Annotated in this window: 51 protein-coding genes, 2 pseudogenes and 1 riboswitch (1 of these 54 only partly in view); of the genes and pseudogenes, 31 read left to right on the top strand and 22 right to left on the bottom strand. The window is 71.6% G+C overall.

Going from position 1 to position 55,950, the window contains the following annotated elements; translation table 11 throughout:
- The 4 genes from ACZ3I3_RS05565 to ACZ3I3_RS05550 form a co-directional block, all read left to right on the top strand.
- On the top strand, positions 1-1,012 hold the final stretch of the coding sequence (locus ACZ3I3_RS05565; protein ID WP_467362824.1) for an alpha/beta hydrolase. Its footprint begins 1,757 nt before the window's first position; 1,012 of the gene's 2,769 nt are visible here — the last part of the coding sequence; the start codon falls outside the window, past its left edge; its stop codon occupies positions 1,010-1,012.
- A 122-nt stretch (positions 1,013-1,134) separates the two neighbouring features.
- A riboswitch (ZMP/ZTP riboswitch) is annotated at positions 1,135-1,221 on the top strand.
- Positions 1,221-2,702, top strand: a complete 1,482-nt coding sequence (locus tag ACZ3I3_RS05560; RefSeq protein ID WP_356927862.1) for a glycine hydroxymethyltransferase — start codon at positions 1,221-1,223, stop codon at positions 2,700-2,702. (Overlaps the previous riboswitch by 1 nt.)
- Positions 2,703-2,828: 126 nt before the next feature.
- Complete coding sequence (gene trpS, locus ACZ3I3_RS05555) at positions 2,829-3,842, top strand: tryptophan--tRNA ligase (RefSeq protein WP_467362821.1); 1,014 nt, start codon at positions 2,829-2,831, stop codon at positions 3,840-3,842.
- 141 nt (positions 3,843-3,983) lie between these two features.
- The gene (locus tag ACZ3I3_RS05550; RefSeq protein ID WP_467362819.1) at positions 3,984-4,562 is read left to right on the top strand and encodes a 2'-5' RNA ligase family protein; all 579 of its coding nucleotides are present in this window, start codon (positions 3,984-3,986) and stop codon (positions 4,560-4,562) included.
- 12 nt (positions 4,563-4,574) lie between these two features.
- Here the strand turns inward: ACZ3I3_RS05550 and ACZ3I3_RS05545 are convergent, their stop codons facing one another.
- On the bottom strand, positions 4,575-5,330 hold the full coding sequence (locus ACZ3I3_RS05545; RefSeq protein WP_467362817.1) for a decaprenylphospho-beta-D-erythro-pentofuranosid-2-ulose 2-reductase: 756 nt from the start codon (positions 5,328-5,330) through the stop codon (positions 4,575-4,577).
- Positions 5,331-5,349: 19 nt separating this feature from the next.
- Complete coding sequence (locus tag ACZ3I3_RS05540) at positions 5,350-6,732, bottom strand: FAD-binding protein (RefSeq protein WP_467362815.1); 1,383 nt, start codon at positions 6,730-6,732, stop codon at positions 5,350-5,352.
- 133 nt (positions 6,733-6,865) lie between these two features.
- Here ACZ3I3_RS05540 and ACZ3I3_RS05535 point away from each other — a divergent pair, with 133 nt between their 5' ends.
- Genes ACZ3I3_RS05535 through ACZ3I3_RS05520 form a run of 4 tightly spaced genes read left to right on the top strand, consistent with a single transcriptional unit; the run spans position 6,866 to position 9,705 of the window.
- Positions 6,866-7,387 carry a phosphatase PAP2 family protein gene (locus ACZ3I3_RS05535; RefSeq protein ID WP_467362813.1) on the top strand — a complete coding sequence of 174 codons (522 nt, stop codon included), beginning with the start codon at positions 6,866-6,868 and terminating at the stop codon, positions 7,385-7,387.
- The gene (locus ACZ3I3_RS05530; RefSeq protein WP_467362811.1) at positions 7,380-8,324 is read left to right on the top strand and encodes a decaprenyl-phosphate phosphoribosyltransferase; all 945 of its coding nucleotides are present in this window, start codon (positions 7,380-7,382) and stop codon (positions 8,322-8,324) included. The genes ACZ3I3_RS05535 and ACZ3I3_RS05530 overlap by 8 nt, the downstream gene beginning before the upstream one ends.
- Entirely contained in the window at positions 8,321-8,773 is a 453-nt protein-coding gene (locus tag ACZ3I3_RS05525) for a GtrA family protein (RefSeq protein ID WP_467362809.1), read from the top strand. The genes ACZ3I3_RS05530 and ACZ3I3_RS05525 overlap by 4 nt, the downstream gene beginning before the upstream one ends.
- Positions 8,761-9,705: a YihY/virulence factor BrkB family protein gene (locus ACZ3I3_RS05520; protein ID WP_467362807.1), complete on the top strand. Its 945-nt coding sequence runs from the start codon at positions 8,761-8,763 to the stop codon at positions 9,703-9,705. Before ACZ3I3_RS05525 ends, ACZ3I3_RS05520 begins: the two co-directional genes overlap by 13 nt.
- On the opposite strand, the gene ACZ3I3_RS05515 is transcribed toward ACZ3I3_RS05520, so the two are convergent.
- On the bottom strand, positions 9,653-10,951 hold the full coding sequence (locus tag ACZ3I3_RS05515) for a D-alanyl-D-alanine carboxypeptidase family protein (RefSeq protein WP_467362805.1): 1,299 nt from the start codon (positions 10,949-10,951) through the stop codon (positions 9,653-9,655). The genes ACZ3I3_RS05520 and ACZ3I3_RS05515 overlap by 53 nt on opposite strands.
- 172 nt (positions 10,952-11,123) lie before the next feature.
- Here ACZ3I3_RS05515 and ACZ3I3_RS05510 point away from each other — a divergent pair, with 172 nt between their 5' ends.
- The 3 genes from ACZ3I3_RS05510 (at position 11,124) to ACZ3I3_RS05500 (ending at position 14,596) form a co-directional block, all read left to right on the top strand.
- A complete protein-coding gene (locus ACZ3I3_RS05510) occupies positions 11,124-11,363 on the top strand; it encodes an SCO4848 family membrane protein (protein WP_010047056.1) in 240 nt (79 codons plus the stop codon).
- A 23-nt stretch (positions 11,364-11,386) separates the two neighbouring features.
- Complete coding sequence (locus ACZ3I3_RS05505; RefSeq protein WP_467362802.1) at positions 11,387-12,874, top strand: metallophosphoesterase; 1,488 nt, start codon at positions 11,387-11,389, stop codon at positions 12,872-12,874.
- A gap of 180 nt (positions 12,875-13,054) precedes the next feature.
- On the top strand, positions 13,055-14,596 hold the full coding sequence (locus ACZ3I3_RS05500) for an ABC transporter substrate-binding protein (protein ID WP_467362800.1): 1,542 nt from the start codon (positions 13,055-13,057) through the stop codon (positions 14,594-14,596).
- A 9-nt stretch (positions 14,597-14,605) separates the two neighbouring features.
- Here ACZ3I3_RS05500 and ACZ3I3_RS05495 read toward each other — a convergent pair whose 3' ends face one another.
- From ACZ3I3_RS05495 to ACZ3I3_RS05485, 3 genes are read right to left on the bottom strand one after another with little or no spacing between them, the layout of a single operon-like run.
- Positions 14,606-15,352, bottom strand: coding sequence for a TetR/AcrR family transcriptional regulator (locus ACZ3I3_RS05495; RefSeq protein WP_467362798.1), 747 nt, complete (start codon positions 15,350-15,352; stop codon positions 14,606-14,608).
- A 17-nt stretch (positions 15,353-15,369) separates the two neighbouring features.
- Positions 15,370-15,879 carry a thiol-disulfide oxidoreductase DCC family protein gene (locus ACZ3I3_RS05490; protein WP_467362796.1) on the bottom strand — a complete coding sequence of 170 codons (510 nt, stop codon included), beginning with the start codon at positions 15,877-15,879 and terminating at the stop codon, positions 15,370-15,372.
- Between the two features lie 12 nt (positions 15,880-15,891).
- The gene (locus ACZ3I3_RS05485; RefSeq protein WP_467362794.1) at positions 15,892-16,299 is read right to left on the bottom strand and encodes a hypothetical protein; all 408 of its coding nucleotides are present in this window, start codon (positions 16,297-16,299) and stop codon (positions 15,892-15,894) included.
- Between the two features lie 119 nt (positions 16,300-16,418).
- On the opposite strand from ACZ3I3_RS05485, the gene ACZ3I3_RS05480 reads away from it, so the two are divergent.
- Both ACZ3I3_RS05480 and ACZ3I3_RS05475 read left to right on the top strand, forming a co-directional pair.
- Entirely contained in the window at positions 16,419-16,811 is a 393-nt protein-coding gene (locus ACZ3I3_RS05480) for a hypothetical protein (protein ID WP_467362792.1), read from the top strand.
- Positions 16,811-19,282 carry a DUF4132 domain-containing protein gene (locus ACZ3I3_RS05475; protein WP_467362789.1) on the top strand — a complete coding sequence of 824 codons (2,472 nt, stop codon included), beginning with the start codon at positions 16,811-16,813 and terminating at the stop codon, positions 19,280-19,282. The genes ACZ3I3_RS05480 and ACZ3I3_RS05475 overlap by 1 nt, the downstream gene beginning before the upstream one ends.
- 30 nt (positions 19,283-19,312) lie before the next feature.
- Here the strand turns inward: ACZ3I3_RS05475 and ACZ3I3_RS05470 are convergent, their stop codons facing one another.
- The 6 genes from ACZ3I3_RS05470 to ACZ3I3_RS05445 all read right to left on the bottom strand — a co-directional run bounded on the left by ACZ3I3_RS05470 (position 19,313) and on the right by ACZ3I3_RS05445 (position 24,202).
- Positions 19,313-19,933, bottom strand: a complete 621-nt coding sequence (locus ACZ3I3_RS05470) for a Uma2 family endonuclease (RefSeq protein WP_467362787.1) — start codon at positions 19,931-19,933, stop codon at positions 19,313-19,315.
- Between the two features lie 152 nt (positions 19,934-20,085).
- Positions 20,086-20,865 (bottom strand): succinate dehydrogenase iron-sulfur subunit, encoded by a 780-nt coding sequence (locus ACZ3I3_RS05465; protein ID WP_086604082.1) that lies wholly within the window; start codon positions 20,863-20,865, stop codon positions 20,086-20,088.
- The gene (gene sdhA, locus ACZ3I3_RS05460; RefSeq protein WP_467362784.1) at positions 20,865-22,619 is read right to left on the bottom strand and encodes a succinate dehydrogenase flavoprotein subunit; all 1,755 of its coding nucleotides are present in this window, start codon (positions 22,617-22,619) and stop codon (positions 20,865-20,867) included. Before sdhA ends, ACZ3I3_RS05465 begins: the two co-directional genes overlap by 1 nt.
- Positions 22,620-22,638: 19 nt before the next feature.
- The gene (locus ACZ3I3_RS05455; protein WP_020273764.1) at positions 22,639-23,121 is read right to left on the bottom strand and encodes a succinate dehydrogenase hydrophobic membrane anchor subunit; all 483 of its coding nucleotides are present in this window, start codon (positions 23,119-23,121) and stop codon (positions 22,639-22,641) included.
- A gap of 5 nt (positions 23,122-23,126) precedes the next feature.
- The gene (sdhC, locus tag ACZ3I3_RS05450; protein ID WP_086604085.1) at positions 23,127-23,507 is read right to left on the bottom strand and encodes a succinate dehydrogenase, cytochrome b556 subunit; all 381 of its coding nucleotides are present in this window, start codon (positions 23,505-23,507) and stop codon (positions 23,127-23,129) included.
- 221 nt (positions 23,508-23,728) lie between these two features.
- Positions 23,729-24,202, bottom strand: a complete 474-nt coding sequence (locus ACZ3I3_RS05445) for a 2-oxo-4-hydroxy-4-carboxy-5-ureidoimidazoline decarboxylase (RefSeq protein ID WP_467362781.1) — start codon at positions 24,200-24,202, stop codon at positions 23,729-23,731.
- A gap of 269 nt (positions 24,203-24,471) precedes the next feature.
- On the opposite strand from ACZ3I3_RS05445, the gene ACZ3I3_RS05440 reads away from it, so the two are divergent.
- From ACZ3I3_RS05440 to ACZ3I3_RS05425, 4 genes are all read left to right on the top strand, one after another.
- Positions 24,472-26,106: a beta-N-acetylhexosaminidase gene (locus ACZ3I3_RS05440; RefSeq protein WP_467363360.1), complete on the top strand. Its 1,635-nt coding sequence runs from the start codon at positions 24,472-24,474 to the stop codon at positions 26,104-26,106.
- 96 nt (positions 26,107-26,202) lie between these two features.
- Complete coding sequence (locus ACZ3I3_RS05435; protein WP_467362779.1) at positions 26,203-26,709, top strand: hypothetical protein; 507 nt, start codon at positions 26,203-26,205, stop codon at positions 26,707-26,709.
- 106 nt (positions 26,710-26,815) lie between these two features.
- Positions 26,816-27,370, top strand: coding sequence for a hypothetical protein (locus tag ACZ3I3_RS05430; protein WP_467362777.1), 555 nt, complete (start codon positions 26,816-26,818; stop codon positions 27,368-27,370).
- 153 nt (positions 27,371-27,523) lie between these two features.
- Positions 27,524-27,919 (top strand): hypothetical protein, encoded by a 396-nt coding sequence (locus tag ACZ3I3_RS05425; RefSeq protein WP_391083899.1) that lies wholly within the window; start codon positions 27,524-27,526, stop codon positions 27,917-27,919.
- A gap of 2 nt (positions 27,920-27,921) precedes the next feature.
- Here ACZ3I3_RS05425 and ACZ3I3_RS05420 read toward each other — a convergent pair whose 3' ends face one another.
- Together ACZ3I3_RS05420 and ACZ3I3_RS05415 are read right to left on the bottom strand one after the other, a co-directional pair.
- The gene (locus tag ACZ3I3_RS05420; RefSeq protein WP_467362774.1) at positions 27,922-29,115 is read right to left on the bottom strand and encodes a peptidoglycan recognition protein family protein; all 1,194 of its coding nucleotides are present in this window, start codon (positions 29,113-29,115) and stop codon (positions 27,922-27,924) included.
- 115 nt (positions 29,116-29,230) lie between these two features.
- On the bottom strand, positions 29,231-31,954 hold the full coding sequence (locus ACZ3I3_RS05415; protein ID WP_467363358.1) for an N-acetylmuramoyl-L-alanine amidase: 2,724 nt from the start codon (positions 31,952-31,954) through the stop codon (positions 29,231-29,233).
- 219 nt (positions 31,955-32,173) lie between these two features.
- Between ACZ3I3_RS05415 and ACZ3I3_RS05410 the strand changes: the two genes are divergently transcribed.
- The 4 genes from ACZ3I3_RS05410 to ACZ3I3_RS05395 all read left to right on the top strand — a co-directional run bounded on the left by ACZ3I3_RS05410 (position 32,174) and on the right by ACZ3I3_RS05395 (position 36,169).
- Positions 32,174-32,791 carry an RNA polymerase sigma factor gene (locus ACZ3I3_RS05410; protein ID WP_467362772.1) on the top strand — a complete coding sequence of 206 codons (618 nt, stop codon included), beginning with the start codon at positions 32,174-32,176 and terminating at the stop codon, positions 32,789-32,791.
- Positions 32,792-32,962: 171 nt separating this feature from the next.
- Positions 32,963-33,898, top strand: a complete 936-nt coding sequence (locus ACZ3I3_RS05405; protein WP_467362770.1) for a hypothetical protein — start codon at positions 32,963-32,965, stop codon at positions 33,896-33,898.
- Positions 33,899-34,370: 472 nt separating this feature from the next.
- Positions 34,371-35,045: an RNA polymerase sigma factor gene (locus tag ACZ3I3_RS05400; protein WP_436729261.1), complete on the top strand. Its 675-nt coding sequence runs from the start codon at positions 34,371-34,373 to the stop codon at positions 35,043-35,045.
- Positions 35,045-36,169, top strand: a complete 1,125-nt coding sequence (locus tag ACZ3I3_RS05395; RefSeq protein ID WP_467362768.1) for a hypothetical protein — start codon at positions 35,045-35,047, stop codon at positions 36,167-36,169. Before ACZ3I3_RS05400 ends, ACZ3I3_RS05395 begins: the two co-directional genes overlap by 1 nt.
- Positions 36,170-36,326: 157 nt before the next feature.
- Here ACZ3I3_RS05395 and ACZ3I3_RS05390 read toward each other — a convergent pair whose 3' ends face one another.
- Positions 36,327-37,178 (bottom strand): L,D-transpeptidase family protein, encoded by an 852-nt coding sequence (locus ACZ3I3_RS05390; protein WP_467363357.1) that lies wholly within the window; start codon positions 37,176-37,178, stop codon positions 36,327-36,329.
- A 146-nt stretch (positions 37,179-37,324) separates the two neighbouring features.
- On the opposite strand from ACZ3I3_RS05390, the gene ACZ3I3_RS05385 reads away from it, so the two are divergent.
- Together ACZ3I3_RS05385 and leuE are read left to right on the top strand one after the other, a co-directional pair.
- Complete coding sequence (locus ACZ3I3_RS05385; protein ID WP_467362766.1) at positions 37,325-38,905, top strand: acyl-CoA mutase large subunit family protein; 1,581 nt, start codon at positions 37,325-37,327, stop codon at positions 38,903-38,905.
- 33 nt (positions 38,906-38,938) lie between these two features.
- Positions 38,939-39,586 (top strand): leucine efflux protein LeuE, encoded by a 648-nt coding sequence (leuE, locus tag ACZ3I3_RS05380; protein ID WP_467362765.1) that lies wholly within the window; start codon positions 38,939-38,941, stop codon positions 39,584-39,586.
- On the opposite strand, the gene ACZ3I3_RS05375 is transcribed toward leuE, so the two are convergent.
- Positions 39,587-39,721 (bottom strand): aromatic-ring hydroxylase C-terminal domain-containing protein, encoded by a 135-nt coding sequence (locus ACZ3I3_RS05375; RefSeq protein WP_467363355.1) that lies wholly within the window; start codon positions 39,719-39,721, stop codon positions 39,587-39,589. It abuts the gene before it with no gap.
- An 18-nt stretch (positions 39,722-39,739) separates the two neighbouring features.
- On the opposite strand from ACZ3I3_RS05375, the pseudogene ACZ3I3_RS05370 reads away from it, so the two are divergent.
- Positions 39,740-39,889, top strand: a pseudogene (locus ACZ3I3_RS05370) (TetR/AcrR family transcriptional regulator C-terminal domain-containing protein); the annotation flags it as partial.
- A 9-nt stretch (positions 39,890-39,898) separates the two neighbouring features.
- Here the strand turns inward: ACZ3I3_RS05370 and ACZ3I3_RS05365 are convergent.
- The 4 genes from ACZ3I3_RS05365 to ACZ3I3_RS05350 form a co-directional block, all read right to left on the bottom strand.
- Positions 39,899-40,825, bottom strand: coding sequence for a class I SAM-dependent methyltransferase (locus ACZ3I3_RS05365; protein ID WP_467362763.1), 927 nt, complete (start codon positions 40,823-40,825; stop codon positions 39,899-39,901).
- A 63-nt stretch (positions 40,826-40,888) separates the two neighbouring features.
- Positions 40,889-42,043 (bottom strand): acyltransferase family protein, encoded by a 1,155-nt coding sequence (locus ACZ3I3_RS05360; protein WP_467362761.1) that lies wholly within the window; start codon positions 42,041-42,043, stop codon positions 40,889-40,891.
- 181 nt (positions 42,044-42,224) lie between these two features.
- Positions 42,225-43,556: an alpha-2,8-polysialyltransferase family protein gene (locus ACZ3I3_RS05355; protein WP_467362759.1), complete on the bottom strand. Its 1,332-nt coding sequence runs from the start codon at positions 43,554-43,556 to the stop codon at positions 42,225-42,227.
- A complete protein-coding gene (locus ACZ3I3_RS05350; RefSeq protein WP_356927900.1) occupies positions 43,556-44,542 on the bottom strand; it encodes a glycosyltransferase family 2 protein in 987 nt (328 codons plus the stop codon). Before ACZ3I3_RS05350 ends, ACZ3I3_RS05355 begins: the two co-directional genes overlap by 1 nt.
- A 228-nt stretch (positions 44,543-44,770) precedes the next feature.
- Here ACZ3I3_RS05350 and ACZ3I3_RS05345 point away from each other — a divergent pair, with 228 nt between their 5' ends.
- From ACZ3I3_RS05345 to ACZ3I3_RS05330, 4 genes and pseudogenes are all read left to right on the top strand, one after another.
- Positions 44,771-46,087, top strand: coding sequence for a DUF6716 putative glycosyltransferase (locus ACZ3I3_RS05345; protein ID WP_467363353.1), 1,317 nt, complete (start codon positions 44,771-44,773; stop codon positions 46,085-46,087).
- Positions 46,088-46,122: 35 nt separating this feature from the next.
- The gene (locus ACZ3I3_RS05340; RefSeq protein ID WP_467362757.1) at positions 46,123-47,388 is read left to right on the top strand and encodes a cytidylyltransferase domain-containing protein; all 1,266 of its coding nucleotides are present in this window, start codon (positions 46,123-46,125) and stop codon (positions 47,386-47,388) included.
- Between the two features lie 13 nt (positions 47,389-47,401).
- A complete protein-coding gene (locus ACZ3I3_RS05335; protein WP_010047143.1) occupies positions 47,402-48,340 on the top strand; it encodes an N-acetylneuraminate synthase family protein in 939 nt (312 codons plus the stop codon).
- Between the two features lie 47 nt (positions 48,341-48,387).
- Positions 48,388-49,446, top strand: a pseudogene (locus ACZ3I3_RS05330) (hypothetical protein); the annotation flags it as partial.
- A 746-nt stretch (positions 49,447-50,192) separates the two neighbouring features.
- Here the strand turns inward: ACZ3I3_RS05330 and ACZ3I3_RS05325 are convergent.
- Positions 50,193-50,873 (bottom strand): class I SAM-dependent DNA methyltransferase, encoded by a 681-nt coding sequence (locus tag ACZ3I3_RS05325; protein ID WP_467362754.1) that lies wholly within the window; start codon positions 50,871-50,873, stop codon positions 50,193-50,195.
- Between the two features lie 299 nt (positions 50,874-51,172).
- Between ACZ3I3_RS05325 and ACZ3I3_RS05320 the strand changes: the two genes are divergently transcribed.
- Positions 51,173-52,405, top strand: coding sequence for a M20 family metallopeptidase (locus ACZ3I3_RS05320; protein WP_467363351.1), 1,233 nt, complete (start codon positions 51,173-51,175; stop codon positions 52,403-52,405).
- 57 nt (positions 52,406-52,462) lie between these two features.
- On the opposite strand, the gene ACZ3I3_RS05315 is transcribed toward ACZ3I3_RS05320, so the two are convergent.
- Positions 52,463-53,791: an alpha/beta fold hydrolase gene (locus ACZ3I3_RS05315; RefSeq protein ID WP_467362752.1), complete on the bottom strand. Its 1,329-nt coding sequence runs from the start codon at positions 53,789-53,791 to the stop codon at positions 52,463-52,465.
- A gap of 85 nt (positions 53,792-53,876) precedes the next feature.
- Here ACZ3I3_RS05315 and ACZ3I3_RS05310 point away from each other — a divergent pair, with 85 nt between their 5' ends.
- Both ACZ3I3_RS05310 and ACZ3I3_RS05305 read left to right on the top strand, forming a co-directional pair.
- The gene (locus tag ACZ3I3_RS05310; RefSeq protein ID WP_359035942.1) at positions 53,877-54,494 is read left to right on the top strand and encodes a TetR/AcrR family transcriptional regulator; all 618 of its coding nucleotides are present in this window, start codon (positions 53,877-53,879) and stop codon (positions 54,492-54,494) included.
- Positions 54,495-54,750: 256 nt separating this feature from the next.
- Positions 54,751-55,794, top strand: a complete 1,044-nt coding sequence (locus ACZ3I3_RS05305) for a BMP family lipoprotein (RefSeq protein ID WP_467362749.1) — start codon at positions 54,751-54,753, stop codon at positions 55,792-55,794.
- The last annotated feature ends 156 nt before the right edge of the window (positions 55,795-55,950 follow it).

Below are 55,950 nucleotides of genomic sequence, written 5' to 3'. Positions count from 1 at the left end.
CTTCGTACCGCCGAACACGACCGGCACGAAGTTCGACGTGTCCGTCACCGACTCCGCCAACCGTCGGGTGAGGCTGGGCTCGGTCCGGGTGGACGGCCTCCCGGGCTCCGAGAACTCCGCCTCCTACTGGGCTCAGGAGCTGCGCGTCCCGCTGTCGGCGGCGACCCGGGCCGGGCTCGATCTCAGGCATGTCAAGTCCCTTGAGCTGAAGCCCCGTTCGCGGTCCGGGCGGGCCTGGCTGATGGACGCCTGGGGCTGGGCGCCGGGCACTCCCGCGGTGAAGGCGGCCGCACTGCCGCGTGTCGACGTGGGCCGCACGATCGTCAAGGAGGGCGACTCGGGCACCCGCACCTACCGGATCCCGGTCGAGATCTCCGGGCACGGCAGCGGGCGGGTCCGCGTGTACGTCCTCGACCCGGACAGCGGCCGGGCCGAGAACCGCCTCGTGACCGTACGGCCCGGCAGCCACGCGATCGACGTGCCGGTCGAGGTGAAGGGCGACACGGCCTATGGCGACGACGTGGACCACGACATCGCCGTCAAGGCCGTCCGGGGCGCCGTCGTCGGCAAGCACCGGGGCGGGCTCACCGTCGAGAACGACGACCCCGCGCCGGTGATCACCCTGTCGCCGGTCGCGGACCGGGTGACCGAGGGAGAGACGCTGACCTGGCGGTTGTCCGTGGAGGAGCCCACGGCGGTGGACCTCTGGGAGCCGGTGCGGGTGCTTCCGGTCACCGAGGGCGCCGAGCTGTCCACCAAGGACGTGGACCCGCAGTGGCTCGAGGACTGGTCCGGTGACGTGCCCGACCCCGAGCGCCCGCTGTCCGACGCGAACCTGTGGGTGTGGCTGAACATCCCGCCCGGGAGCACCAGCGTGGACTTCGTCGTGCCGACCGTGCGGGACCAGGCGGCAGAGCCGGCCGAGTCGATGCGCCTCGCACTGACCGACAGAAACGCCGAGCCGCTGCCCGACAAGCCGGTGCTGACGGGGACGGTGCTCGACAGGCACTAGGAGGGGTGAGCAAAGTCCCGCCTGCCCCGCGACGCCCGGCACGCTCCCCGACCAGAGCACGCACCGGACGCCGCGGGGCCCACCCGGCAGATGCTCCCCCACCCCCTCACCCGGTACCCTGATCCACGGGCCGTGACTGGCGCGCTGGGATGGGACGAACCATCGGGGAGCGGCCCGAGCAGAGAGAGCCGTGCGCCTGGGCCGTACCGTGAACGCTGAACGCAACGTCCGGAGGTCCCACATGCCAGCCGAGCCCCTCTCCACCGCTTCCACCGCCTACCGCGCCGCCCTCGACGTCATCCGCGCCGTCGAGCCGCGCGTAGCCGACGCGATCGGCCAGGAGGTCGCCGACCAGCGCGAGATGCTCAAGCTGATCGCCTCGGAGAACTACGCCTCCCCGGCCACGCTGCTGGCGATGGGCAACTGGTTCAGCGACAAGTACGCCGAGGGCACCATCGGCCGCCGCTTCTACGCCGGCTGCCGCAACGTCGACACCGTCGAGTCCCTCGCCGCCGAGCACGCCAAGGAACTCTTCGGCGCCCGCCACGCCTACGTCCAGCCGCACTCCGGCATCGACGCCAACCTCGTCGCCTTCTGGTCGGTCCTCGCCCAGCGCGTCGAGGTCCCGGCCCTGGAGAAGGCCGGCGCCCGCCAGGTCAACGACCTCTCCGAGGCCGACTGGGCGGAGCTGCGCCGCGCCTTCGGCAACCAGCGCATGCTCGGCATGTCCCTGGACGCCGGCGGCCACCTCACCCACGGCTTCCGTCCGAACATCTCCGGCAAGATGTTCGACCAGCGCTCCTACGGCACGGACCCGGCCACCGGCCTCATCGACTACGAGGCCCTGCGCACCTCGGCCCGCGAGTTCAAGCCGCTGATCATCGTCGCGGGCTACTCGGCCTACCCCCGCCTGGTGAACTTCCGGATCATGCGCGAGATCGCCGACGAGGTCGGCGCGACCCTCATGGTCGACATGGCGCACTTCGCCGGCCTGGTCGCGGGCAAGGTCCTCACCGGCGACTTCGACCCGGTCCCGCACGCCCAGATCGTGACGACGACCACTCACAAGTCGCTGCGCGGCCCCCGCGGCGGCATGGTCCTGTGCGACGACTCGCTCAAGGACCAGGTCGACCGCGGCTGCCCGATGGTCCTCGGCGGCCCGCTCCCGCACGTCATGGCCGCCAAGGCCGTCGCCCTCGCGGAGGCCCGCCAGGAGTCCTTCCGCGACTACGCCCAGCGCATCGTCGACAACTCCCGCGCCCTGGCCGAGGGCCTGATGCGCCGCGGCGCGACCCTGGTGACCGGCGGCACGGACAACCACCTGAACCTGATCGACGTCGCCTCCTCCTACGGCCTCACCGGCCGCCAGGCCGAGGCCGCGCTGCTCGACTCGGGCATCGTCACCAACCGCAACGCGATCCCCGCCGACCCGAACGGCGCCTGGTACACCTCCGGCATCCGCATCGGCACCCCGGCCCTGACCACCCGCGGCCTCGGCACGGCGGAGATGGACGAGGTCGCGGCCCTGATCGACCGCGTCCTCACCACCACGGAGCCGGGCACCACCAAGTCGGGCGCCCCCTCGAAGGCGGCCCACGTCCTCGACGCGAAGATCGCCGACGAGATCAGCCACCGCGCGACGGACCTCGTGGCCGCCTTTCCGCTGTACCCCGAGATCGACCTCGGCTGAAGCGCCCCATAAGGGGGGCGGGGCCGCATCGATGTGCGGCTCCGCCGCGGGGCGCGACCAGCCACAACGGGTCCGCGGTTCCCCACCCGCCGAAACCACCCACGGCCCTCTGAGACAATAAGCAGCATGGCCTCTGACCGACCCCGCGTGCTCTCCGGAATCCAGCCCACCGCAGGCTCGTTCCACCTCGGCAACTACCTCGGCGCCGTCCGCCAGTGGGTGGCCCTCCAGGAGACCCACGACGCGTTCTACATGGTCGTCGACCTGCACGCGATCACCATCCCGCAGGACCCGAAGGACCTGCGTGCGAACACGCGCCTGGCCGCCGCCCAGCTGCTCGCCGCGGGTCTCGACCCGGACCGCTGCACGCTCTTCGTCCAGAGCCACGTCCCCGAGCACGCCCAGCTCGCCTGGATCATGAACTGCCTCACCGGCTTCGGCGAGGCCGGCCGGATGACCCAGTTCAAGGACAAGGCCGCCAAGCAGGGCGCCGAGCGCGCCTCCGTCGGCCTGTTCACGTATCCGATCCTCCAGGTCGCGGACATCCTGCTCTACCAGGCGCACGAGGTCCCGGTCGGCGAGGACCAGCGCCAGCACGTCGAGCTCACCCGCGACCTCGCGGAGCGCTTCAACGGCCGTTTCGGCCCGATCTTCACCGTGCCGAAGCCGTACATCCTCCGGGAGACGGCGAAGATCTACGACCTTCAGGACCCGTCGATCAAGATGAGCAAGTCGGCGTCCACGCCGAAGGGCCTCATCAACCTCCTCGACGAGCCGAAGGCCACCGCCAAGAAGGTCAAGAGCGCCGTCACGGACACCGACACGGTGATCCGCTACGACGCCGAGAACAAGCCGGGCATCAGCAACCTCCTCACGATCTACTCGACCCTCACCGGCGAGACCATCGGCGAGCTGGAGGAGAAGTACACCGGCAAGATGTACGGCGCGCTCAAGACGGACCTCGCCGAGATCATGGTCGACTTCGTCACGCCGTTCCGGGAGCGCACCCAGCAGTACCTGGACGACCCGGAGACGCTCGACTCGATCCTCGCCAAGGGCGCCGAGAAGGCCCGCGCAGTCGCCGCGGAGACCCTCGCGCAGGCGTACGACAAGGTCGGCTTCCTGCCCGCCAAGCACTGAACCCGCTCCCGCGCACAGCCGTACCACCGCACAGCGCTGTACATCACTTCCGTTGCGCCTGCCTGGAACCGGGTCGTGGCCGTACAGTCGATAACCGGGTGGTCGTATCAGCGACCCGCAAACTTAACGACAGGAGACGACGTGGGGACCGTAACGATCGGTGTCTCGATCGCGGTCCCGGAGCCTCACGGCAGCGAGCTCCAGCAGCTGCGCGCGGGCTTCGGCGACGCCGCGGCTCACGGCATCCCCACGCACGTCACCCTGCTGCCGCCGACGGAGATCGACGAGTCCGCCCTGCCGGCCGTCGAGGCGCATCTGGCCGAGGTCGCCGCGGCCGGCCGGCCGTTCCCGATGCGGCTGTCGGGGACCGGCACGTTCCGGCCCCTGTCCCCGGTCGTCTTCGTCCGGGTCGTCTCGGGCGCGGAGTCCTGCACCCGGCTCCAGGAGCAGGTCCGCGACCCCGCCGGGCCGGCCGCACGCGAACTGCAGTTCCCGTACCACCCCCACGTCACCGTGGCGCACGGCATCGAGGAAGCGGCGATGGACCGCGCCTTCGAGGAACTCGCCGGCTACGAGGCCGAGTGGCCGTGCACCGCCTTCGCCCTCTACGAACAGGGTGCCGACGGCGTCTGGCGCAAGCTGCGCGAGTTCCCCTTCGGCGGCTCGGTGGTGCCCCCGCAGACCGGCCGCGTGGAGCGCGGCTCGGTCCCCACCCGCTGATCCGCTCGCGGATCAGACGGGCAGCCGCCGGAACACCCCGCGCGGCAGGTGCCGCAGCGCCGCCATCACCACGCGCAGCGCGCCCGGCACCCACACCGTCTCCGAGCGGCGCCGCAGCCCCAGCTCCACGGCCGTCGCCACCGCCTCGGGCGTGGTCGCCAGCGGCGCCTCGGGCAGCCCGGCGGTCATCCGCGTCCGCACGAAGCCGGGGCGGACGACCATGACGTGCACGCCCGTGCCGTGCAGCGCGTCGCCCAGGCCCTGCGCGAAGGCGTCGAGGCCGGCCTTGCTGGAGCCGTAGATGAAATTGGCGCGGCGGGCCCGCTCGCCCGCGACGGAGGACATCACGACCAGCGAGCCGTGCCCCTGGGACTGGAGCGCGCGGGCGCACACCAGGCCCGCCGAGACCGCGCCGGTGTAGTTGGTCTGCGCGACCCGCACCGCCGCCTCCGGGTCGCGTTCGTCGCGGGCCTGGTCGCCGAGGAGGCCGAAGGCGAGCAGCACCATGTCGATGTCGCCCTCGGCGAAGACCTTGCCCAGCACGGCCTCGTGGGAGGTGGGGTCGAGCGCGTCGAAGGCGACGGTGTGCACGTCCGCCCCGAGCCCCCGCAACTGCCCGGCGGCCTCCTCTAGGGCGGGTGACGGGCGGCCGGCCAGCCAGACCGTGCGGGTGCGGCGGGCGATCAGCCGGCGGGCGGTGGCCAGCGCGATCTCGGACGTACCGCCGAGGACGAGCAGGGACTGGGGGAGACCGAAGGCGTCCTTCATGACAGCTCCTAGGGATCGCTCAGAGATGGAGGCGGCGGGCCAGGTCGGACACGAACACCCCGTGCGGGTCCAGCTCGGCGCGCAGGGCACGGAAGTCGTCCAGGCGCGGGTACATGGCCGCGAGCAGTTCCGGGCGCAGCCGGGCGTCCTTGGCGAGGTAGACCCGTCCGCCCGCGGCGGCCACCTCCTCGTCGAGCTCGTCGAGGAACGCGCCGAGGCCCGGCAGGCCCGCCGGAATGTCCAGCGCCAGCGTCCAGCCGGGCACCGGGAAGGACAGCCAGCCCGGGTCGGACTCACCGAAGCGCTTGAGGACGGCCAGGAAGGACGGGCAGCGGCGTTCGGAGATCCGGCGCACGATGCGGCGCAGGGCGTCCTCCCGGCCGTAGCCGACGACGAACTGGTACTGCACGAAACCGCCCCGGCCGTAGACGCGGTTCCAGTGCGGCACGCCGTCCAGAGGGTGGAAGAAGGCGGAGATCCGCTGGAGTTGGCCGATCCGCGCACGGGGGGCCTTGCGGTACCAGAGCTCGTTGAACAGGCCCACGGTCGTGCGGGTGAGCAGGCCCTCGGGGAGGACCGAGGGGGCGGACGGCAAGCGGGAGGTGCGGAAGGACAGCGGGTCCCGGCGCAGGCGGGCGGGGAGGGCGTCCAGGGGCGCGTGGTCGCCGCGGGTGAGGACCGCGCGGCCGGTGGCGGCGCCCCGGGCCAGCAGGTCGATCCAGGCGACCGAGTAGCGGTAGCGGTGGTCGGTGGCCGCCAGCCGGGCCATCAGGTCGTCCAGGTCCGTCGCCCGTTCGGTGTCGACCGACATCAGCGAGGACTCCACCGGCTGGAGCCGGATCGTCGCGGTGAGGATGACCCCGGTCAGGCCCATGCCGCCGGCGGTCGCGTCGAAGAGCGGCGTGCCGGGGATCACCGTGTGGATCTCGCCGTCCGCGGTGAGCAGTTCGAGGGCGAGCACGTGCCGCGCGAAGGAGCCCGAGACGTGGTGGTTCTTGCCGTGGATGTCGGCGCCGATCGCCCCGCCGACGGTGACGTAGCGGGTGCCGGGGGTGACCGGCACGAACCAGCCGAGCGGCAGCAGCACCTCCATCAGCCGGTGCAGGGAGACGCCCGCGTCGCACAGCACGGTGCCGCCGTCGGCGTCGATCGCGTGCACGCGGTCCAGGCCCGTCATGTCGAGCACGGACCCGCCCGCGTTCTGCGCCGCGTCCCCGTACGCCCGTCCCAGGCCCCGGGGGATCCCGCCGCGGGCCCCGCAGTCGCGGACGGCCGCCGCGGCCTCCTCGTACGTCCGCGGACGGATCAGCCGGGCGGCGGTGGGAGCGGTGCGGCCCCAGCCGGTGACGGTGGTGTGGTCCAGGCCCATGACGTCCGGGTCGGAATCGGTGTCGGCAGACATGTCCGTGACCGTATCGCCCCTGTGTGAGCTATTAGTTCGAGAACATGGCATCCCTCCCCGAAACGGGTGATTAATGGGATGTCGCTCAATATTGCCGGAGTTCAGGCCAGGTGGGCGTGAACAGTGAGTCCACATGGACGACCTCGACGACCTGCACGACATGGATCACCGGATCGTTTCGGCGCTCAGGGCGTGCGGCACCGACCCGCGCGTGGCAGGGGCCGCACGCGCCCTGTCCTGGGCGGGGGAACACGCCGCGCTGTGGCTGGCGGCGGGGCTCGCCGGAGCAGCCGTCGACGGCCCAAGACGCGGCGCCTGGCTGCGCGGCACGGCGCTCACCGCGGGGGCGCACCTGGTCAGCATGGGGGTGAAGCGGGTCGTGCGCCGCCCGCGCCCCGCGCACGTCGAGCCCCTGGTGCGCACCGCCGGCCGGCACTCCTTCCCCAGCTCGCACGCCACCTCCGCCGCTGCCGCCGCCGTCGCCTTCGGCGCCCTGGGAGCGCGCACCGTCCCGCCGCTCGCCGCCGCCGTGTGCGTCTCACGGCTGGTGGCCGGCGTCCACTACCCCTCGGACGTCGCGGCGGGCGCGGCCCTCGGCGCGCTCACGGCCCGGCTCGGCGCCCGCTGGATGAGGGGAGGGGCCCACCATGGCTGAGACGGCCGTCCTGCGGCAGCGCACCCACGAGGAACCGTCCGCGCCACCGGACAAGGGCGGTCTCCTGGCCGGTCTCCTGCGGACCGCGCGCCCCCGGCAGTGGGTGAAGAACGTCCTCGTGGTCGCCGCCCCGGCGGCCGCCGGTGAGCTCTTCTCCCGGCACGCTCTGCTGCAACTCGCCCTCGTCTTCGTCCTCTTCACCGCCTGCGCCGCCGCCGTCTACCTCGTCAACGACGCCCGCGACGCCGAGGCCGACCGCGCCCACCCCACCAAACGGCACCGCCCGGTCGCCGCCGGACAGGTCCCCGTACCGCTCGCCTACACCGTCGGCGGCTGCCTCGGCCTGCTCGCCCCCGCCGCCGCGGCCTGGCTCTGCTCCCCGGCCGTCGCCGCCCTGCTGACCGCCTACCTCGCCATGCAACTGGCCTACTGCGTCAGCCTCAAGCACGTCCTGGTCGTCGACCTCGCCGTCGTCACGACCGGCTTCCTCATGCGGGCGATGATCGGCGGGCTCGCCCTCGGCATCCCGCTGTCGCGCTGGTTCCTGATCACGACCGGCTTCGGCGCGCTGTTCATGGTGTCGGCCAAGCGCTACTCCGAAGCCGTGCAGATGGCCGGAAAGGCGGGCGCCACACGCGCGTTGCTCACCGAGTACACCACCGGCTACCTCCGCTTCGTCTGGCAGCTCGCGGCCGGTGCCGCCGTCCTCGGCTACTGCCTGTGGGCCATGGAGGAGGGCGGCGTCCCGCACACCAGCGTGCTGCCCTGGCGGCAGCTGTCCATGGTCGCCTTCATCCTGGCCGTCCTGCGGTACGCCGTCTTCGCCGACCGGGGCACGGCCGGCGAACCCGAGGACGTCGTCCTGCGCGACCGGGCGCTCGCCCTCATCGGCCTGGCGTGGGTGGCGATGTACGGCCTGGCGGTGGCCAATTGGTGACCACCCGCGCGTGGTCGGGCCCCACGGCCCCCGGCCGCCGGGAGCTCCTCGGTTTCGCCGCCGTCGGCCTCCTCGCCTACGCCGTCGACCTGGCCCTGTTCACCTGCCTGCGCGGCCCCGCCGGACTCGGCCCGCTCACCGCCAAGGCCCTGTCCTTCGTGGCGGCCTGCTCGGTCGCCTACGCGGGCAACGCCCTCGGCACCTACCGGGACAGGCGGATCGGCGGCCTGCGCCCCTACGCCGCCTTCTGCGCGGTGAACCTCGCCGGCGCCGCCGTCCAACTCCTCTGCCTCACCGTCAGCCACTACGGCCTCGGACTCACCTCCCAGCGCGCCGACACCCTCTCCGGCGCGGGCATCGGCATGGCGCTGGCCACGATTCTGCGGTTCTGGGGTACCCGTACATGGGTCTTCCGGGCGGAGGGCAGAGTCGGATCATGGACTGGCTGAAAAGGCTCCCGGTCATCGGGCCGTGGGCGGAGCGGCTGATGATCACCCACGCGTGGCGGTCGTACGAGCGGCTGGACCGCGTGAAGTGGACGCGGCTGGCCGCCGCGATGACCTTCACGAGTTTCGTGGCGCTGTTCCCGCTGCTGACGGTGTCCGCCACGATCGCCGCCGGCACGCTCAGCACGGAGCAGCAGGACAAGCTCCAGGACAAGCTCGCCGAGCAGGTGCCCGGCATCTCCGACCAGCTGGACATCGCCGGCCTGGTGGACAACGCCGGCGCCATCGGCCTCATCGCCGGCGCGCTGCTGTTCTTCACCGGTGTCAGCTGGGCCGGCTCGATGCGCGAGTGCCTGCGCGCGGTGTGGGAGCTGCCCGACGAGGAGGAGAACCCGGCCCTTCGCTACGCCAAGGACGCGGGCGTCCTGCTCGGCCTCGGCGGCGCGCTCCTCCTCACCATCGCCGCCTCCGCCGTCGCCTCCGCGATGATCGGCTGGATCACCCGGCACCTGGGCATCGACGAGGGCGGCTGGAGCGGCGTCCTGCTGCACATCGCCGCGTTCCTGATCGCCGTGCTCGCCGACTTCCTGCTGCTGCTCTACGTCCTGACGCTGCTGCCCGGCGTCGAGCCCACGCGCCACCGCCTGGTCGTGGCGGCGCTGACCGGCGCGGTCGGCTTCGAACTGCTGAAACTGCTGCTCAGCGGCTACTTGCAGGGCGTGGCGGCGAAGAGCATGTACGGCGCGTTCGGCGTGCCCGTCGCGCTGCTGCTGTGGATCAACTTCACCTCGAAGCTGGTGCTGTTCTGCGCCTCCTGGACGGCGACGCAGAGCAAGGCGGACGAACTCCAGGACGTGCAGGACGTGCCGGACGTGCCGGGCGTCAGGGGCGGGTCCGGCGGCGCACCAGATCCGGCAGCGGCCAACGGCGGTTGACCAGGAACGCGCCGCCCGCGAGCAGCACCAGCACACCGCCGGTGATGCCGAGCGCGATCCCGATGCCGCTGGAGCCGTCCGCGCCCGGGGCGCCGGCCACCGGCTTCCCGGCCGTGCTGCCCGCGCCGCTCCCGGAGCCGCCGGCCTCCCCGGAGGGGTTCGCGCCGGGCTGGGAGCCGGCCTGCTCGGCGCTCTTCGGCGGCACCAGCTCACCCACCGGCTGGACCTTCCCGGCCGCCTTGAAGCCCCAGTCGAACAGTCGTGCGGTCTCCTTGTAGACCTCGTTGTGCTCCTGCTTCTCCGGATTCATCACGGTCACCAGCAGCACCTTGCCGTCCCGCTCGGCGACACCGGTGAAGGTGGCACCGGCGTTGGTGGTGTTGCCGTTCTTGACGCCGGCGATGCCCTGGTAGACGGGCAGGCCGACGTCGCCGCTCAGCAGCCGGTTGGTGTTCTGGATCTCGAAGGGCTTGCGGACCTTCTTGCCCTTCTTGTCCTTCTTCGTCTCGCCGGGGAACTTCGCGCTGACCGTCGAGGCGTACTCGCGGAAGTCCTTCTTCTGCATCCCGGAGCGGGCGATCAGCGTCAGGTCGTAGGCCGAGGACACCTGCCCCTCCGCGTCGTAGCCGTCCGGGCTGACGACGTGCGTGTCGAGTGCCTGGAGCTCCTCGGCGTGCTCGTTCATCTCCTTGACGGTGTTGTCGACGCCCTTGTTCATGGCCGACAGCACGTGCACGGCATCGTTTCCGGAGCGCAGGAAGACGCCGAGCCACAGATCGTGGACCGTGTAGGTCTCGTCCTCCTTTATCCCGACCAGGCTGGAGCCCGAGCCGATGCCCGCCAGGTCGGAGGGGACGACCTTGTGCTCGGCCGTCCTCGGGAACTTCGGCAGCAGCGTGTCCGCGAACAGCATCTTCAGCGTGCTCGCCGGGGCCAGCCGCCAGTGCGCGTTGTGCGCGGCCAGCACGTCACCCGACTCGGCGTCCGCGACGATCCAGGAGCGGGCGCTCACGTCCTTCGGCAGCACCGGCACGCCGCTCGCCAGGTTCACCTGCGTTCCCGGCTGCCCGAGCCGGGCACCGCCCACGGTCGACATCGACGCCGGGGGAGTGGCCGACGGGCTCGCCGACGGACTGCCCGAGGGACTCGGGGCCGCGACGGCGGCGGGCGCGGCCAGGGCGAGGGACGACAGGACGGCGGAGGTGACCAGCAGGGATCGCCTGACGGTCTTCTTCGGAGCGGGCACGGTCGGAAACGTACATGCAGTACGCAGGGAAGTCCCGCCTCCGCCCCCACCCCGCGAACGGAACCAGACAGGACTTGGCGATACTGGTCTCATGCTGTGCTCATCCGGGGGACAACCCCCGGACCCCCGGCCGCCCCCGGGAGCCCGGCATTGCGATGAAAGGTCTGATTTTGTGAAGCTCAGCCGGCCCGTCTCCTGGTTCCTGCTCGCCTTCGGGGTGTGGAGCTGGGTCATCTGGATCACTTTCGTCAAGAACCTTGTCAAGGACAGCAGCGGGCTCGCCTTCGACGACGGTCATCCCACGGCGTACTTCTGGGTGCACCTGCTGCTCGCCGTCGTTTCCTTCGTATTGGGGACGGCCATCGGGGCCATCGGGTTGCGTGGTCTGCGCGCACTGCGCCGGACGTCATAACGGCAATCGGGAGACACGACACCGTGGCCATCGTCTTCGTACTCGTCGCAACACTCGTCCTGGCCGTCATCGTGACGGCCAACTGGTACGTGTGGCGCCGCCTGTTCCGCGACACCACCCGCGGCCCGGGCATCGCCCGCCGCACGGGCGCGGTCCTGATCGCGGGCGGCTGGCTCCTCGCGATCACGGCCCTGGTGGCCGAACGCACCGGCGCCCCCTTCTGGCTCCAACAGGTCCTGGCCTGGCCGGGCTTCCTGTGGCTGGCCCTGTCGATATACCTGCTGCTGGCGGTCGTCGCGGGGGAGGTCGTACGGCCGGTGCTGCGGTGGTTCCTCGAGCGGCGGGCGAGAGCGAAGGGCATGGGCTCCGAGCCCGGCGCCGGCATGCCCGCCGGTGCGGGTGCGCCCGACGGCGCCGGTGAGCCCGCTGCCGCACCAAAGATGGACCGGGCCGGCGCGGCACCCCTGTCCGCGACGGCCGGCGGCCCGCAGATGGACGACGGGGCCGGTGCACCCGGCGGTGCACCCACGTCCGTGGCGGCGACCGCCGTGCACGCCGACCCCGGCGGCACGGTGACCGCTCCCGCCACCGCCCCTCCCCCCGCGACTGGTCCCACCCCGGACAGTTCCCCGCAGCCGCTCACCACCCCCGGCGCCACCGACAACACTGCCCCCACCCCCACCGGCCCCTCCCGCCGTCTCTTCGTCTCCCGGGTCGTCGCCGGGGCCGCCGCGGCCGCTGCCGTCGGGACCGTGGGATACGGGACGTACGGCGTGCTGCGCGGGCCGAAGGTGAAGCGCGTCACCGTGCCCCTGGCTAAACTGCCGCGCGCCGCGCACGGATACCGAATCGCGGTCGTCAGTGATGTGCACCTCGGCCCGGTCCTGGGCCGCGGCTTCGCGCAGAAGGTCGTCGACACGATCAACGCGACCCAGCCCGACCTGATCGCGGTCGTCGGCGACCTGGTCGACGGCAGTGTGAAGGACCTGGGCCCCGCGGCGGCACCCCTGGCGCAGCTGAAGGCCCGTCACGGGTCCTACTTCGTCACCGGGAACCACGAGTACTTCTCCGGCGCCGAGCAGTGGGTCGAGGAGGTCCGCCGCCTCGGCCTCGTCCCCCTGGAGAACGCCCGCAGGGAGATGCCGTACTTCGACCTGGCCGGAGTCAACGACGTCGCCGGCGAGGACGAGGGCCAGGGCCCCGACTACGCCCGGGCGCTCGGCGACCGCGACACGGCACGCGCGTGCGTGCTGCTCGCCCACCAGCCCGTGCAGATCCACGACGCCGTCGAGCACGGCGTCGACCTCCAGCTGTCCGGCCACACCCACGGCGGCCAGCTCTGGCCCGGCAACTTCCTCGCCGCCGCCGCCAACCCGACCGTCGCGGGCCTGGAGCGCTATGGCGACACCCAGCTCTACGTCTCACGCGGCGCGGGCGCCTGGGGCCCGCCCACCCGGGTGGGGGCACCGTCGGACATCACCCTGATCGAGCTGGCGTCGCGCCAGGCCTGACCCTGTGAGAACGCTGTGAAACCGGACCGAAACGCCCATCGGTAAGTTCTTTCCCAACTCGGCAGATCTCCCTTCCGCCCGCTCAAACTCCTGTGATTGGGTGAGGCCGCCACAAAGGGGTGTGGCACTGGCACAAGGGCCCACGGGCCTGGGAGGGCAAGGCCGATGCGATCGGTTCGCATGCGGATACTCGCGGGACTGCTCGTCCTGGCGGCCGTGGGTGTGGGCGCCTGGCAGCTCGTGCCGTCGAAGAAGGACGGCACGGCCATCACGGTCGGCACGACGGACGCCGTCACGTCCCTCGACCCGGCCGGCGCCTACGACGCCGGTTCCTGGGCGCTGTTCAGCAACGTCTTCCAGTCGCTGCTCACTTTCGCCCCCGGCGGCACCGCACCCGTACCGGACGCGGCCAGGAGCTGCGCGTTCCCCGACGGCGACCTGACCACGTACCGCTGCCAACTGCGTTCCGGCCTCACCTTTCCGAGCGGCCGGAAGATGACCGGCGAGGACGTGAAGTACTCCTTCGACCGGATCATGAAGATCAAGTCCCCGGTCGGCCCGGCGTCCCTGCTCGACACCCTCCGTTCCGTGGACGCCGACGGGCTGACCGTCACCTTCCACCTGTCCTCGCCCGACGCCACGTTCCCGTTCAAGGTGGCAACCGGTGCGGGCTCGATCGTCGACCACACCGCGTACCCGGCCGGCAAGCTGCGCACCGGCAACCGTGTCGACGGCACCGGCCCGTACACCCTCACCTCCTACGCGAAGGACGCCACGGCGGTCCTCGCGCCCAACAGCCACTACCGGGGCGCGGTCAAGGGCGGTGCGAACAGGCCCGTCGAACTGCGCTACTACGCCACCCCCGCTGCCCTGGACACCGCATGGAAGGACAAGCGCGTCGAGGTCACGACCGATCAGCTGCCGCCCGCGGTCCTCGCCGATCTGAACCCGAGCGATCCCGCGCAGCGCGTCTTCGAGGCGGACGGCTCCGAGACCCGCAACCTGTACTTCAACACCCGCGCGGGCAAGCCCCTGCACAACCCGAAGGTCCGGCAGGCCATGGCCTGGCTGATCGACCGCGGGCGGCTGGCCGCCACCGTCTACGACGGCACCGTCGACCCGCTGTACTCGCTGATCCCGGCGGGCCTCACCGGGCACACCGCCTCGTTCTTCGACGACTATCCCGAGCCGGACCGGAAGAAGGCACGGAAGCTGCTCACCCAGGCCGGCGTGACCCTGCCCGTCCGCTTCACCTACGGCTACGCCAGGGGTCGCGGCGCCGGTGAGCAGGAGGCCGCCGAGATCAGACGGGAGCTGGAGGCGAGCGGCCTGTTCAAGGTCACCCTCAAGGGTTACGAGTGGACCGACTTCCAGAAGCGCTGGGCGAGCGGTGAGCTCGACGCGTACGCCGTCGGCTGGGTCGCCGACTTCCCCGACCCGGACACCTTCCAGGCCGCGCTCGTCGGCACCGGCAGCGCCATGAACACCGGCTACAGCAGCAAGGCCGTCGACCGGCTCATCAAGGACAGCCGGCGCTACGCCGACCGCGGCGAGGCCGACCGGGACTTCCAGTCGGTGCAGCAGACCGTCGCCCGGGACGTGCCGGTGCTGCCGCTGTGGCAGGCGAAGGAGTACGTCGTCACCACCGAGGACATCGGCGGCGGCCAGTACCTGTCGGACGGCACGGGCGTGTTCCGGCTCTGGAGCCTCACCAGGATCTGACGCCGTGCCTCAGGAGCCGGTGCGACGCGGGGCCGCCGGATCCGGCATCGCCCGGGTCATGCCCGGCAGGAAGTCCGTGAACAGCTCGTGCACCTCGCGCACGAGCGGCCGCAGCACCCGGAAGCGGGCCAGCGCGACGCCCCGCGCGGTGAGCCGGGCCCCGCGCTCGGCGAGCCGGTAGCTGCGCTCCCGGCCCTCGGTCCGGTCGAAGATCCAGTACAGGACGAGGCCCATCTGGGAGAGCCACATCAACTCGGGCAGGATGTCCCGCAGTTCCTCGGCCACCTTGGTCTTCGTCGCCCCGGCCAGCACCTCCCGGTGGACGCTGATGGCCTCCTCGCGCGCGTGCTCCGACTCCGGGGAAAAGGGGCTGAGCGGGCTGTCCGGGTCGGCGGCGTTCTTGAAGAACTGCACCGCGAACTCGTGGTAGGGGGCGGCGATGTCCAGCCACGCCCGCAGCACGCCCGCGAGCCGGGCCTCCAGATCGTTCTCCCGCTCCAGGATCTCCCGGACCGCCACCTGGTGCTCGGCGGCGATCCGGTCGTAGAAGCCCTGGATCAGGTGTTCCTTGCCCTCGAAGTAGTAGTACGCGTTGCCGACGGAGACCCCGGCCTCCTTGGCGATGGCCCGCATCGTCGTCTTGTCGTAGCCGCGCTCCTGGAACAGCCGCATGGCCGTCTCCAGGATCAGGGCGCGGGTCTGCTCGGACTTGCTCGGGGTGGCGCCGTCGTCGGGGCCGTCGTTCTTCGCGGACACGGGAAGAGAGCCTAACGTCAGCGCCCCGGCGCCCGGTGAGGGGCGCAGGTGCCGTCGGCGCAGCCCGGCGCGGTGTAGGTCCAGCCGAGGGACGGGTCGTAGGACCACCCGTCCGCCCGCCGGTACACCCGGCCGCCCCACCGCGCCCCGCTTCCGTCACCTCGGTTCCACTGGGCACCGCGCCACTTGGCGGCGGCCAGCACCGCGCCCTTGGCGAGCCGGGCGCCGGACGGGGTGCTGAGCCGGTGGGCGAGCGGCCGGTGCTCGCGCAGCGCCCACAGGGTGACGATCCAGGCGGCGGGGCCCCGGTAGACCTGCCCGGCGTCGCCGACGACGGTGATCTCGTCGAGGGTGGCGCCGTGGTCGAGGCCGGGAAACCGCCGCCGGGCCTCCTCGGAGCCGGCCGGGACCAGCTCCAGCGGCACCAGCTGGGGCTGCCGCCGGAGCCAGTCGCGCAGGAACGCGCACAGGGAGCACTCGGCGTCGTAGAGGACGGTGAGCCGGCGGACCGGGGTGATGGCGTTCATGAAGCGCTCCGCTCAGGCCTGGGCCTGCGGGGCGGCCCAGCCCTGCGGCGGCACCGGCGGCACCTGCTCGCGCTCCATGGCACCGCGCCGCCGGATCCGGTTGAGCACGTAGACGTTGGCCAGGTGCATCACGCCGAGCACCAGCAGCACCACGCCGAGCTTGGTCGACAGGGCCTCGAAGACGCCGCGCGTGTCGGTGATGCTCCCGTCGCCGCTCAGATACAGCGCGACGAACCCGAGGTTGACGAGGTAGAAGCCGACCACCAGGAGGTGGTTGACGGCGTCGGCGAGCTTCTCGTTGCCGTGCAGCACGTCGGCGAGGAAGATCCTCCCGTTCCGGCTGAGCGTGCGGGCCACCCAGATGGTCAGACCGATGCTGACCAGCAGGTAGATGACGTAGGCGACGACCGTGCGGTCCATTGCCCCACCCTTCTTGAACACGTTCAAAACGCTGTCGGGATGACTCTAGACCGCTTTTTGAACATGTTCAACACAAGGGCTCCGGGTGATTGTCAGTGGTGGCTCGTACTGTCGTCGGCATGGCAATCGTGACGTTCGTCGACGAGACGACAGCGGGGGAGCGGCGGGCGGCCTGGGGGCTGGAGATCGCCGAGGAGCGGCTCACCGCACGGGAGTTGATCCGGCGCCGGGTGTTCCAGGAGGTGGCCGAATTCAACGCCCGGACGCCGGAGGTGTTCCAGGGCCTCGTGCAGCCCGAGGACACCGAGCGCGTGCTGAACGGATACGCGCCGCGCACGCCCCGCCGGATCGACCCCGAGGCGCAGACGGCCCTGGCCCTGCGGGCGTTCGCGGGGAACGGCTTCCTGGTGCTGGTGGGGGACCGCCAGGTCACCGACCCGGACGAGGAGATCGAGCTGGCGCTCGGCACCGAGGTCACGTTCCTGAAGCTCGTGCCCCTGGTCGGTGGCTGATGAGCACCTTCCGCACGCCCCGGTCCCACCTGGACCGGCTGCGCAACAGGATCGCCGACGGCGACATGGGCCGGGTCGCCGACGAGGCGCTGCGGGCCCTGGACTCCAGCCGGGGCACCTGGGGCGGCAGCTGGCAGCCGGTGCTGGACCTGCTCCGCGATCTGCCGGCCGAGCGCCGCCGCGAGCTGCTGCACGCCCTGGCCGACCGCTTCGGGCAGGCCGGTGACGACACGGAGGACCGCTGCCGCCATCTCGCCCTGTGCGGCCTGGTCTCCGAGGGCCTCGACGACGACCCGCTGGCCGCCGAACGCCACCGGGCCCTGGCCGACCTGGCACGGCGTCAGACCTTCTGGCACTCGGCCCGCTTCGACGTCCTGGCCCGCGCCGAACTGGCCGCGGGCCGCCCGCTCCCGGCGCCCGTGGTGGCCGTCGTCCGCCGCGCCGTCCTGGACGCCTACCGCGCGGACGACCTCACGAGCCTGGCCCGGCAGCTCACCGACCCTGTTCTCAACGTCGGTGAGGCATGGTCCGAGCAGGCCATGCGCGACGCCGCGACCCCCGACTGGCAGGCACTCCTCAGGCATGCGCTGACAGCCACCGCCTCCAGGCCCACGGCCAAGTGGGACAAGGGGGCGCGTGCCCTCCTGGAAACGCTGGGCGCGGACGCCGTCCGCGAGAGGCTCCTGTCCTGGCTCGCCCTCGTCGGCCGCCCCCGCACGCTCCCGCTGGAGCGCCGGGCGTGGGAGCCGGACATCAACAACGCCTACGACCCGTACAACGCCACGGCCCTGCGCGGCCTGGCCTGGCTCCTCTCCCTCCTGCCGCCCGATCCCGGCACGGCGCGGGCCCTCGGCGCCCTGGTCGAGACCTCACTCAGGAAGGTCGCGGGCATCGGCCCCCGCAACCCCAAAGTCGCCAACGCGGGCGTCGTCGCACTCGCCCGCGTCGACTCCGAAGCGGCCCTCGCCGAACTCGCCCGGCTGGCCACGCGGGTGACCTACAAGAACACCGCCAAGCTCCTCGACACGGCCCTGGAGGCCCGGGCCACCGCGCTCGGCCTCAGCCGCGAGGAGATCGAGGAACTGGCGGTCCCGGCGTACGGCCTGACGGAGGCCGGCCGGGCGACGCACCGCCTCGGCGAGGCGACAGCCCTGCTCGAGATCCAGGGCACCCGGGCCGTGCTGGGCTGGCGCAACGCGGCCGGCAAGCCGGTCAAGAGCGTCCCGGCCGCGGTGAAGCGCGACCACCCGGACGAACTGAAAGACCTGAAGACCGCGGTCAAGGACATCGACAAGATGCTCTCGGCCCAGAGCGAGCGCCTGGACCGCCAGTTCCTGGCCCGCCGCAGCTGGCCGTACGCCGTCTGGCGCGAGCGCTACCTCGACCACCCGCTGGTCGGCACGCTCGCCCGCCGCCTGCTGTGGACGGTCGACGGCAGGGCGGCCGGCTACGCGGACGGAGAACTGCGCACCCTGGCCGACGAACCGCTGCGCCAGGGCACGCGGGTCGAACTCTGGCATCCGATCGGCCACGAGCCCGCCGAGATCGTGGCCTGGCGCGACTGGCTGGAACGGCACGGCATCACCCAGCCCTTCAAACAGGCCCACCGCGAGGTCTACCTGCTCACGGACGCCGAGCGCACGACCCGCACCTACTCCAACCGCTTCGCGGCCCACGTCCTGCGCCAGCACCAGTTCCACTCCCTGGCCGCGCTCCGCGGCTGGCGCAACAAGCTCCGCCTGTGCGTCGACGACTCGGCCCCTCCCGCCACCCGCGAACTGCCCCAGTGGGGCCTGCGCGCCGAGTACTGGATCGAGGGCGACGGCGAGGAGTACGGCCTCGACACCACCGACTCCGGCAGCTATCTGCGCCTGCGCACCGACCAGGTCCGCTTCTACCCGATCGACGCCCCGGAGAACTCGGCCCACTGCTCCGGCGGCGAGTACGCCATGTGGCTCCGCGACGGCCAGGACCCCGTCGCCCCGATCCCCCTGGAGGACATCCCGCCGCTGGTCCTCTCCGAAGTCCTGCGCGACGTCGACCTGTTCGTCGGCGTAGCCAGCATCGGCAACGACCCCACCTGGCAGGACGGCGGCCCCGGCGGCCGCTTCCGCGAGTACTGGACGTCGTACGGCTTCGGCGAGCTCAACCAGAGCGCCGCGACCCGCAGGCTCCTGCTCGAACGCCTGGTCCCGCGCCTGGCGATAGCCGACCGCTGCACGCTGGAGGGCCGCTTCCTGCACGTCAAGGGCGACCGCCACACGTACAAGATCCACCTGGGCTCGGGCAACATCCTCAGAACCCCGAACGACCAGTACCTCTGCATCGTCCCGAAGTCCGACCCGTCGGCCCCGCGGACGGGCTACCTCCCCTACGAGGGCGACCGCATGCTGGCGGTGATCCTGAGCAAGGCGATGCTGCTGGCGGAGGACACACGGATCACGGACCCTTCGATTCTCAGCCAGTTGTGAGGGAGCCCGCGATGGTGCCGCGGTCCCGGCTCATTCGCTCGTTTTCGCCTGGCCGGCCCTGAGGATCTCGGCCGCGTCGAGGGTCACCTTTGCGCCGATGGAGTCGGGGAGAGTGACGAGCTCGCCGGGGGCATGAGGACGGTGGTTCTCGTATCCGCTTCCCACCGGGCCGGTCAGGACGTGGAGGCGCTGGTGCTTGCGGTCGACGACGACGTAGACCGGAACCTTGGCTTCGGCGTAGGCGGCGACCTTGGTCTTGAGGTCGTCCTTCCAGTTCCCGGACGTGACTTCCAGGACGAGACGGAAGCAGGCCGGATCGTAGGCGTTGTTCTCGACGAGGCGGTCGTCGATGTCGGCGTCCACCACCACGAGGTCGGGGATGGCGTAGTCCTCGGCGCCGGTGGGGAGCCAGAGGCCGACGTTCTGCAGGACTTCGGTTGGCCCGTCATCCAGACCTGCCGCGATGAACGGGCGCATGAGTTTGGTCAGGGCACGGGCATGAGGTGCATCCGGGGACGGGGTCACGAGGAGATGGCCTCCGATGATCTCGACGCGGTAGCCCGGATGGCGCTCCATGATCTCGTCGGCGATGGTCGTGAGGGTGACCGGCTCTTCGTCGTGGAAGGGCTGCTCGACGGAAGCTGCTGACATCAGGTGCCTCCTGGGAAATGGTGTCGAGAGCATCATGGTAGGCCGGACGACGCCTGCGCGGTCTTCACGACCTCTTTCACCCGATGGTGTGGCATATGCCAGAGGGCCCCGTTCCCAGCGGAAACAGGGCCCTCATGAGCAAGCGGTCGATCTCAGTAGCGGCGCGTGATCAGCGCCCGCTTCACCTCGGCGATCGCCTTCGTGACCTCGATGCCGCGCGGGCAGGCGTCCGTGCAGTTGAAGGTCGTGCGGCAGCGCCAGACGCCGTCGCGGTCGTTGAGGATCTCCAGGCGCTGCTCGCCCGCCTCGTCACGCGAGTCGAAGATGAAGCGGTGGGCGTTGACGATGGCCGCCGGGCCGAAGTACTGGCCGTCGTTCCAGAAAACCGGGCACGACGTGGTGCAGGCCGCGCAGAGGATGCACTTCGTCGTGTCGTCGAAGCGCTCGCGGTCCTCGGCCGTCTGCAGACGCTCGCGCGTGGGCTCGTTCGTGTCCTTTGTGATGAGGAAGGGCATGACGTCCCGGTACGCCTGGAAGAACGGCTCCATGTCCACGACCAGGTCCTTCAGGACCGTCAGGCCCTTGATGGCCTCGACCGTGATCGGCTTCTCGGGGTTGATGTCCTTGATCAGCGTCTTGCACGCGAGGCGGTTCTTGCCGTTGATCCGCATCGCGTCCGAGCCGCAGATGCCGTGGGCGCAGGAACGGCGGAACGTGAGGGTGCCGTCGAGCTCCCACTTGATCTTGTGGAGGGCGTCGAGGACGCGCTCCTTCGGGTCGATCTCCAGCTGGAAGTCTTCCCAGCTCGCCTCCGCCGCGACCTCCGGGTTGAACCGGCGGATGCGGAAGGTGACCGTGATGTAGGGGGAGTCGGCGAAGCCGGGCTCGGGCTTTCCGGCCGCGTCCGACTTGTCCAGAACGGGGGTAGCCATCAGTACTTACGCTCCATCGGCTGGTAGCGGGTCTGGACGACCGGCTTGTAGTCGAGACGGACGGTTTCGGAGCCGTCGGCGCCGACCTCGCGGTACGCCATGGTGTGCCGCATGAAGTTGACGTCGTCGCGGTTCGGGTAGTCCTCACGGTAGTGACCGCCGCGGGACTCCTTGCGGGCGAGCGCGGAGACCGCCATGACCTCGGCGAGGTCGAGCAGGTTGCCCAGCTCGATGGCCTCCAGCAGGTCCGTGTTGAACCGCTTGCCCTTGTCCTGGATCGACACGTTCTTGTAGCGCTCGCGCAGCTCCGCGATCTTCTCGACCGCCGTCTTGATCGTCTGCTCGGTGCGGAACACCATGACGTTGGCGTCCATGGTCTCCTGCAGCTCCTTGCGCAGCGTCGTCACGCGCTCGGTGCCGGTGGAGTCGCGCAGCATCTCCACCTGCTTGAGCACGAACTCGGCCGGGTTCTCCGGCAGCTCGACGTAGTCGGCCGTCTGGGAGTACTCGGCCGCGGCGATGCCGGCCCGCTTGCCGAAGACGTTGATGTCCAGCAGCGAGTTGGTGCCGAGTCGGTTGGCGCCGTGCACCGACACGCAGGCGACCTCGCCGGCCGCGTACAGGCCCGGGACGACCGTGGTGTTGTCCGCCAGGACCTCACCCTCGACGTTCGTCGGGATGCCGCCCATGGCGTAGTGCGCGGTGGGCTGGATCGGGATCGGGTCCGTGTACGGCTCGATGCCGAGGTAGGTACGGGCGAACTCCGTGATGTCGGGCAGCTTGGCGTCCAGCTGCTCCGGCGGGAGGTGGGTGAGGTCCAGGTAGACGTGGTCGCCCTCGGGGCCGCAGCCGCGGCCTTCCCGGATCTCCGTGTAGATGGAGCGCGAGACGACGTCACGCGAGGCGAGGTCCTTCATGACCGGCGCGTACTTCTCCATGAAGCGCTCGCCGTCCTTGTTGCGGAGGATGCCGCCCTCACCACGGGCGCCCTCCGTCAGCAGGATGCCCATGCGCCAGATGCCGGTCGGGTGGAACTGGAAGAACTCCATGTCCTCCAGCGGGATGCCCCGGCGGTAGACCGCCGCCTGGCCGTCACCCGTCAGCGTGTGCGCGTTCGACGTCACCTTGAAGAACTTGCCGCAGCCGCCGGACGCGTAGATCACGGCCTTCGCCTGGAAGACGTGGATCTCGCCGGTGGCCAGCTCGTACGCCACCACACCGGCCGAGCGCTTGACGCCGTCGACCTCGGTGATCAGCTGGTCCAGGACGTAGAACTCGTTGAAGAACTCCACGCCCTCCTTGACGCAGTTCTGGTACAGCGTCTGGAGGATCATGTGGCCGGTGCGGTCGGCCGCGTAGCAGGAGCGGCGGACCGGGGCCTCGCCGTGGTTGCGGCTGTGACCGCCGAAGCGGCGCTGGTCGATCGTGCCGTTCGGGGTGCGGTTGAACGGCAGGCCCATCTTCTCCAGGTCGAGGACGGAGTCGATGGCCTCCTTCGCCAGGATCTCGGCGGCGTCCTGGTCGACCAGGTAGTCACCGCCCTTGACCGTGTCGAAGGTGTGCCACTCCCAGTTGTCCTCCTCCACGTTGGCGAGCGCGGCGGCCATGCCGCCCTGCGCGGCGCCCGTGTGGGAGCGGGTGGGGTAGAGCTTGGTGAGCACGGCGGTGCGGCTGCGCTTCGTCGACTCGATGGCGGCGCGCATACCGGCGCCACCGGCGCCGACGATGACGGTGTCGTACTTGTGGATCTTCATGATTCTCGCAGCCCCGTGCCTAGCGGATGTTCGGGTCGAAGGTGAAGATCACCAGCGTGCCCAGCAGGATGGTGAACACCGTGGCGGTGTAGAGCAGGCCCTTGAGCCACAGCCGGGTGTTCGCGCGCTCCGCGTAGTCGTTGATGACCGTGCGCAGGCCGTTGGCGCCGTGCAGCATCGCGAGCCACAGCATCAGCAGGTCCCAGACCTGCCAGAAGGGGCTCGCCCAGCGGCCCGCCACGAAGGCGAAGCCGATCTTGGAGACACCGCCGTCCAGCACGAGCTGGATCAGCAGGTGGCCGAGGACCAGCACGACCAGCACCACGCCCGACAGGCGCATGAACAGCCACGCGGCCAGTTCGAAGTTGCCGCGGGTGGACTTCGGGGTCTTCTTGGTGCGCTTGCGCGGTGCCTCGATGAAGGGCGCCGGGTTGTCGACGGTGTAGACGGCGCCACCCTCGACGGGGCCGACGCCGGCGGCGGTCTTCTCAGACGTGGACATTGGCGTCAGCTCCCGAACAGTTCACGAGCGGCGTGGCCGAGGACGGGGTAGATCGCCCCGATCATCAGCACGACCCACAGGGCGACGACGGTCCAGAGCATCTGCTTCTGGTAGCGAGCGCCCTTGATCCAGAAGTCGACGGCGATGACGCGCAGGCCGTTGAGCGCGTGGAAGAGGATGGCGGCGACGAGGCCGTACTCCAGCAGCGCGACGATCGGCGTCTTGTACGTGGCCACGACGGTGTCGTAGGCCTCGGGCGACACACGGACGAGTGCGGTGTCCAGCACGTGAACGAACAGGAAGAAGAAGATGAGGACGCCGGTGACTCGGTGAGCCACCCAGGACCACATTCCTTCCCGGCCGCGGTACAGCGTTCCAGCCGGCACGGAAGTTTCCTCCGGGAGCGGGGATTGGGGCCGCGCCGGCTTGGTGTGTCGGTCGGGCCCGGCCGGGTACGGTCCACCGGCCCCCAGCATCGTAGCGAGGCGCTGCCGCTGGGCTGAGCCGGGGTCCCAGGGTGTGATCAAACTGGCATGCAAAGAGGTACAGGTGGGCTAGCGCGGCCAAGGGGGCGTGGGGTGCCACTGGGGCCGCCGGGTGCGGGCCGTCAGTGGTTGATCGCGCAGTTCCCCGCGCCCCTGAGGGCAGTCAGCAGGCGCCCCCTCGCGAGGCGCCGGAGTTCGTCCGCCGTCACGGCTCGCTCCTCCTCCGGATCGTTGGTCAATCGTGACCGGATGGCTTCCAGGAGGCGGTCCAGGGTCTCGGTCTGCGCCACACCATCCAGGCAGATGACGAACACATGTCCGAAACGGGCCTCGTAGGCCGCGTGGGCCGCGCTGAGGGCCGTGTGGGCCGCGGAGTACGTGCCGGGCGGGAGGGGTGGCAGGGACTCGGCTGCCAGGGCCTCGGTCAGGTCGGGCCAGGTCAGGTCGTAGGCCGCCTCGTCCGCCGCGGCGAGCAGGGAGTCCAGGTCCGGATAGGGGCGGTGTTCCGCGACGCGCCGGGACCAGCGGGGGCTGCGCAGGCAGGAGAGGAGCGTCTGCTCCAGAGCCTCGGCCGAGGCCGCGTTGAAGTGCTCCACCGGTATGGCGAGTCGGCCGGGGAGGTCTGGGAGACGGTGCGCAGGCAGCGTGGGTCCTCGTGGGCGTCACGTGTGTCGGCAGGGCATGTTGTGAGAGATGTGACGTCACGCTATCGAGTACGACCATGACGTGTCCGACGGATGCCCGAATTTCACCCGGGAGAGAGAGATTCCGAACGCGTGGTGGACGGGCGTGACGTGGCAGGGGGTCTTAGGTTGGCGATGTGAGTCAGCACAGGCGCCGAGGCTCGGCGAAGCAGACGAAGCAGATGAAGCAGGGCAAGCAGCGGCAGGTGGTGATCCTGGCCATGGCCGTCGCCCTGGTCGTGATCGCGGCCGGGGTGAGTCTGGGGCTCTGGGCGGCCTCGGGCGGCGACGGCGGGACCACCGGGCCGGAGGCCAGATCCTCCCAAGGCCGGTCCGCGGCCGCCCCGCAGGGCACCTCACCGGAGAACGCCCCGAGTCCGAGCCGCTCCTACGCCCTGTCCAAGGCGCCGCGGACGATCCCGGCCGTGCGTGAGCACACCGCGGCGCGCGGCCCGGGCTGGCGGCCCGCGAGCGGGAACCGCGTCGTCGTGGACGACCCGGCGCTGGCCGACGAGGGCCGGCTGATCGCCGGTGAGCTCGGCATGAAGTACGAGGGCGAGAAGGACGACCGGCGCGCCGGGGACCTGCGGCTGACGCTGAACGAGGACAAGGGCGCGAACCCGGAGTCGTACGTCATGACCGTGCGCGACGGGCGGGTGGAGATCGGCGGGCCCGCCGACGCGGGCGTCTTCTACGGCACCCGGACCCTCAAGCAGGAGGTGCACGACGGCGGTACCGCGCCCGAGGGCGTGGTGCGGGACGAGCCGGCCAAGCCGGAGCGCGGGTTCATGCTGGACATCGCCCGCAAGAACTACACGGCGGACTGGATCGAGGACCGGATCCGCGAACTGGGCGATCTGAAGTTCAACCAGCTCGGGCTGCACTTCTCCGACGACCAGGGGTTCCGGATCGAGTCCGACTCGCATCCGGAGATCGTGTCCCAGCAGCACCTGACCAAGGCGCAGGTGCGCGAGATCGTCAACCTCGCGAAGAGCCGGCACATCACCGTCGTGCCCGAGATCGACTCGCCCGGGCACCTCGGCGCGGTCCTCGACACCCACCCCGACCTGCAGCTGCGCACCGCGCAGGGGTCGGCGGTGCAGGGGGCCATCGACATCTCCAAGAGCGAGAGCGCCCAGATCGTCGACGACCTGCTGAACGAGTACGCGGAGCTGTTCCCGGGCGGGCCGTGGCACCTCGGCGGCGACGAGTACCAGGCGCTGGTGCGCTCCGACCCCGAGGCGTCGTTCCCGCAGCTCGCCGCCGCCGCGCGGGAGAAGTACGGCTCCGGCGCGACGGTCGCCGACCTCACCACCGGCTGGCTCAACGACCGGGCCGCCACCGTCCGCAAGCACCAGCGCGTCCCGCGCGCCTGGAACGACGGCTTCTTCGCGGACACCTCCGTCGACGCCGACAAGGACATCCAGGTCGGCTACTGGACCGGCAAGGAGATCGGGGCCCGGCCGCCGGCGGTGTACCTGGGCGAGGGCCGGAAGGTGATCAACTACAACGACGAGTTCCTGTACTACGTGCTCGGCCAGCCGCAGACCTTCGTCTACCCGACGGGGCAGCGGATCTACGAGCAGTGGACGCCGCGGGTGCTGCGCGGCACGCAGGCCGTGCCGGAGCGCTACGACGGACAGATCCTCGGCGGGGTCTTCGCCGTCTGGGGCGACATCCCGGACGCGCAGACGCAGGACCAGGTGGCGGCCGGGATCCGGATGCCGCTGCGGGCGACCGTCCAGAAGCTGTGGGACCCGGGCCGGCCCGAGCTGTCCTGGGCGGAATTCCGGGCGCTTGCGGACAGGCTCGGCTGACCGCACACGAATTCACCCGTACGGCTGCGAACTGCCGTACGGGTGTGGTGGTCTTCTGACGCGAGCCGAATCGAATATGCCGGGGGGAACCGGAGCATGGGGTACTGGGGGTACTTCGTCGTGGGCCGTGGGGAGCGGCCGCTGGCGGAACTGGACGCGCTGGCGGGGGCGGCGGACGGGATGGTGCGGCGCACCTCCGCGCCGGGCGGATGGCAGGTCTGGGAGTACCCGAGCAGCGACGGCGACGTGGGGAACATGAACGCCCTCGCCCGGGAGACCGGGGCGCCCGCGCTGTTCGGGTACGTCATGAACAGCGAGTGCGTGGTGCTGGAGGCCGCCGCGCCGGAGAGCGGTACGTGGACGACCTGCCTCGCCCGGGCCGCCATGGCCGGGTATCTGGGGGCCGGCCGGGAGGGCCTCACCCTGGAGGACTACTTCCTGGAACCCCGCGACGCCGCCGAGCACGCCGCCCGCTGGGCCGCCGAGGCCGGGCACGAAGTGAACGCGGACGCCCTTGTGGACGTACTCACGTCAGACCCCGAACCTCTGGCCGAAAACCTCCTCTTCCGCTTCCTCGACCGACTGGGCGTCGTGCCCCTGTGACGTTCCGGGGCCGTTGCGCGCAGTAAGGGGAAGTGCGGGTTCCGTGAGGGGTGAGGGCTGGAAGCGGCCTGGTAGGGCCCTGCAAGGCCCGCGGAGGGAGGCGTGGATGAGCCTGGTGGAGTTGATCGCACAGGCCGACGAACGCGGGCTGGCCGCGAGCGGGCTGGCTTGTCTGGATCGGTGCGTGCCCCTGCTGGGCGGCGACGACGAGACCCTGCGGCCGCTGTGGGCGAGCCTCAGCGACGGCGCCGGCAGCGGCGACTGGGGTGAGGGGCTGGAGCAGGCGCGCAAGAAGCTGGACGCCGCCGGCACCGGGGACGAGGCGGCCGTGCTCGCCCACCGGATGCTGGAGGCCGCTCCCGCGGAGCGGTCCCCCGCCGAGGTGCGGGTGTGGGCCGACGCCTGCTCCGTCGCCGCCCTCCAGATCCACCGCCTCCTCGACACCGCCGCCGACGACGCCTCGTCGGTCGCCGTGCGCCGCGAGGGCCGTACGGAGGGCATGTCACCGCTCGTCGCCGCGGAACTGCGCCGCCAGATCACCGTCCTGGAGGTCCTGGCCGGTCACGGCCCGGCCGGGCTGCGGCGGGCGCTGGAGGTGTCGACCGAGGGGCGCCGGGTGCTGCGCGCGGTCGTCTCGCGCCGGAGCCGGCAACGCGGCTGAGGAACGGGCCGCCGGGCCCCCGACCGGCCTAAACCCCCGTTCCTGGAAGGGTCCTGTGACCGTCGTAGGGCCGAGGTGGGGCGGTCCTGCGCGACTTCCGGGAAGTCGCCGATTTCGTGTGACGAAACGTCACGCCGCAGCGCTTTCACGGGTGTGACGACTCAAGCGGAAACCAGGCCTTCGGCCGCGGCGAAGCCGCTGCGGTGGGCGGCGGACACGGTGGCGACGATGCGCGAAGGGGCACGGCTGCACCTCGACTACTCGGCCCAGAGCCTGTGGAGCATCGACCGGATGATCGAGGGGATACGGCGGGAAGGAGCCCCGTACGCCGCCGTGCGGGAGGTGCTGCGCGGATTCGGCGCCTACGCCGGTGAGGTGATGGCGCGCCAGACCGGCGCCGAGTGGTGGGCGACGGGCGGCGACCACTGGATCCGCACCCCCGACGGACGCCTCTGGGACCCGATCGACGAGGCCCGCCGCTGCTACGCCGGGCACGGCTCGCTGCGGCTGCTGTGCCGGGACGCGACGGCCGCCGCGCCCCGGAGGTAGCGTCAGCGCGCGAGCGCCACCGTGACGTCGTCCTCGATGACCGGACCGGTCGGCTCCGGGGACGGCTCGTCGGGCTTGGCGGCCTTCCCGGCGAGCGTGCGGATCTCGGGCAGGTCATCGTAGAGGTGCTGGCCGGGGCACTCGGTCGGGTAGCCGTCGCGGTGGCCGGAGATGCGGTGCAGCGTGGCCTTCTGGCCCGCCTTGTACTTGCCGTTGTCGGCACCGGCGGTCAGCACCACCGTGCCGGTCGGGTCGATGCCGTACAGGCCGAGCTTCCAGGCCGCGACCTTGGCGACCGACTCGCGCACTGCGGGGTTCGCGGTCGTCTTGCCGTAGTCGCCGAGCACCGAGACGCTGCTGGTGGCGGTGTTGAAGCCGTAGGTGTGGGCGCCGAGGACGGGCTTGTCGATGCCGCCCGCACGGCCCTCGAAGACCGTGCCGCACTTGTCGACGAGGAAGTGGTAGCCGATGTCGTTCCAGCCGTTGCTGCGCACGTGGTAGAGGAACACGCCGCGCACGACCGACGCCGACTCGGCGCACGTGTAGTCGTTGGTGCCCGCCGTGTGGTGGACGAACAGCGCCTGCGTGTCGGTGGTGTAGGTGGGCGGGTCCTTCACCAGGGATTCGTCGGCGCCCCAGTCGGCGCGTGACGTCACGGCGGGACGCTCGGCGGCGGGCGCGCCCGCCGCCGGTCCGGCCGCGTCCGGTTCGACGACCGTGCTGTGCACGGCGTCCGACCCGCCGTCCGGGTCGACCAGTTCGACCCGCAGCCCCTCGGGCAGCCGCCCGCCCGACACCCGCACCTGGACGCCGTCCGACGGCCCGGTCCACAGCGGCTGGGTGCCGCCGCGGACCCCGGCACGGTCGCGGTCGGGGCCGGTCTCGGGCGTCCGGACGTCGGTGTCGAGCGCGCGCCACGCGCTCCACTCGCCGCTCTCCCGGGAGCGGGTGCGCACCTGGGCGGTGCCGTCCAGGGCCGCTTCCGGGTCGTCCCAGGTGACACCGATCATGCTGAACGGCTCGGTGGTGCGCGGGGCGAGGGACCGCTCGTGCGGGTCGCCGTCCGGCACTCGGACGGTGTGCACACCGTCCGAGGAGGAGGCGGTGTCGGAGGAGGTCCGGGTGGGCTGGGTCAGGCCGAGCGTGCCGGCGGCCAGGGCGGTGGCGACGGCGGTGTGCAGCAGAAGGCGTGTCATTCGCGGCTCGATTCCGGTCCTCTGGGCGGGCGATGAGGGAGCCTTTCCCCCTCGCCCGCCCGTCCGTTCGGTCTGCCGGAGAAATCCGGCGAACGGCCGAGGACCGGTCGAGTCGTCACGGCGTCAGCGTCTGGCCCAGGCGTGCGTCCGTCGGGGTGCCCAGCGTGGTCTTGCCGAAGACGACGGAATCGGCGTAACCGAGGCCGGTGCTGTTGCTCGGCAGGTGCAGCAGGACGCCGTCGCCCCCGTCCTCGCCGTCGGCGCCGAACGTGAGGTCCGCCCGGCCGTAGCCGGACAGGTCCGTCAGCGACACCGACGAGCCGAAGCGGTCGCCGCTCTCCGTGGAGCCCGGGACGCCGGCGGTGTCCTGCGAGATCCCCACCGAGCCGGAGCCGGTCAGGCCGGACGCGGTGCCCTTGACGAGGATCGCGTCGCCCGCGTCGGCGCGGTTGACGCCGTCCCGGGTCAGGTCCTCGCCCGGGGCGCCCGCGAGCACGTCCGCGTAACCGTCGGCGTTGTAGTCGCCGGCCGAGACGGAGGTGCCCAGGGCGTCACCGGACTCGTTGCCGCCCGGCACGTAGGCCGTGTCCTGGTGGATCACGGTCATGCCGGTGGTCGTGAAGCCCGTGGCCGTGCCCGGGACCATGGTGATCTGGCCGCCGGACTTGCCGCCGGACTCGGACGTGACCGGCTGTCCGATGACGATGTCGTCGTAGCCGTTGCCGTTGACGTCACCGGCGGCGAGGGAGCGGCCGCCCTTGACGGAGATGACGCCCACCTTGGCCAGACCGGTCGCGGAGCCCGCGAAGCGGACGACCCGGCCGATGCCGCCGGTGTCGCGGTAGTTGAGGGCGATGTCCGCGTAGCCGTCCCGGTTGAAGTCGCCGGTCGCGGCGTCGAGGTAGGAGACGGCGCCGGTGGCGGTGGTGAGCGTGCCGTACTTGGTGGCGCCGCCGGTCAGCCGGGCGTTCCAGTTGCCGCCCTTGCCGGTGCCGGCGGAGAAGACGTCCGCCTTGCCGTCGCCGTTGAAGTCGCCGACGGCGACCGTGGAGCCGAGCCCGGCGCCCGTCGAGGTGACTCCTGACGTGGTGTACGAGAGACCGGTGTCGAGGGCGGGTCCGTACATCACCGTGACCGCGCCGCGGTCGGCGTGGCCGCTGGTGTCGTCCTCGCCGGGTGCGCCGATCGCGAGGTCGGCGTAGCCGTCGCCGTTGACGTCGCCCCACGCGGCGGACGTGCCGAAGCCGTCACCGGACTCGTGGGAGCCGGGCACGCCCGGGCTGCTCTGGGAGAGCGTCACCTTGGCGGCGGTGACCGGACCGTCGATGCCGCCCGGGACGACGGTGACGGTGCCGCCGCCGCTCAGTGCCTTGGGCGTGCCCGCGACCAGGTCGCTGACGCCGTCCCGGTTGTGGTCGGAGGTGGCGAGGGCGTGCGAGATGCCCGGGGTCTTGGCGACCTGGGCGATCCGGGAGAGCTGGGAGTAGAGGTTGGCGCCGGGGCAGGCGGTGGCGTTGGTGTCCCGGTGGCCGAAGACCCGGGGCAGGGTGATCGAGGTGCCCTTGGCGACCTTGTTGCCGTCCTGGCCGGCCGCGCTGCCGGAGGTGAGCGTCACCTTGCCCGTCGGGTCGATGCCGTACATGCCGAACTTCCAGGCCACGAGCCGGGAGATGGCGTCGAGCGCGGCGCGGCTCGGCCGGGCCTTCTCGAAGTTGCCGATGTACGAGATGCCGACGGTGTCGGTGTTGAAGCCGACGTCGTGGGCGCCGGTGACCGGCAGGTCCATGCCGCCGCTGCGGCCCTCGAAGATCTGGCCGCACTTGTCGACGACGAAGTTGTAGCCGATGTCGTAGTAGCCGCGGGCGAAGTGCTCCTGCTGGATGGAGCGCATCCGGGCCCGGGACTGCGCGCAGGACACGGGGTTGTCGCTGTCCATGCCGGTGTGGTGGACGACGGCGGCCTTGATCTCGGTGCCGTAGGCAGGTGTGCCGTCGTAGTCCGTGGAGGCGCCCCACTCGGCCTGCGTGATGACCGGCGGCTCGACGACCGTGGAGGGGCGGGGTGCGGGGACCGTGGGGGTCGGGGAGGGGGAGGCTGTCGGAGACGCGGACGTGCTCGGCGACGCCGGGTCGGTGGGGGTGCCGGTCGGCGTGGCCGTCTCGGTCGGGGTGGCCGTTTGGGTCGGGGTGGCCGTTTGGGTCGGGGCCTCGGTGGGAGCCGTCGGGGTCTCAGCGGGGGCGGTCGGGGTCTCGGCGGGGGCCGTCGGCTCCGTCGTCGTCGGGGCGGGGGTCTCCTCGGCGTAGGCCGCGGGCCGGATGGCGCCCTTCGGGTCGGTGCCCGGGTCGAGGAGCTTCACGTCCATGCCGGCGGGCTGGCCCCCCGCCTCGGTACCGTCCGCGTTCACGACGCGCACCTCGACGCCGTCCGCGTCACCCGTCCAGAGGGACTCGGTACCGCCGCGCAGCGCGGCCCGCTCGCCCTCCGCGCCGTCGGCCTGGGCCGGGTCGGCGGACAGCTTCTGCCAGCCGGACCAGCGCCGGCTCTCCAGATCCCGGGTCCGCACCTCGGCGGTGCCCCGGACCCGGGCGTCCGGGTCGTTCCAGGTCACCAGCACCGCGCTGAACCGGTCCGTGTCCTTCTTGGCCAGGCCCTTGCGCCCGGAGCCCTTGTCCTGGAGCCGCACGGTGTGGACGGCCGGCTTGCGGCTCTGGGACGCGCCGCCGGAACCGCCGGGCGGGTCGGCCACCGCGTACGTGACGACCCCTGCTCCGCTCAGGACGACGGCGCCGATGGTCAGCCACGCCCGTCTCTTCAGGCTCAGCGGCTTGTACGCGCGCATGCTGCGACGACTCAACTACCCCACCCCTAGAACTGGTCACATTCGCACCCGTCGTCACACAGGTGCCACTCACCCAGCGCACATCCATGGCCAAACGTCACCCGGTTGTGGCGGTGTCGCGGCCCGTACCGGGCGGGGGCCTTCCGCTTGCTGTGACATTTCTCCGGGGCGCGGCGCTGATGATCGTGGAGGGCAATCCGGTACGGACGAGGACGGTTCTTGGGCCAGCGAGAGGAACCCCGGCGCACGCAGGCACGCGACGGGGAACTGGGCGAGGCCGTCGAGCGGGCCCAGGACGGTGACGAGGCGGCCTTCGCGGTCGCCTACCGGATCGTGCAGCCCGGACTGCTCGGCTATCTGCGTGGACTGGTCGGGGACGACGCGGAGGACGTGGCCTCCGACGCCTGGCTGGAGATCGCCCGGGACCTGGGGCGGTTCAAGGGCGACGGGGCCGGCTTCCGCGGCTGGACGGCGACCATCGCCCGGCACCGGGCGCTGGACCATCTGCGCCGCCAGCGCGTACGGCCGAGGTCGTCCGCGCTGGAGCAGGACGTCCTGGAACTGCCAGGGCCGCACAGCACCCACGACCAGGCGCTGGAGGCCATGTCCACCGAGCAGGCGCTGCGGCTGGTCGGGGGCCTGCCGCAGGACCAGGCCGAGGCCGTGCTGCTGCGTGTCGTGGTGGGGCTGGACGGGCCGGCCGCCGCCCGGGTCCTGGGCAAGCGGCCGGGTGCGGTACGGACGGCCGCGTACCGGGGTTTGAAACGCCTGGCCACCCGGCTGGGCGTCGAAGGTGTGACGGATGAGGCTCCCCGGACGCTGGGGGAGTCGAAATGAACGATGCCGGCGGGCCGGGCGGAGTCGCCGGGTCCGGTGCCCTGAACAGGGCGGACGAGCACAACGTATGGATCGGCCCAGGAGTGCCGGGACGGCAGGCCGGGCCGGCCGGGTCGCACGGACCCGGCGGGCGCCGCAGGACGCGTGGATCGAGCAGGGACGGAACAGGACATGGGTGAACAGCAGAGCGGCGGGGTTCCGGGCCGTCGGCGTGTACACCCTGAGGGTTCCGCCCACGACCACCGGGCGGGGCGGCACACCGACGGCCGGCTGCCCGGCCGGCGCGGGACGGCCGGCCTCGGCACCCGGCCCGTCTTCGACGACGCCGAGCTGGAAGCGCTGCTCGTGGCCGCCCTCGTCCGGGACCGGATCGACGCCGAGGCGGAGCAGCGGGCGGTGGCCGCGTTCGTGGCCGCCCGGGACGCCGGCGCGCACGGGGCCCGCACCCGCCGCCGCGACGACTGGCGGCCCCGGGAGCGGTGGCATCCGGGCCGCTCGCTGAAGGCCACGCTCTCCGTGCTGCTCGCCAGTCTCACGCTGGGCGGGGTCGCGGTCGCGGCGATCGGCTCGGTGGGATCCACGGACGGCGCCGACGACGGCGGTCGTCCCTCCGCCTCCACCAGTGTCCCCGGCGCCCCGGCGGGCGAGCCCGCCGGCACCCCGCCCGGCTCCGCGCCCGCGCGCCCGGACCGCCCCGCCCCCTCACGCGACACCGAGGCCCACTGCCGCGCCTACGAGCAGGTCGACGGCCGGGGCAAGGCCATGGACGCGACGGCCTGGAAGCGCCTCGTCCGGGCCGCGGGCGGTGAGAGGAACGTCACGGCGTTCTGCGCGGAACAACTCGCCCCGGCCGGGGCGAAGCCCGGCAGCACCGCCCGGCCGGAGAAGAGCGCGGGTGCCCCCGGTTCCACCGGAGCCGGCAACGGCTCGGGCAACGCGGACGCCGGCACGGGCAAGGGAGACACCGGCGCGGGCAACCGGGACAGCGGCGCGGGCAACGCGGAGAACGGGTCGGGGGCCGCCCGCAGCGGCGGGGACGGCGCCGCCGACGGCACCTCGTCCGGGACCCAGGGCAAGCCCGCCCAGCCCAACGACCGCCGTCCGTAGCAGAATTAACAGAACTCGGCGACGGGAGCCGGAGAGCCGTGCGTCCACGCCCGGCCGCACCGTCAGGGTGCCGTGCCGTATCGCTCAGATGCCCGACCGCGTCACCAGGTCGCCGGTCGGGTCCGCCATGGCAACGGCCGGGGCCGCCACCCCCCACAGGAGAGGCCCCGGCCGTCGCGCGGCACGGGCCGCGCGGCGGCCCGTACTACCTACAGCGCCGGGGGTGCGTTTTCTGTCACACCCCAGCGTGTCACGGCTTAGTTGCATCCTGGACGGACATGGACGGGGAGTGGTTTCAGGTCGTAACGTGCCTTTCGCGCCAACGCGGAGGCACGAAGACCACCGCAACCACCTGCGGTGATCACACCGCAACCACCCGCGGTGACCACACCGCGACCATCAATTGAGGAACCACGACGGCGAGAACCCGGTCCGCGAAAGCGGCGCCGGCTTAGGCGCAGAAGGGCGCGCGGTGCTGGGGGACGACGCGGAGCTGACCGCCGCGGTGCGTGCGGCACAGGACGGAGACGAGACCGCGTTCCGGACTGTGTACCGTGCCGTGCACCCGCGGTTGCTCGGGTACGTACGGACGCTGGTCGGCGATCCCGACGCCGAGGACGTGACGTCCGAGGCCTGGTTGCAGATAGCCCGGGACATCGAGCGGTTCACCGGCGACGCGGACCGCTTCCGCGGCTGGGCCGCCCGTATCGCCCGCAACCGCGCGCTGGACCACATACGCATGCGCGGGCGCCGGCCCGCGATCGGCGGCGACGAGACGGAACTGACCGGCCGGGCCGCCGAGTCCGACACCGCCGACGAGGCCATCGAGGCGCTCGCCACCGACGGCACGTTCTCCCTGATTTCCCGGCTGCCGCAGGACCAGGCCGAGGCGGTCGTGCTGCGTGTGGTGGTGGGGCTCGACGCGAAGACCGCCGCCGAGACCCTCGGCAAGCGTCCGGGCGCCGTCCGCACGGCGGCCCACCGGGGTCTGAAGCGGCTCGCCGAACTGCTCGGCGACGATCCGGAGGCCGATCCGGAATCGGCCGGTGTGCTCGACGCGCTGCCGCCCCAGCGAGAACCGCGCGGTGGTGCCATGGCGTCCGCACGTGTGACGCAAAGCGTCGCACGGACGCAGAAGGATGTGTGATGGCCGACGAGCAGCACAGGTGGCTGGACCGCGAAACGGCGGAGCGTTTGCTGAGCGGAGAGCCACCGGAAGCTGTCGACGGCGCCGCCCGGGGCGAGGCCGAACGACTCGCCGCAGCGCTCCGCGCGCTCGCCGCCGCACCCCCGCCGACCAGCGGTGAACTCCCCGGTGAGGCCGCGGCGATGGCCGCCTTCCGCAAGGCACGCGCGGAACGCGCCGACAGCGCGGCAGCGCCCGCGGCCGACGGCGGACGGGCCCCTGCGGAGGTCGCCGACGCCGGGCTGGTCCGGATCGGAACCCCGCGCGGCAGCGGCTCCGGCGGTGTCCGGCGGCCTCGCCGTGCCCGTCCCGCCCGCCTCGCGCTGGCCGCCGTGCTGGCTGTCGGCATGGCCGGCGGTGCCGCCCTCGCGGCCGGAACCGGAGCCCTGAACGCACCGTTCGGCAACGACGAGCCCCAGCCCGGTTCCTCCGTCTCGGCCGCTGTCACTCCGCCCGAGCGCCCGCTGGTGTCGCCCTCGCCGAGCGACGCCGTGCAGGGCGGGTCGACGCCCGAAGGCAAGCCGGGCGGCGGCGATTCCGGACGGGACGTGGCAGGCGACGACCCGTCCCGCAAGCCCGACTCCGGTGACCGGGGTGAGCGGGAAGACAGCCACGGCGACAGCCGCGGTGACAGCGGCGGTGACAGCCGCAGGGAGATCGCTTCCGCCTGCCGCGACCTCCGCGACGGCAAGCGGCTGGACGCCGACCGCAGGCGCGCCCTGCGCGACGCGGCGGGCGGCTCCCGGGTCTGGAAGTACTGCAAGGGCGTCCTGTCCGGGTCCGGCGGCCGCGCGGGAGAACGGCACGACGAGGACAGGGACCGGCGCGACCACGACGACAGGTCCGGCAAGCACGACCGCAAGCAGGACCAAGACCGGAACAAGGGCCGGAAGAAGGACCGGAACAAGGACCGGAACAAGGACCGGGAGAAGGCCGGGCGGAATGCCGGGGAGCAGGCCGGGAAGCTCGCCGAGCGGCAGGACAGCGACACCGGCGCCGCGTACCGCGGTCGGTCCGCACGGTCTCTCGCACCCCTGCGACCTGCGGTTTCGTACTCCGTGAAAATCTCCTCGCCGAGGGTGTGACGTTTTCGGCCGCCCCGGCGCAGTAATGAGTGAGCCGACTGGTCATCGGCCGTCGCACGGAGCCGGGGTTCCCCCCGTACCTACGGCTCGTGCACCTGAGCGCGGGCGGGACACGTTCCCCCGGTCCCGCCCGCGCCCCAATCCCCCTTCCGCGTCCTCACCAGGACACGACGACTTTGTCGCCGTCGCGGACCTGCGCGTAGAGCTCCGCGATCGCCCCCTCGTCCCGTACGTTGACGCAGCCGTGCGAGGCGCCCGCGTAGCCCCGGGCCGCGAAGTCGGGGGAGTAGTGCACGGCCTGGCCGCCGCTGAAGAACATCGCGTAGGGCATGGGCGAGTCGTAGAGCGTCGACACGTGGTCGCGGGACTTCCAGTAGACGGAGAACACACCCTCTCGTGTCGGTGTGCCGCGTGAGCCGAAGCGGACCGCCATCGTCGACACGGTCCGGCCGTCGATCATCCAGCGCAGCGTCCTGCTGGTCTTGTCGATGCACATCACCCGTCCGGTCCTGCAGCGCGGATCCGGTGGATCGGCCGGCTGGCCGCCCATCAGGTACAGGTCCCAGGTGCCCGGCTCGCGGGTCATCCGCAGCAGCCGCTGCCACGTGACGCTGTCGGTCTTCCCGGTGCGCGGCAGCCCGCGCTTGCCCTGGAAGCCGCCGACCGCACGCTCCGTCGACTCGTCGTACGTCCCGGTCGGCCCGTCGAAGAGCCAGGCGACCTGCCGCAGCCGGGCCTGGAGCTCGCGGACGTCCCGGCCGGTGTCGCCGCGGGACCACAGCACGCGGGCCGGGACCGGGGCGGCGCTGGGCTTGTCGTCGCCGGGCGGGGCGGGAGCGGTGCTCGGCCCGCCGCCGTCGTCGGGAGTCCGGGCCGGGGACGGGGTGTCGCCGGGTAACTCGATGTGCACCGGTGAGCGGCTCTTCCCGCCGCCGTCGGGGGCCTGCACGGTACAGCCGGCCAGCACGGCCGCCCCGGCGACTGCCACTGCGATCGCTGCTCTCCCCATGCCCGTGGTACGCACGCGGCCCTCCGTCGTCTCACCGGTGTGCCCGGATGTCACCTGAGATGTTCCCCGGGGGTGACCGGTCGCGAACCACGGGGCATGGTGGTGAGCGAGGTCACTACCGTCCGTCCTGCGGGAGGCATCAGACCATGGCGCGCGAGTCGGAGTCCGGGCTGCCCATCGAACCGGTCTACGGGCCGGACGACCTGCGGGACTGGGACCCGGCGCAGCAGCTGGGGGAGCCGGGGGCGTACCCCTTCACCCGTGGCGTGTACCCGACCATGTACACCGGCCGGCCCTGGACGATGCGCCAGTACGCGGGCTTCGGCACGGCCGCCGAGTCCAACGCCCGCTACCGGCAGCTGATCGCCCACGGCACGACGGGCCTGTCGGTCGCCTTCGACCTGCCCACCCAGATGGGCCACGACTCCGACGCCCCGCTCGCGCACGGCGAGGTCGGCCGGGTGGGCGTCGCCGTCGACTCGATCGACGACATGCGGGTGCTGTTCGGCGGCATCCCGCTGGACCAGGTCTCGACGTCGATGACGATCAACGCCCCGGCGGCCCTGCTGCTGCTCCTCTACCAGCTGGTCGCGGAGGAACAGGGCGTCGACGCCGGCCGGCTCACCGGCACGGTCCAGAACGACGTGCTGAAGGAGTACATCGCGCGCGGGACGTACATCTTCCCGCCGAAGCCCTCGCTGCGCCTGATCGCCGACATCTTCAAGTACTGCCAGGCCGAGATCCCGAAGTGGAACACGATCTCGATCTCCGGCTACCACATGGCCGAGGCGGGCGCGAGCCCGGTGCAGGAGATCGCCTTCACCCTCGCCAACGCCATCGAGTACGTCCGCACGGCGGTCGCGGCCGGCATGGACGTCGACGACTTCGCGCCCCGCCTGTCCTTCTTCTTCGTCGCCCGTACGACGCTCCTGGAGGAGGTCGCCAAGTTCCGTGCCGCGCGCCGGATCTGGGCGCGGGTGATGAAGGAGGAGTTCGGCGCGGAGAACCCCAAGTCGCTGATGCTGCGCTTCCACACGCAGACGGCGGGCGTGCAGCTGACGGCCCAGCAGCCGGAGGTGAACCTGGTCCGCGTCTCGGTCCAGGCCCTGGCGGCGGTGCTGGGCGGCACCCAGTCGCTGCACACCAACTCCTTCGACGAGGCGATCGCGCTGCCCACGGACAAGTCCGCGCGCCTGGCCCTGCGCACCCAGCAGGTCCTCGCCCACGAGACGGACGTGACGGCGACCGTCGACCCGTTCGCGGGCTCCTACGTCGTCGAGAGGATGACGGACGACGTCGAGGCCGCGGCCGTCGAGCTGATGGCCCGGGTGGAGGAGCTGGGCGGCGCGGTCGAGGCGATCGAGCGCGGCTTCCAGAAGGACGAGATCGAGCGCAGCGCCTACCGCATCGCGCAGCAGACCGACTCGGGCGAGCGGGTCGTGGTCGGCGTCAACCGCTTCCAGCTCGACGAGGAGGAGCCGTACGAGCCCCTGCGTGTCGACCCCGCCCTCGAGGCCCAGCAGGCGGAGCGCCTGGCCAGGCTCCGCGCGGAGCGCGACCAGCCGGCGGTCGACGCGGCCCTGGCCGCCCTGAAGAAGGCCGCCGAGGGCGAGGACAACGTCCTGTACCCGATGAAGGACGCCCTGAAGGCCCGGGCGACGGTGGGCGAGGTGTGCAACGCCCTGCGTGAGGTGTGGGGGACGTACGTCCCGAGCGACGCCCTCTGATCCTCCTGCCGCCCCCGTGCGACACTCCCTTTCATGTTCGGTGTCATCGATCTGCCCACCTACCTGGCGGGCCTCGTCCTGATCGTCCTGTTGCCCGGTCCCAACTCCCTGTACGTCCTGTCCGTCGCCGCCAGGCGCGGTGTGCGTGCCGGGTACACCGCCGCGGCCGGGGTGTGGTGCGGGGACACCGTGCTGATGACGCTGTCGGCGGCGGGGGTCGCGTCCCTGTTGCAGGCAAACGCCGTGCTGTTCGGAATCGTGAAGTACGTGGGGGCCGGCTATCTGGCATGGCTGGCCGTGGGCATGCTGCGGGCCGCGTGGGGCATGTGGCGGACGCGTGCGGAGCGGTCCGCCGGTGCGGAGGCCTCCGCGCCCGCCGGGGAGCGGCCCTTCCGCCGTGCCTTCGTGGTCAGTCTGCTGAACCCCAAGGCGATCCTTTTCTTCGTCGCCTTCTTCGTGCAGTTCGTCGACCCCGCATACGCCTATCCCGCCCTGTCCTTCGTCGTCCTCGGCGCTCTCGCCCAGCTCGCCAGCGTGCTGTACCTCAGCGCGCTGATATTCGGCGGCACCAGGCTGGCCGACGCCTTCCGCCGCCGGAGGCGTCTGTCGGCGGGGGTGACCTCGGCGGCGGGCGCGCTGTTCCTCGGCTTCGCGGTGAAGTTGTCCCTCGCGAGTGCGTGATCAGACCCCGGCGCGCTCCAGGTACCGCCCCAGTGCGTCGCCCGTTTCGCCCGCCCAGCCCACATAGCCGTCCGGGCGCACCAGGAACAGGCCCTTTCCGTACGTCGCCTGCTGTGTCCCGCTGACCGCGCGCACCTGCTCCGGCAGGGCCGTTACGACCTGCACGAACGCGCCCGCCTGATGGCCGACTTTCCCTTGTCGGCCCAGGCGGGCGCGGAGATCTTCGAGGACTTCGACGGGCACTTCGAGGAGGGACTCGCCCTCGTGATCGACGGGATCGGGGCGCGATACGGCGTCTCATGACACCCCGGGTCAGGAGCGCTGCGCGCGTGCCCGCCGTACGGCCCGGGTGACCACGGGGGGCAGCAGGTCCTTGGCGAGCCGGCGGGCCCGGGACGGGGCGGGCCGGGCCGGGCGTGCCGCGCGGGACTCGGCGACAGGCGCGGCCGGGGCACTGGCCGGCGCCGGCACCGGTGCCACGTAGTGCCGGGAGGGCGGGAAGGCCGGCGGCTTCATGCCCCTGGACCGGGCGCGGACCAGCCGGTGCCCGGCCGCCTCCTGCACGCTCAGCCCGACGTCCGTGCGCTGCCGCAGCATCTCGAGCAGCTCCTCCTGGACCGGCTCCGGGTCGCCCCAGGTGCCGTACAGCTTCTGCGTGCTGAGGCAGACCGGGCTCAGGCCCCGGTTGAGGACCGCCTCCCAGGCGGCGACCGAGACACCCGGCGTGTGCTCGGAACGGAAGTCGTCGAGGACGACGATGCCCTCGGGCATCAGGATGTCGTGCGCGGCGCCGATGTCGCCGTACACGTGCTCGTACAGGTGCGAGGCGTCGACGTGGACGAAGCGGCAGGTGTCCGGGGCCACCTTCTCGGACACCACCGAGCTGGGGGCCGCGATCACCGTCGGGAGAGTGTCGTGGAAGGACAGATAGTTCCGCTCGAAGGCCTGCTGGGTGAGCGAGGCGTACGACTTCGTGGACTCAGCCTTGTTGGCCTCGTCCGGGGCGTCGCCCTCGAACAGGTCGCAGACGGTGAATTTCTCGCCGTCCTGGAGGTGGTGGCCGAGGAGGATCGCGCTCTTGCCCATGTAGACGCCGAGCTCCAGCAGGTCTCCGCGCATCCCCTGCTTCTGCTGCCGCTCCAGGAACCAGGTGAACAGCATCTGGTCCAGCGGCGGGAACCAGCCCGGGACGTCGGAGAGTTCGCCGGGGTACGTGTCGGTCGCTTGTGCGTTGGTCATGAGACGAGCCTTCTCCCTGAGCGGTGCTGAAACCGACGGCTGGTTGAACGTCCCGTGAACAGCTCAGCGGGCCTTGGCCAGCAGGGCCCGCAGCCGTGGTGTCAGCGGCTTCTCCACATACTGGTTCAGCAACCACGCCAGCCCCAGCATTGAGCCCACTGTCAGGGCGAATGTCGCCGCGGACGGCAGACCCAGACCGCGGTGCAGGGCGTGGATCACCACCCAGCCGAGATGCTCGTGGACGAGGTAGAACGGATACGTCAGCGCCCCCGCCACCGTCAGCCAGCGCCAGTTCGCCCAGCGCAGCCAGCCCAGCGCGATCGCCGCGACCGCGACGAAGCCGAAGGTGACGACGAGCATGATGCCCATCGAGGAGCGGTACGAGAAGCCGCCCGCGTCGGGGGCGTGCCACAGGCTCTGCACCGCGAAGTGCTGGCCGATCAGCCAGCTCACGGCGACGATGCCCCACCCGTAGGCGTCCCGCCGGTCCAGGTGGACGAGGTAGAGGCCGACACCGCCGATGAAGAACGGGGCGTACTCCGGCATCACGACGATGTCGAGCAGCGGCATGTTCGCGTTCTGCGCGATCACCGTCGCCAGCATCCAGCCGGCGCAGAACATGATCACCCGGCGGCGGTTCGCCCCGGGCAGCACGACGCACAGCGCGAACAGGGCGTAGAAGCGGACCTCGGCCCACAGCGTCCAGCACACCCCGAGCACCCGGTCCACGCCCAGCGGCATCTGAAGCATGGTCAGGTTCACCAGAGCGTCGCTCGGCGAGACCGCCTTGTAGGCCACCACGGGCAGCGCGAACACCGCCGTCACGAGCACGACCGCCACCCAGTAGGCGGGCAGCAGCCGGGAGGCGCGGGAGGCGAAGAACGACTTCAGCGGCCGGCCCCAGCCGCTCATGCAGATCACGAACCCGCTGATCACGAAGAAGACCTGGACGCCGAGGCAGCCGTAGGCGAAGTACTCGTGCAGCGTCGGGAACTGCTCCTTGGGCGAGCTGCCCCAGGCTTCGGAGACCTCACCGTCGCGCCCGCCGTAGTGGTACGCCGCCACCATCAGCGCGGCCACCAGCCGCAGCCCGTCCAGGGCCCGCAGCCGGCCGCCGGAGTCCTTCCGGCGCGGCGGGACGGTCGTGGCGCCCGGTGGTTCGACCAGCACGGTGACTTCGGGCCGGGGCTTGGGGGTGCTGACGACCGTCTCGGTCACGCTGAAAACCTCTGTAGTAGCTCGTATGTCCTTCACCTGAGCCGCCAGGGGCGGGCAGGGCGCCGATGTCACCCTAGGGCGGAGGTTGACGCTAAAACGTTCGATGGAGTCAGCCTTCGTCTGACGGCCCCCATGGGTTCACCTGGATGTCGCCGAGCCGGGCCGCCGGACGCTACCCGCCTCAGCGGCGCACCGCCTTGCGCAGCGCCCGCGCCCGCCGGACCACCCGGCGTGCCGTGGAATTGCGCGGCAGGAACGCCAGCCGCTGCGGAATACCGCCGGGCAGCCCGAGCGAGGTGAGACGGCGCTTCTTGAAGTAGCGCCGGGTGCGCGGACCGAGATGCCGGGCGAGGAACCGCTCCGCCCGCGGGCGCAGGTCCGGATAGATCTGCGGCTGCATGGTGAACCCGACCGCGGTCACCAGGTCGGACAGCAGCTCCGCAGGCAGCAGGTCGCCGTCCTCACCGCCGTCCAGGTCGGGCAGCAGCGCGTCCGCCAGTGTGGTGGGGATCCTGTTGCTGTTCTGGTAGGGCGTCAGCCGCTCCAGCAGCAGCTCGGTGCCGATGCGCGCGACCGGCAGCTCGTAGAACACCGAGGCCGTGAACAGCGCTGTGGAGAAGCAGCCGATGACGAGCGCGGGCCGGGTCCGGTCGAACAGCACCTCGGCGAGCACGGGCGTGTCCAGCACGGTGAGGTCCACGCCGAGCTTCTCGGCCTCGGTCTCCAGGGCGCGGCTGTAGCGGGCCGGTGCGGTCGGGTGCGGCTTGAAGACGACCGTGCGGTGGCCGCGGGCGACCGCGCCCCGCATCATCCGCACGTGCAGGTCCTCTTCCTCCTCGGGGGAGAGGATGTTCAGCGCCGACAGGTACTGGCCGAGCAGCAGCGCCGCGTCGCCGGGCAGGTCGGGCAGCTCGGGCACGGTCTCGGTGACCTCGCCGAGCACCTTCAGGAACGCGGGCGACGGCACCAGACGCGCCGGCACCTCGAACTCGGTCAGCAGCATCGGCGTGAGCCCCGGCACCAGGTCGAGGTGGAGCAGCCGCCGCACGCGCGTGCCGACCAGCGGGTCGAGCTTGTTGCGCGTGGGACCATAGCTCATCAGCCCGTCGGCGTAGACGTCGATGGGGGCGTCGGTGAACAACTGCGCCACCGTGAGCGCGGGCGCGACCTGGATGGACTCCAGCACCAGGCTCACCCGGTCGTCGCCGAGGCCCCACAGCATCCGCAGATAGCGCTCGAACAGCGGGATGTCGTCGGAGCGCGGCGTCCACGCCCCGGGGTGGAACGGGCGGATGGCGTCGTTCCAGGACAGCACGTCGTCGAAGTGCTCGCGCAGCGGCGCGAAGCCCGGCATCTCGTCGAGGGCCGGGGTGGTCTCCGGGTTCGCGGAGTTGTTGAACACCAGCAGCACCCGGCGGTCCGGCTCCTCGAAGAGGTCCGAGTCGATCGCGGCGGCCAGGGTGGCGACGCCGTACAGCGTCGAGGCGCAGAAGATCTGTGTGGTCCCGGGCATCAGGCGGCCGCTCCCGCCGGCGTGACCCTGCGCCGCAGCCGCCGCAGCTTGGACGAGCGGTCCATGTCCATGGCCTCCAGTGCGTCACCGAGCGCGTCCTGCGGCATGCGCTTGATGGCCGCCGCGCTCATCGACCGCAGCTGCCTCGCCACGGCCGGTTCGAACCTGTCTTCGTTGGAAAGATGGTGCGCGATGATCGCGCAGTACGTCCGTACCGCCTTCGGCAGCAGCCGGTCGGCCTCACGGTCGGCGGCCGTCTCCTCGATCACCTGGTCGAAGGCACGGATGAAGTCGAGCTGGCGGACATCGCCGATCTGGGTCAGGGACGAGGCCACCCCGCGCCGGTAGAACACGCCCAGCAGGCTCACCACGGCGAACGACTCCGCCTCGCGGTGCAGCTTCCAGATCCACGGCCGGTCCTCGGCCGTGCGCAGCCCGTCGGTGAAGTGGAGCACGCCCCGGTCGAGGAGGCGGCGGTGGTAGGCGCCGGCCCAGGCGTAGGCGTAGTCCACCGAGGTCGAGCGGTGGGAGGGGAGGATCGCCTCCCGCGGGTCGAACGCCTCCCAGCGGCGGCCGACCGGCACCCGGGAGACGGAACGGGCGCGCGCGGTGGCCTGCACATGGTCGGTGCGGATGAAGTCGCAGCCCAACTCGTCCAGGGCGGACACCAGTTCGGCGAGATAGCCGGGGGCCAGCCAGTCGTCGCCGTCCAGGAACGTCAGGTACTCGCCCTGAGCCGCGTCCAGGCCGGTGTTGCGGGCGGTGGCGAGCCCACCGTTCTCCTCGTGTCGGATGTAACGCACTTGCGCGACATCCGAAAGGTCCTCGGCCGCCCGTTCGAGAATGGCCGGGGTTTCATCCTTCGAATGGTCGTCGACCAGGATGAACTCGAAATCGCGGTCGGCGTTCAACCGAAGGCTTCTGAGGGTGTCCGGGGCGTATTGCTGCACGTTGTAGAACGGCACGATCACGGAAAGCTTAGGCACCCGCAAAACGTTAGGAGGCCGTCCGGCTCGGCAACTTTCCGGTGCACATACACTGGGTGAACTCAATGTGTCAGAACGGTGCACCCCGTGTACTTCCCCGTTTGCCACGGGCCAGTTCGGCTCCCGGTGGTGCGTTGTTAACTTTTCGTTGAGTCGTGGTTCCGCCATACCTAGGAATTGCTTCCTAGCGTCTTCAACGTGCCAGCAAGTACACCGAACCGCCCACGAATCGCCGTCCTCGCGGACTCCGACACCCGATGGAAATGGGGTGCGCTCACCGCGCACCGCATCGCCCCGGGACAGTCCATGGAAACCGCACCGCGCGAGGCCGCGCAAGTGGGCCCCGCCCTCGACGGATTCCTGCTGCGCGGCCGGGCCACGCCCACGCCGCGCCAGCTGGAGGAAGTGGGCGTGCGCGCCGACTCGCTGCGGGAGGTCACCGCCGTCGAGTTCCTGCGCACCATGGCAGAGGAGTCCTACGACGTCCTCGTCCTCGCCCTCGTCGGCGGCGGTGTGCAGGCGATGCTGCACGGCCTGGCGCGCGTCTGGCAGAACCGGACCTCACGACCCGTCGTCGTCACCGGCTACGTCGGTGTCGTCTACGAGAAACTCGCCGACGGCCTGCTGCTGCGGCACGGCGCGGACCTGGTCCTCGCCAACTCCCGTCAGGACGCGGACCGTTTCCGGGCCGTGTACGAAGGGGTGGGCGCCGACGCCACGTCGGTGACCGAGGTGGCCCTGCCGTTCCTCGGCGGTGCGCCGTACGAAGGTGAGCGCGACCCCTACACGGTCGTCTTCGCCGCCCAGCCCTCGGTCCCCGAGAGCCGCAAGGACCGTACGTACCTGCTGAACCGGCTGGTGCAGCACGCCCGCAGGCACCCCGAACGCGAGGTGCTGCTGAAGCTGCGGTCCCGGCCGGGCGAACACACCACCCACATCGAGGAGTTGCCGTACCAGAAGCTGGTGCAGCGCCTCGATCCCCCCACCAACTTCCGCCTGGTCTACGGGAACATGGGCGAGGTCCTCGACCGCACCGACCTGCTCGTGACGGTCAGTTCCACGGCCGCCCTGGAGTCGCTGCACCGCCGCATCCCGACCGTCGTGCTGACCGACCTCGGTGTGCGTGAGGCCCTCGGCAACCACCACTTCGTGGGCTCCGGCTGCCTCGCCTCCTGGGACCAGCTCGACGCCGGACACCGGCCCGCGCCCGACGAGGAGTGGGTCGCCCGGCAGGGCGTCGTGGCCGACGGCTCCTATGAATCCGCCTTCGACGCGGCCCGCGAACGCATCGCCAAGCTGCTCGACCGGCCCGGCGGCCTGCCGCCGCTGGCCCCGTACTACACACCCGTCACCGCGCCCGGCTATCTGCCCGGGATCCTCGCCCGCCACCACCTCGGCCCGGACGGCACGCCGCTGCCCGGCGCGCCGGCCGCCGACCGGGAGCCCGGACCGGTCCGGCAGATCGTGCGCCGGGCGGCGCGCGGCGCCTACCGGCACGGCGTGCAGCGCGTGGCGCCCGTCATCCGGCGGATGGGGGAGCTGTGAGCCGCCCCGAGACCCCTGCTCAAGGAGTAGTCCCCATGTCCCACCCGGAAGCGGGCCGAGGCGCCTCGGTGCGCCGCGTGCTCGCGGTGATCCCCGCGCGCGGCGGCTCCAAGGGCGTCCCCGCGAAGAACCTCCTCCCCGTCGGCGGTGTCCCGCTGGTGGCGCGGGCGGTGCGCGAGTGCCGCGCCGCCCGGCTCGTCACGGACGTCGTGGTCTCCACCGACGACCAGGCCATCGCGGCGGCCGCCCGCGAGGCCGGCGCCGAGGTCGTGCTGCGGCCCGCCGCCATCGCCGGCGACACGGCCACCTCCGAGGCCGCCGTCCTCCACGCCGTGGACGCGCACGAGGCCCTGCACGGCGCGGTCGTGGACGTCGTACTGCTGGTGCAGTGCACCAGCCCGTTCATCACCCGCGAGGACGTGGACGGAGTCGCCGCGGCCATCGTCGAGAACGGCGCCGACACGGCCCTCACCGTGGCCCCGTTCCACGGCTTCGTCTGGCGCGACGCCGAGGACGAGGTCGCCGCCGGCACCGTCGCGGAGGCCGACGCGGCCACCGGTGGCGGCTACGGCGTCAACCACGACAAGTCCTTCCGCCCCCGCCGCCAGGACCGTCCCCAGGACCTGCTGGAGACCGGCGCCGCCTACGCCATGGAGGCGGTCGGCTTCCGCAAGCACCAGCACCGCTTCTTCGGCCGGACCGAACTGGTCCGCACCGACGCCGCACGCGTGCTGGAGATCGACGACCCGCACGACCTCGCCCGCGCCCGGGCCCTCGCGCCGCTCTTCGACGCGGACCGCCCCGGCGCGCTGCCGACCGCCGACGACATCGACGCGGTCGTACTCGACTTCGACGGCACCCAGACCGATGACCGGGTGCTGATCGACGCCGATGGACGGGAGTTCGTCTCCGTGCACCGCGGAGACGGCCTCGGCATCGGGGCCCTGCGCAACTCGGGCCTGAAGATGCTGATCCTGTCCACGGAACAGAACCCTGTGGTCGCCGCCCGTGCCCGGAAGCTCAAGCTCCCGGTGCTGCACGGCATCGACCGCAAGGACCTCGCGCTGAAGCAGTGGTGCGAGGAGCAGGGCATCGCGCCGGAGCGCGTGCTCTACGTCGGCAACGACGTCAATGACCTCCCGTGCTTCGCCCTCGTGGGCTGGCCCGTGGCGGTCGCGAGCGCCCACGACGTCGTGCGCGGCGCCGCACGCGCGGTCACCACCGTCCCCGGTGGCGACGGCGCGATCCGAGAGATCGCCAGCTGGATCCTCGGCCCCTCTCTCGATTCCCTCACCAAGTAAGGACATCTCTGCCATGAGCACCAACTCCCGTATCCGCCGCTTCGGTTCGCGCGAGGTCGGCCCGGGCCGTCCGGTCTACGTCTGCGGTGAGATCGGCATCAACCACAACGGCGAGCTCGAGAACGCCTTCAAGCTGATCGACGCCGCCGCCGAGGCCGGCTGCGACGCCGTCAAGTTCCAGAAGCGCACCCCCGAGATCTGCACCCCGCGCGACCAGTGGGACATCGAGCGCGACACCCCCTGGGGCCGGATGACCTACATCGACTACCGCCACCGTGTGGAATTCGGCGAGGACGAGTACCGCGCCATCGACGACTACTGCAAGTCGAAGAACATCGACTGGTTCGCCTCCCCGTGGGACACCGAGGCCGTCGCCTTCCTGGAGAAGTTCGACGTCCCCGCCCACAAGGTCGCCTCCGCCTCCCTCACGGACGACGAGCTGCTGCGCGCCCTGCGCGCCACGGGCCGCGCGGTGATCCTCTCCACCGGCATGTCGACCCCGAAGCAGATCCGCCACGCGGTGGAGGTCCTCGGCTCCGACAACATCCTGATGTGCCACGCCACGTCGACCTACCCGGCCAAGGCCGAGGAGCTCAACCTGCGTGTGATCAACACGCTGGAGAAGGAGTTCCCGAACGTCCCGATCGGCTACTCCGGCCACGAGACCGGCCTGCAGACCACGCTCGCCGCGGTCGCCCTGGGCGCCACCTTCGTCGAGCGTCACATCACCCTCGACCGCGCCATGTGGGGCTCGGACCAGGCCGCCTCCGTGGAGCCGCAGGGCCTCACCCGCCTCGTCCGCGACATCCGCACCATCGAGGCCTCCCTCGGCGACGGCGTCAAGAAGGTCTACGAGTCCGAGCTGGCCCCGATGAAGAAGCTGCGCCGCGTCGCCGGTGTGGTCGCCGAGGCGGAGATCGCCGACGCGGCGGGCGAGCCGGTCGGCGTCTGAGCGCACCACCCCCACAACCCCCCTTACGACGGGACGGTCGTACGTCGATGAGCCCCCGCGCCGGGAACGCCGGCCCCCACACTCTCGCGTTCGTCGAGAGTCCGGTACAGCTGCTGAACGTGCTGGAGTGGGCGCACGCGCATGCGTCCGGCGTGGGGCTCACCCTCGTGGTGCTGTCGCCCGTCGACCCGATGACGCGCGGCCAGCTGCGGCGGATGTCCGACCTGGCCCGCGTCGAGGGGCACGAGGTCCGCTGGGAGGAAGCGCGCGGCGGGCCCCTGGCGCCCTTCCAGACCATCGGCGGCCTGGCCGGCCTGCTCCGCAGGGCGCGCCGGATCGTGCTGGGGGACCCCTTCTCCCGCTACGTCCAGCTGCTGCTGACGATCACCCGGGCCCGTGACCTGGTCGTCGTCGACGACGGCACGGCGACCATGGAGTTCGTCGGGCAGCTGGCCCGGGGCGAACGGCTGGTGCGCTGGCACCGCAAGGGGGGCCGCCCCGGCCCACGTGACCTGATCTTCGCGCCGGTGTCCTCCTCGGCCCGGCGCCGCCTGACCCCCGGGGACAGGCGCCGGGTCGAGATCTTCTCCTCCATGCCGATGGAGGAGACCCCGGCGGGCGTCACCGTCAGCGCGAACGACTTCGCCTGGACCCGGACCCGTTTCGGCCCGCCCCGCATCACCAGGGGCGCCGACATGGTCGGCACGTCCCTGGTGGAGACGGGCGTGGTCGACGACGACCGCTACCTGGAGGCCGTCCGCGCCCTGGCCAGGGCCCACGGCGCCACCCGCTACTTCGCCCACCGCCGCGAGAGCACGGACAAGCTCCGCCGGCTCTCGGCGGAGACGGGCCTGGAGATCGTCCGCCCCGAACTCCCGCTCGAACTGATCGCCCGCCGCGGCCCCATCGGCCGCACCATCCTCAGCTTCCCCTCCACGGTCGTCCACACCCTCCCGCTCGCCCTCTCCGGCACGGAGGTCCGCGTCGCGGTCTGCGACATCGACCCCTCCTGGCTGACCGACCACGCCTCCCCGCGCGCCCAGGGCTTCCTGTCGGGGGTGACGGGGGCGGCGCGGGACGTGCATCGCGTGTCCGCGGCCGGAGCGGGGGAGGGGCCGGGGACGGAGGGCCAGGAGGGTTCGGGGAGTACGCCGGGTCCGGGGGGACCGAGGGGCTCGGCTGCCGGTGGTTCGGCCGCTCCGGCGGGTACGGCGGGTACGGCTGGCCAGGACAGCGTCACGGGCTCGGCGGGCTCGGCCGGGACGGTGGGCTCAGCGCGCCCGACGGGCTCGGCCGGGACGGTGGGCTCGGCGGACATGATCGGCTCGGCCGGCGCGATGGGCTCGGGAGGTATCCCCGGCCCGGCCGGGGCGGCGGGTGCGGTGCCTGCCGGCTGACGTGCCGGAGGTGTCCCGGGGCCGGTGAGTTCGAGCGGGTCAGCGGACTTTCGAGCGGGTCAGCGGACTGTAGGACGGTTCGGCGGCCTCGCGGCCTCGCGGCCTCGCGGCCTCGCGGCCTCAGCGGCCTCGGTGGCGTTGAGGGAGCCGGCGGTTTCGACCGGGCGGCGGGCTGTAAGACGGCTTGGCGGCTCGGCAGCTCGGTGGGCTCGACGGTTCAGGGCGACGTCGCGGACGTGGCGGCCATACGCGGCCATTGCCGCCATCGCAGCCAGGGCACCCATGCCGCCAGGGCGGCCGGAGCACCCGGGGCGGCCCGAGTAGCCGGGGCTGCCGGGCCCCGCCCGGGGGCCCGCCGGGGCCGGACTGCCGTGACGGCCTGAGGCCCCGCCACCTCCTGGCCCGGAGGCTCACCCCCGGCCAGGCCGGCCCGGAGGCTCACCCCCGGCCAGGACTCACGCTCCGGCAGGAGCCGGCTTGCGGGCCAGCAGGAACGCGCGGGGACGCTGTTCCTCGCCCTCGGCCTGCCGAAGCACACGGGCGTAGAGCTCCAGGCCCGACTCCGCGAGCCGCGCCGCGACGGTCTCCGGCGTGCGCCAGAAGCAGTCGAGCGAGATCTCCTGCCCGAAGCGCTCGGTGAGGTGCGCGCGGCCGTCCTCGGTACCTGACTGGAAGCCGAGCAGCACGGGCGCGCCCGGCACCAGGACCCGGTGGAACCCGGCGAAGACCGAGGACAGATGCTCGTCCGGCACATGGATGATCGAGTACAGCGCGACGATGCCGCCGAGTGTCTCGTCCGGCAGGTCCAGGGCCGTCATCGAACCGACGTGGAACCGCAGCCGGGGGTGCGCCCGGCGGGCCAGGGCCACCATGCGCGGTGAGACGTCCACCCCGAACACCGGCAGGCCCATGTCGTGCAGCCGGGCCGCCACGTACCCGGGCCCGCTGCCGATGTCGGCGACCGGCGGCTGCACCGGCGCCCCGGGAACACGCACCAGGTCGACGAAGGCCGTGAGGAGGGCCCGCTCCAGCGGCCTCCCGGCGAGACTGTCCGGGAGCCCGGCGGTGTAGTCCTCGGCGATGGCGTCGTAGGAGGCCTGGGTGGACTGGACGAACTCGGGGCTGTCGGCGCGCACGGGGCGCACACTATCGGGGACGGGCGTCCGCCAGACGAACAAGGCCGTGTTCCCCGCGCAGGGCGTGGTATCCGTGGAGGAGGATGGATGGATAACGGTGCTGCGGCACGAGTGTGGTTGAAGTCACACCTGTGGGCCGTGGTGACCGGCTCGGCCCTGAAGACGGGCGAGTTTACCCATCTCAGTTGATAGCTATACGTTCGGCGGTCATATTTTCTGCCCCTAACGGGTTGAAGTTTTGTTGATCGAGGGTCAGCCGACCGCCCTGGCGCCCTACCCTTCAGAGGGTGAAGCAATTGATGTCACTGGAGTCCGAGGTCGATCTTCCCGGGGGAGCCGTACTTCCCGGTGCGCTGCCCGACGCTCTGCGCGCCGAGCTCATCGCGTTCCGACGCGACCTGCACATGCACCCGGAGCTGGGCAACCAGGAGTTCCGTACGACAGCCGCGATCAAGGAGCGGCTGGAGAGGGCCGGCCTCAAGCCACGCGTCCTCTCCGTCGGGACCGGACTCGTCTGTGACATCGGTGTGGAGGGCGAGCAGTGGGACGGGGGCCCCAGCATGCTCGCCATGCGGGCCGACATCGACGGCCTGCCCATCCCCGACATGAAGAGCGACTGCCCGTACCGCTCGACCGTGCCCGACCGCGCGCACGCCTGCGGCCACGACGTGCACACCACCGTCGTCCTCGGCGCGGGCCTCGTCCTCGCGGAGCTGCACAAGCAGGGCCTGCTGCCCCGCCCCGTCCGGCTGATCTTCCAGCCCGCCGAGGAGGTCCTGCCCGGCGGTGCCGCCGACGTCATCAAGTGCGGGGCGCTGGAAGGGGTCGGCGCGATCATCGCCGTGCACTGCGACCCCCGGGTGGACGCGGGGCAGGTCGGTCTCCGGGAGGGGCCCATCACCTCGGCCTGCGACCGGCTGGAGATCGCCCTGAACGGCCCGGGCGGGCACACCGCACGCCCCCATCTCACGACCGACCTGGTCACCGCCGCCGCCCGCGTCGTCACCGACGTACCCGCCCTGGTCGGCCGGCGCTTCGACAGCCGGAGCGGGCTCGCCATCACCTGGGGCCGCGTCGAGTCCGGGCACGCGCCCAACGTCATCCCGCAGCACGCCGAGCTCTCCGGCACCGTGCGGTGCCTCGACATCGAGGCGTGGCGGCAGGCCCCCGACGTCGTGGTCGCCGCGATCGACGAGATCGCCAACCTGTACCGCGCCAAGTCGGAGATCAACTACGTCCGCGGCGTCCCGCCCGTCGTCAACGAGCCCGGCGTGACGGAGCTGCTGCGCGACGCCATGATCGCCCGACGCGGCGTCGACTCGGTCGTCGGCACCGAGCAGAGCCTCGGCGGCGAGGACTTCTCCTGGTACCTGGAGCACGTCCCCGGCGCCATGGCCCGCCTCGGCGTACGCGTCCCCGGCGAACGCCAGGTGCGCGACCTCCACCAGGGCGACTTCGACGTGGACGAGTCCGCGATCACGGTGGGCGTGGAACTCTTCACGGCAGCGGCCCTGGTCGACGGCCTGCGCTAGGCACGGTGCCTGACCAGCCGCCCGCCCGGCGGCTGGTTCCCCGGCCTGCGGGCGTCGTCACCTGTGGTCGCGGAGGAAGGCGGGGATCTCGCTGCGGGTTGGGTAGTTCGGCAGCGGCGCGGGCTTGCCCTCGAGGAACGCGGTGACGACGGCGGCGGCTCGGTCGGTGTTGTCGTCGAGGCCGTTCCACATACGGTGTCCGACGCCGGGCATGTACTGCGTGCGCTGGACGGCGGGGTCTTCGGCAAGGACGGCCGTCGCCCATTGGCGGACCTGGGAGGAGCACTCGGCGATCATCAGCATCGCGGGGGTCCGGGATCGCCGCAGTCCTGGGGCGATGGAGGGGGAGTCCTTGATCGTCTCCTGGATGCGGAGGCTGGCGGCAGGGCTGAAGGAGAAGTTCTCCGCCGTGTCCTCGACAGGGATGCGGTGCGCGTCGCGTGCGCAGTAGCTGGATGCGGTGTCACTGCCCAGATCGGCCGCGGTGAACGCGTTGTCGCCCTCCGCCTGTCCTATCAGCCCGGTGTCGGGGGTCAGGAGCCCCAGTCGCATGAGGCCCAACGCGACGGCGTACCGGGGTACATGCGTCGACCGCGGTCCTGTCATGGCCGGAGCGATGCCGCGCGCGGATTCCTGGCCCTTGTGCCCGTCGATGCGCGCCGTGGGGCCGTCCATCGGACCGGGCTCGGCGATGATCGCCCGGTTCAGACGCGCCGCGACGCGCGGCTCGGCCAGGGCGCGCGTGAGCACCACCCCGCCTGCGGAGAATCCGAGGATGTCGACCTTGCCCTTGTCCAGGCGATCGACGAAGGCGGCGAGATCGCGGACCGATCTGGAGATCGTGTACTGGCTCATGGGAAGCAGGTCGCTTCGTCCCCCGCCGGCCTGCTCGTAGGCGTAGACGTCGTAGCCCTGTCGCGCCAGGAGCTGCAGGAACCGGTGGTCGAGCACCGAGATGCCGCGGACCGGTCCGCCGTGGAGGTACACGAACGGAACGGGGTGCCGGGCGCCGGTGTTCGCGGGCGGGTAGTGATACACCGCCACCCGGCTGCCGGTGGCCAGGCTCCAGTGCTGCGTGGCGACGAAAGGCAGGTCGGGCGGGTATTGCCGTGCCGTGGGAACGCTCGGTACGCACACTGACGCCGTCAACGCCGCCGCGACGACCACCGGCAGGAACGGCACGAGCCGCGCCGACCCGGTACGGCGCCGGCCCCGCCACAGTGCGGCGGCGGTCGCGACTCCCAGGGTCGTCAGCCACGCGGGGAGCCCCGAGCCCGCCCCGTCCGTGAGGACGATGAGCGCCAGGAAGAGGGCGACCAGCCCGGCGATGGCGGCCAAGGCCAGCACCAGGCGGCCGGCTAATCGGACGGGACGTGTCACGGACATCGGCATGAGGTTCTCCCACCGTTTCAGAACGTTGTTTCAGAACACCGTTTCAGAACGACGTTATCAGACAGGTAGGCTGTTCGTCGTGGGTAGGCCGAGAACGAACGACGAGACCGTCAAAGAACGGCTCGTGGCATGCGCGATCGAGATGCTCGCCACCCGTCCGCGGGAGTCGGTCACCGTCCGCGCCCTGGCGACTGCCGCCGGGACGTCGACGACGGCGGTGTACTCCCTGTTCGGCGGCAAGGACGGGCTGATCGGCGAGGTGCGCAACAGGGCCGTGGCCGGCCTGTTCCAGGAAGTGGCCGCAGTGCCGACCTCGGCGGACCCGCTTGCCGACCTCTGCGCACTGGCGGCCGCGTACCGCCGATGGGGACGCGAGCACAGCCACCTCTACACGGTGCTGTTCGGTGGTGTGCAGTCCTTCGACCCGTCCGGCGCGGTAGGCGCCAGTGACCCCGTCCGCCCACTCCTCGCGGCGATCGATCGCGGACTGACGGAGTCGGTCCTCGCCGGCGAGGCGACGTCCATCGCCCTCTCGATCTGGGTGACGCTGCACGGGCTCGTCACGCTCGAACTGGCCGGGGCCTTCGACGCCGCCACGGCCGAGGCCACCTTCGGATCGACGCTCCACGCGGCGCTGCGCGGCTGGACGACCCCCGCGGTGTTCAGCGGGCTCCGGCGCGCCGAGTCCGCTCAGTAGTTGAACTTCCCGGCGCCTCCGGTTGCGGCCGGACCGCCCCAGGGGCAGCCTGGTGCGCGTGACCAGCAGGCATGCGCCGTGTGCCCGAGTACACCTTTCGACCCCGTTCGATCCCGTGGTTCACAAGGGCGTAACCGGCCATCGGCACGAATGGATAACGGCCCCGCGGCGAACCGTTCCCAGGAGTGTCTACGCGCGTTAATGTGCGCCGAACCGAGCACCCGCTGCGGGGCTTTGGAGAATGGGGAACTTCACGATGCGTCGGATTTCCAAACTGACCCGCGTCGCGGTGGGGGTCGCGTCGCTCGGGCTCGTCGCCACGGCGTGTGGCGGCACCAGTGGTGACAGTGGTGACAGTGACAGCAAGGACCGTGGCATCGCCATCGCCTACGACATCGGCGGCAAGGGTGACCAGTCCTTCAACGACGCCGCCTACGCGGGCCTGACGAAGGCCAAGGACGAGTTCGGCTACCAGACGGCCGACATCGAGCCCACCGAGGGCGAGACGAGCGCCGACAAGGAGCAGCGTCTCGTCTCGCTGGCCCGGCAGGGTTACAACCCGGTCATCGGCGTCGGGTTCGTCTACGGTCCGGCGATGAAGGCCGCGGCCGCCAAGTACCCGGACACCACCTTCGGCATCGTGGACGCCGTGGTCGAGGGCAAGAACGTCGCCTCACTCGTCTTCGCCGAGGAGCAGGCCTCGTACCTCGCCGGCGTCGCCGCCGCCAAGGCCACCAAGTCGAACACGGTCGGCTTCGTGGGCGGTGTGGACATCCCGCTGATCCACAAGTTCGAGGCCGGCTACAAGCAGGGTGTCGAGGACACCAAGCCCGGGGTGAAGGTCCTGTCGCAGTACCTCACCCAGACGGCCGAGGAGGGCGGTTTCTCCAGCCCCGACAAGGGCAAGGCCGCCGCCGAGGGGCAGATCGAGAAGAAGGCCGACGTGCTCTACGCGGCCGCCGGCCTGTCCGGGCAGGGCGTCATCGAGGCCGCCGCCAAGGCCAAGGTCTGGGCGATCGGCGTCGACTCCGACCAGTACAAGCAGGCCGCCCTCGCCCCGTACAAGAACTACATCCTCACCTCCGCCCTTAAGGACGTCGGCGGAGCGGTCTACGCGCTGGCCAAGTCCGTCCAGGACGACAAGCCCCTGACCGGCACTCAGACCTTCGACCTGAAGGTCAACGGCGTGGGTCTGTCCGAGGCGAACCCCGAGTACGCCAAGGTCCCGGGTCTCAAGGCGGCTGTGGACAAGGCCAAGGAAGGCATCACCGACGGTTCCATCAAGGTCAAGACCGAGTAGTACGTCAACGGTCTGCGACAGCCGGAGCGGGGGGGGCCCCCCGGGGGCCCCCCCCCCCCCCCCCCCCGGGGGGCCCCCCCCCCCCCCGGGCGCCGCCCCCGGGCCCGCAGACCCCCCCCCCCCCAGGGGTGGCCGGGCGGGACCCCCCCCCCCCAC

The sequence above is a fragment of the Streptomyces sp. NPDC016851 genome, from assembly GCF_055562795.1.
Note: the sequence above shows the minus strand (reverse complement) of the source record. Positions and strands in the feature narration are given on the sequence as shown.

Excerpts from the sequence above, each read along its gene's own strand:
- ACZ3I3_RS05385 (WP_467362766.1), top strand. The coding sequence starts at position 37,325 with ATGGCGCGCGAGTCGGAGTCCGGGCTGCCCATCGAACCGGTCTACGGG.
- ACZ3I3_RS05435 (WP_467362779.1), top strand. The coding sequence starts at position 26,203 with ATGGGGTACTGGGGGTACTTCGTCGTGGGCCGTGGGGAGCGGCCGCTG.
- trpS (WP_467362821.1), top strand. The coding sequence starts at position 2,829 with ATGGCCTCTGACCGACCCCGCGTGCTCTCCGGAATCCAGCCCACCGCA.
- leuE (WP_467362765.1), top strand. The coding sequence starts at position 38,939 with ATGTTCGGTGTCATCGATCTGCCCACCTACCTGGCGGGCCTCGTCCTG.
- ACZ3I3_RS05475 (WP_467362789.1), top strand. The coding sequence starts at position 16,811 with ATGAGCACCTTCCGCACGCCCCGGTCCCACCTGGACCGGCTGCGCAAC.
- ACZ3I3_RS05395 (WP_467362768.1), top strand. The coding sequence starts at position 35,045 with ATGGCCGACGAGCAGCACAGGTGGCTGGACCGCGAAACGGCGGAGCGT.
- ACZ3I3_RS05500 (WP_467362800.1), top strand. The coding sequence starts at position 13,055 with ATGCGGATACTCGCGGGACTGCTCGTCCTGGCGGCCGTGGGTGTGGGC.
- ACZ3I3_RS05485 (WP_467362794.1), bottom strand. The coding sequence starts at position 16,299 with ATGGACCGCACGGTCGTCGCCTACGTCATCTACCTGCTGGTCAGCATC.
- ACZ3I3_RS05455 (WP_020273764.1), bottom strand. The coding sequence starts at position 23,121 with ATGTCCACGTCTGAGAAGACCGCCGCCGGCGTCGGCCCCGTCGAGGGT.
- ACZ3I3_RS05415 (WP_467363358.1), bottom strand. The coding sequence starts at position 31,954 with ATGCGCGCGTACAAGCCGCTGAGCCTGAAGAGACGGGCGTGGCTGACC.
- ACZ3I3_RS05430 (WP_467362777.1), top strand. The coding sequence starts at position 26,816 with ATGAGCCTGGTGGAGTTGATCGCACAGGCCGACGAACGCGGGCTGGCC.
- ACZ3I3_RS05465 (WP_086604082.1), bottom strand. The coding sequence starts at position 20,865 with ATGGCTACCCCCGTTCTGGACAAGTCGGACGCGGCCGGAAAGCCCGAG.
- ACZ3I3_RS05390 (WP_467363357.1), bottom strand. The coding sequence starts at position 37,178 with ATGGGGAGAGCAGCGATCGCAGTGGCAGTCGCCGGGGCGGCCGTGCTG.
- sdhA (WP_467362784.1), bottom strand. The coding sequence starts at position 22,619 with ATGAAGATCCACAAGTACGACACCGTCATCGTCGGCGCCGGTGGCGCC.
- ACZ3I3_RS05440 (WP_467363360.1), top strand. The coding sequence starts at position 24,472 with ATGAAGCAGGGCAAGCAGCGGCAGGTGGTGATCCTGGCCATGGCCGTC.
- ACZ3I3_RS05540 (WP_467362815.1), bottom strand. The coding sequence starts at position 6,732 with ATGTCTGCCGACACCGATTCCGACCCGGACGTCATGGGCCTGGACCAC.
- ACZ3I3_RS05480 (WP_467362792.1), top strand. The coding sequence starts at position 16,419 with ATGGCAATCGTGACGTTCGTCGACGAGACGACAGCGGGGGAGCGGCGG.
- ACZ3I3_RS05365 (WP_467362763.1), bottom strand. The coding sequence starts at position 40,825 with ATGACCAACGCACAAGCGACCGACACGTACCCCGGCGAACTCTCCGAC.
- ACZ3I3_RS05470 (WP_467362787.1), bottom strand. The coding sequence starts at position 19,933 with ATGTCAGCAGCTTCCGTCGAGCAGCCCTTCCACGACGAAGAGCCGGTC.
- ACZ3I3_RS05305 (WP_467362749.1), top strand. The coding sequence starts at position 54,751 with ATGCGTCGGATTTCCAAACTGACCCGCGTCGCGGTGGGGGTCGCGTCG.
- ACZ3I3_RS05420 (WP_467362774.1), bottom strand. The coding sequence starts at position 29,115 with ATGACACGCCTTCTGCTGCACACCGCCGTCGCCACCGCCCTGGCCGCC.
- ACZ3I3_RS05320 (WP_467363351.1), top strand. The coding sequence starts at position 51,173 with ATGTCACTGGAGTCCGAGGTCGATCTTCCCGGGGGAGCCGTACTTCCC.
- ACZ3I3_RS05530 (WP_467362811.1), top strand. The coding sequence starts at position 7,380 with ATGGCTGAGACGGCCGTCCTGCGGCAGCGCACCCACGAGGAACCGTCC.
- ACZ3I3_RS05355 (WP_467362759.1), bottom strand. The coding sequence starts at position 43,556 with ATGCCCGGGACCACACAGATCTTCTGCGCCTCGACGCTGTACGGCGTC.
- ACZ3I3_RS05520 (WP_467362807.1), top strand. The coding sequence starts at position 8,761 with ATGGACTGGCTGAAAAGGCTCCCGGTCATCGGGCCGTGGGCGGAGCGG.
- ACZ3I3_RS05535 (WP_467362813.1), top strand. The coding sequence starts at position 6,866 with ATGGACGACCTCGACGACCTGCACGACATGGATCACCGGATCGTTTCG.
- ACZ3I3_RS05545 (WP_467362817.1), bottom strand. The coding sequence starts at position 5,330 with ATGAAGGACGCCTTCGGTCTCCCCCAGTCCCTGCTCGTCCTCGGCGGT.
- ACZ3I3_RS05405 (WP_467362770.1), top strand. The coding sequence starts at position 32,963 with ATGGGTGAACAGCAGAGCGGCGGGGTTCCGGGCCGTCGGCGTGTACAC.
- ACZ3I3_RS05490 (WP_467362796.1), bottom strand. The coding sequence starts at position 15,879 with ATGAACGCCATCACCCCGGTCCGCCGGCTCACCGTCCTCTACGACGCC.
- ACZ3I3_RS05340 (WP_467362757.1), top strand. The coding sequence starts at position 46,123 with ATGTCCCACCCGGAAGCGGGCCGAGGCGCCTCGGTGCGCCGCGTGCTC.
- ACZ3I3_RS05335 (WP_010047143.1), top strand. The coding sequence starts at position 47,402 with ATGAGCACCAACTCCCGTATCCGCCGCTTCGGTTCGCGCGAGGTCGGC.
- ACZ3I3_RS05315 (WP_467362752.1), bottom strand. The coding sequence starts at position 53,791 with ATGTCCGTGACACGTCCCGTCCGATTAGCCGGCCGCCTGGTGCTGGCC.